The following is a 57671-nucleotide window of genomic DNA, read 5'->3' on the forward strand; positions in this document are numbered from 1 at the left end:
AGGAAAACTAACGGGTATGTCTATGCGAGTACCTGTTACTGATGTTTCGGTAGTCGATTTGACCGTTAAATTAAAAAAAACAACCTCGTATGATGAAATCATGAATGTGCTTAAAAATGCATCGGAAACGTCCATGAACGGAATTATGGGTTTTACGGAGGATGATGTCGTTTCCCAGGATTTTATCTCTGATCCGCGTACTTGTATCGTAGATGCCACAGCCGGGATAGGTTTAAACTCGACTTTTTTCAAAATTGTCGCCTGGTATGACAATGAATATGGTTATTCGTCAAAACTTATAGATCTGTCAGTATATATTGCAAATTTGTAAAAAAATAGTATTTTTACTGAATCCCGTTAAAGCGGGATTTTTTTATACACGACACATATGAAATTAGTAGTAGATAGCGGCTCCACAAAGGCCGATTGGATTGCCTTAGACGACAACGGCGATATTCAGTTTACAACGAGTACTTTAGGGTTAAATCCTGAAGTTTTGACAAAAGAAGAAGTTATCAATAGAATTAATAATCGATTCGATATTGCTCAAAACGCTTCCATTGTAAAAGAAGTCTATTTTTACGGAGCCGGTTGCGGAACTGATCGAATGAAAAATCACTTAACCGATATTCTTCACGAATATTTTCCAAATGCCCATATCGAAGTTAAAGAAGATACTTATGCAGCTGTATTTGCCACGACACCAAGAGGAGAGAAGGCTATCGTTTGTATTTTAGGAACTGGTTCCAATTGCAGTTATTATGACGGAACCGAACTGCATCAGAAAGTTCAGTCTTTGGGCTATCTTGCCATGGACGATTGCAGCGGAAACCAGTTTGGGCGTCATCTAATCCGTGCTTATTATTTCAACAAAATGCCAAAGTCTTTGGCTGAAATTTTTGAAAAAGAATACGATTTGGATGCAGATGCTATCAAACACAATTTATACAAAGTACCTAATCCCAATGCTTATCTGGCTACTTTTGCCAAGTTTTTGATTCAGCATAAAGACCATGAATTCCTTCAGAAAATAATTTTGAATGACATGCAGAATTTCGTGGATTTTTACATCACGCAATACGAAAACTGTAGAGAAGTTCCGGTACATTTTATTGGTTCGATAGCTTATTATTTAAGAAGTGAACTGGAATCCGTTCTGTCCAAAAACGGACTGAAACTCGGAAATGTGTTCCGTAAACCAATCGACGGACTGATAAACTATCATTCAGTTCCCCTGCAATAGAATTAGATGTAAAGGTACTATAGCAAAACACCCTTATGAGTCGATGAAAATCTTTTCATAAGGGTGTTTTTTTATGTTTCGTCGGCAGCTAATAAACCAACGGTTCAATATTGCAGAATTATTTTATTGCAATCATCGAGATTTCCACATTTACGTTTTTCGGAAGGCATGCCACTTGAATTGTTTCACGAGCCGGTGCGGTTTTCTCGTCAAAATAGCTTCCGTAAACAGTATTTATTTTTGCGAAATCGTTCATGTCGCTAATAAAAATGGAAGTTTTGATAACATTTTCGAAGGTCATTTCTGCTGCTTCCAAAACAGCTTTCATGTTCTCCATAACCTGTTTGGTCTCTGTTTCGATTTTATCCAAAACTAATTCACCACTGGTAGGGTTAATGGCGATCTGGCCTGAAGTATAAAGTGTGTTTCCAACTAAAACAGCCTGGTTGTAAGGGCCGATTGGAGCAGGTGCTTTCTCTGTAAAAATTATTTTTTTCATGTTTTTAAGTGAACTAAAATTTTAATCTGCACTAATTCATTTCCTGATTCTATCTTAAAGTTCTGTCTGGTAAGCTACGTTTATCATACTTGATGTCGCTCAGCACAGAAGATTTGATACCTATGAAAAAGCCCCAGTTTGTATAAGGTGCGATCGGTACCCAGTTGAAACTCATCCTCCAGCTCAATAAGTCCCTTTCAAAACGAAGCTGGGTAAATGATATTCCTTTTTGAACAAAATCATATCCCGATGAGAATCCCATTTTCCATCTAGGTGTTAAATCGATGTTTCCTGACATCATGAGGGAATTTCCAACGATTTCATTTTCGCGATTTACATTGGAATAGGTCAAGGTATAAGCCATTGTCAAATTCCACGGTATTTTTAATTTATAAAATTCAGAGTCTTTTTTCTCTTTATTTTTTTCATCCTCCTTCTTGAAAAGGCTCTGTCTGTTGTCGCTAAGGTCTGTACCTCGGCCAAATAAATCGTCTGTACGTCCTCCGTTTAAAACAGTCTGCTGTGAAGATTCGCCTTTTGTTTTTCCATCTTCACTTGAAAGAACATAATTAATTGTCATGTTTGCAGATGTCATTCTGAAAAGACTACCGCCATTATCAATGTTGAATTTATCGATTCGTCTGCCTGAATTATCAACCGCATATGGATCCAGTGAAGCTCCGAAATTCAAATTCATTTTGTTGTCAAAAAATTGTGTTCCCCCGCTTATCGCTAATGGTGACCAGGCTAATGAATCGGCAGCAACATCATATGTTGTAGAAAAGTTTAAATTGTTAAGCAACATAACCTTTTTAGGCTCTGTTTTAGTTTCGTCTTTGTCTCGCATTTTTGCTTCAAAAGTATTGCTTAAAGACATTCCTATTCTATTGGATGTTCTATTGCTGGGACCACCATAAATTCCCTCTTCAAAACGTGTGTATTCAGAATATCTGGTTCCAGTGTTGTCCAAAGCATATGTATCGTAATACTGATCAAAACTTGGCAAATAAGTATAACCAACAGACGGACGCATTACGTGTCGGATAGCCTGGATTTTTTTATCATTGCCAAAATTAAAGGTTCCGTAAATCGTTGTTCCGATACTGGAAGAAAAGTTGTAGGTTCTGTATGCGTCAAAACCGTTTACAGGAGTAGTTTCAACCTTGTTGGAATCAGGGTTGAATTCTTTTTGTATTGTTTTAAAATACCATACTTCATTGTAGGCGGTAGCCGCCGTTACACTAAAATATTTGAAGACTTTAAAATTCGTGCTGATCGGAATAGAGTGCTGAATACCATTTTTCGCAGTATCAAACATTCCGGGTTTAAAGAAAAGAGAATCCGTAGTGTGAATTCTGTTTTCTCCTCTGAAGTTGTACTGAAAGTTAATGTTTTTTATTATTCCTTTTTTGATGCCGTTTTTAGGTGCAAAAGGGAAAACACGATCAACACTTGCCTGAACTGTCGGCAATGTCATGTCAATTTCTTCTGTATTGGTATTTTGAGAATGAGTTGCCGTAACAGAAAAGTTAACCAGAGGAACGGTTTGGAATGTCTTAGAATACGAAACAGAAGAACTCAAGTTGTTATTTAATGAAGAACCGATGTTTGCCTGATTTAAAGACTGTCTGAAATACTGGCTGCTTCCCAAATTGACGGAAGCTGAAAATCTGGAATTAGGGTTTGCTTTTGTGTCCTGGGCGTGAAACCATTGAATGTTGTATTGTTTTGACCTGGCATAGTCCGGAAACCCTTTTTCGCTATTTATTTGATTTTCAAATCGAAAGTTCACTCTACCATTAAAGTTATATCGTTTGGCATAAGCGCTTTCAAATCGGAACGCATAACTTCCGTTGGTATAATAATCTCCTAAAACCTGTAAATCATAATAATCACTCAGGGCAAAATAATACCCTCCATTCTGAAAATAATATCCTTTTTGTGCTGAATCTCCAAAGGTCGGAATTACGAATCCCGATACAGCCTTTTCACTCATGGGAAAATAAGCAAAAGGTAAGGCGATTGGAGTAGGAACATCTGCAATTACCATATTGGTAAAACCGGTAACGACTTTCTTCTTGGGAACGAATTTAATTTTTCGTGCAAGGAAATAGTATTCAGGGTCGTCGATATTTTCAGAAGTGGTAAATCGGGCGTTTCTCATGAAATAAACCGAATCATTTTCTCTTTTGCTTACTTCGGCCTTTACCCTGAATTCACCTTGTTGTGTTCTCGAGTTCCAGACTAATGCTTTTTTTGTTTTGGTGTTAAAACGGATCGAATCGGGTTCAATCACATTCTGGCCTTGTTTGAAAACTGGGTTTTGTGTGTAATTTCCTAAGCTGTCTTTGATTCGACCGGCATACACTTCGTCTTTTTCATAGTTAAAAACGATAATCCCGGCTTTAAGTTCGATGTCTTTATAAGTTAATTCGGCTTCATCATAAAGTGTCAGCTCTTTCTTTTTCTGATCGATTTTTTCGTACTTTTTCGCTTTACGTTTTACAATTCCTTCCAGTAAAGTTTTCTTTTTTTTGATGGTATCATTTTTAACAGTATCTGCTGGTTTGATAACGTCTTTCAGGCCTAAATTTAGGCTATCTTTCTGTTTTGCAGCAGGTATGGAAATTGATTTGGAAGGGTTTTCCTGAGCTTGAAGTTCAAAATTTCCAAGTGTTAGGAAAATTGATAATAAAACGATATGAAATAAGTTTGTACGCAACGCTTTTAATACTATTTTTGTAAAAATGTGGCTTAATTTTTGACGGGTCAAACTTACATATATTTTTCGTCAAAATTAAGCATTTAATAAAATTATAATCATTCGGAATTATTAGTTCGTATATGCCAAATAAAGTTAGACTATATTTATTTTTATTTGTCCTGCTTGTGCCCAGTTTTCTATTCTCGCAATCGAGGTTTAAGGTTGTATTGGATGCTGGCCACGGGGGCAAGGATCACGGAGCTATAAAAAACGGATTAAGAGAAAAGGATGTGGCTTTGGATGTGGTAATGCGCATCGGTAAAATTTTAAATAATAATGATGATATTGCTGTTCTGTATTCAAGAAAGACAGATGTTTTTGTTGAATTAAGAGAAAGGGCGGATAAAGCGAACAAAGCAAAAGCGGATTTATTTGTGTCTGTCCATTGTAATTCCAATAATTCATCGACCCCTTACGGATCTTTGACTTTGGTTATGGGGCTTTCAAGGAAATCAAAAAACTTGGAGATTGCCAAAACAGAAAATGCCGTAATTTTTCAGGAAGCCAATTATAAGAAAAACTATAAAGGATTTGATCCGAATAAGCCTGAAACATTTATAGGACTTAAGCTTTTACAGGAAGAATCATTGAAATCAAGCATACACTTAGCAAGTTCTATTCAGAATAAATTTGAACATAAGTTAAACAGAAAAAATAAAGGCGTGCATCAGCAGCCATTATGGGTTTTAGATGCTACTTGTATGCCTGGTGTTTTGATTGAGCTTGGTTTTATTTCCAATAAGAAGGAAGCAAAGTATTTAGGTTCTGAAGAAGGTAAGAATGAAATGGCAAGAGCAATTGCTCAGGCGATTGTTCAGTATAAGGAAGAATATTTCTTAGGTTCTGAATTGGGTGTAAGTGCACAAAACATTTCAGTAAAAGATGACGTCAAGTCGGATGAAACTGCTTCTGTAAAAACAACAAAAGGGAAAGTATACAAAGTTCAGATAGGAAGTAGTAAAACAAAGCTGGCAACAACGCCTTCTAATTTTAAAGGACTTAAAAATGTTTCCAGAATATTTGAAAAAGGGTATTACAAATATTTTTACGGAAGTGTTGATACCATTTCCGATTGTGAAAAATTATTAGCTGAGGCTAAAAAGAAAGGTTATGATTCGGCTTTTATTGTTTCCGACAATGAGAATAAATAATATATAAAGGAGTATGAAAATGAATGCGTTTTTTAAAATGACTATGTTGGCTTTTGTACTTGGAACAAGTGTAGGCCAGGCTCAAAATAGTGCAAAATTCAAAGTTGTCCTTGATGCAGGGCACGGTGGAAACGATTTTGGCGCTACCTATCACGGGTATGTGGAAAAAAACAATGCGCTGAATGTTGTTCTGAAAGTAGGTAGAATTCTTGAAGCGGATCAAGCGACACAAGTAATTTATACCCGCAAAACTGATGTTTTTATCCCTTTGGATGAGCGTGCAGACATTGCTAATAAGTCGAAAGCCGATATTTTTGTTTCCATCCACTGTAATGCCAATAAAAATTTGGCGGCGAGCGGTACCGAAACCTATGTAATGGGGGTAACGCGAAACGCGGCCAATTTGGAAGTGGCAAGAAAAGAGAACGAGGTGGTTACTATGGAGAAGGATTATAAAATCAAATATGATGGTTATGATCCCAACTCGCCGGAATCTGTAATTGGAATGACCGTAATCCAGGAAGAATATCTTGATCAGAGTATTGAATTGGCTGCAGGTATCCAGGAAGGTTTCGAAGAAGGACTAAGTAGAAAAAGCAGAGGTGTTAAGCAGGCAGGATTCCTTGTTTTAAGAAAAATATACATGCCTCGCGTACTGATAGAAATGGGGTTTGTTTCCAATAAAGAAGAAGGTGCTTTTTTGAGTTCCGATGAGGGTCAGGAGCAAATTGCCCAAGCTATAGCAAAAGCGATTTTGGATTACAGAAAAGAATATTTTGTTCAGGGAACAGAAGAATACGTTCCGGTTGAAAGACCAAATATTCCGGAAAAAGAAATTCAGAAAATCGATACGCCTAAAGTTAAAGAAGTAAAACCGGCTGCAATAAACGGTACGGTTTTTAAGATTCAGATTTCGGCCAGTACTAAAAAAATGGACTTGGTTCCAAGTAACTTTAATGGCCTGAATACTATCTCTATGGAAGATGATGGAACAATCATCAAGTACTTCTATGGAAATACAAATGATTACAACGAATCAAAAAAATTATTGGAAGAGGCCAAAGCCAAAGGATATGGTTCGGCTTTTATCGTAGCCTATAAAAATGGTCAGAAAGTTACGTTAAATGAAGCTTTGCGTTAATATAAAACCATTCTAAACTATTTTGTTTTAATTTTGTTAAAAAAATAATTGATTTTGAAAATTTCTAGAGAAGTAAAAACCGCAATTTTAGTCATTGGTTCCATATTGTTATTCTTTTGGGGATACAGTTTTTTAAAAGGGAAAAACTTATTTGACACATCCAGAAAATTTTATGTTGTATATGATAATGTTGAAGGATTAGTTCCTGCGGCAGCTGTTACTATTAATGGCCTTACAGTTGGAAAGGTTAGTGCCATAACAATTCAGGATAAAACAGGGAAATTGTTGGTGGAAATTCAAATGGACAACGATCTTCCAATATCAAAATCAAGTACAGCAAGTATTTATGAGCCTGGGTTTATCGGTGGGAAACAGATTGCCATCAATCCTAATTTCCAGGATAGCAATTTTGCGCAATCTGGTGATTATCTGAAACCTGCTGTAATATTAGGTTTGACAGCTTCTTTGGAGAAAAATTTAGCCCCAATTCAGGAAAAATTGAATAATGTTCTTGAAAACGCTGATAAATTGATGATTAACATCAATGAAATTCTTGATGCGAGAACAAAATCAAATCTTAGACAAACTGTTACCCAATTAAATGAAACGATGGCTAATTTCAACTCCGTTTCAGGAAACCTGGATAAAATGTTAGCTGATAACAAAGATAAACTTGGAACTGCAGTAACCAATCTTGATAAGACAACAGGCAATTTCGCTAAAATTTCAGAAGATCTAGAAAAAGCTAAATTGGGTGAAACGGTTGAAAATCTTGAAAAAACTTTGGCTAGCGTCAATAAAATGGTTGCCGATATGGAGTCCGGTAAAGGAACGATGGGTAAATTAATGAAAGACGATGCAATGTATAATAACCTTTCAAAAGCTTCAAAAGAGTTGGAATTATTGTTACAGGATGTACGTCTGCACCCAACACGTTATGTAAATGTTTCGATGTTCGGTAAGAAAGAGAAACCGTATGTGGCACCAAAAGAAGAACAACCTAAAAAATAGAACTATATAAACTAAGCCTATGAGTTATTTAGACAATATATTGTTTGCAGTACTTCTTGTTTTAGGAGGTGGATATTTTGCTGGAAATGTAAAGAAACTTATCAGAAATATTAAACTTGGACAAGATGTAGACCGAACTGATAATCCTTCTGCTAGATGGAAAAACATGGCGATGATTGCTTTAGGTCAGTCTAAAATGGTTAGAAGGCCTGTAGCCGGTTTTCTTCACATATTAGTTTATCTAGGATTTATCATCATCAATATTGAAGTGCTTGAAATTGTAATTGATGGTCTTTTCGGTACGCACCGTGTATTTTCATTCATGGGTGGCTTTTACAGCTTTTTAATCGGTTCATTCGAAGTATTGGCACTGTTGGTGATTATTGCCGTGGTTACTTTCTGGATGAGACGTAATGTGGTAAGGCTTAAACGTTTTGTTCACGGCGATTTAAATGGATGGCCAAGAAATGATGCCAATTATATTTTGTATTTTGAAACCGTGTTGATGTGTTTGTTCTTGTTCATGAACGCCGCTGATTTGCATTTGCAGACATTAGGCGCTCCGGGATATGAAAGCATTGGATCTTCAGCATTTCCAATCTCTCAGAATATAACTCCGATGTTCAACGGAATGTCTGAAAGCTTGGTTCACTTACTTGAAAAAGGAGCATGGTGGCTTCATATTGCAGGGATTTTAGTTTTCTTGAACTACTTATATTTCTCGAAGCATTTACACATTTTATTGGCATTCCCAAATACTTATTTCGCGAATTTAAAACCTCAGGGACAATTTGATAATCTTGAATCAGTAACCAACGAAGTTAAACTGATGATGGATCCGAATGCCGACCCGTTTGCAGCTCCAGCTCCGGATGCTGATGCGGCGCATACTAAATTTGGTGCAAGTGATGTTCAGGATTTGAACTGGGTTCAGTTGCTAAACGCATACACTTGTACGGAATGTGGTAGATGTACTTCTTCTTGTCCTGCTAATCAGACTGGGAAGAAACTATCGCCTCGTAAGATTATGATGGATACCCGCGACCGTTTGGAAGAAGTTGGCAGAAATATAGATAGTAATAAAGGTGTTTTTGTACCGGACGGAAAATCATTACTGAATGATTATATTACTCCGGAAGAACTATGGGCTTGTACGTCTTGTAATGCTTGTGTTGAAGAATGTCCTGTTAATATCAGTCCGCTTTCCATTATTATGGACATGAGACGTTATCTTGTAATGGAACAGAGTGCTGCTCCGACAGAATTGAACGCTATGATGACCAATATAGAAAATAATGGAGCACCATGGCAGTACAACCAGATGGATCGTTTGAACTGGAAAGACGAAGCATAATAAATTAAAAGCAAAACCTTGCTATTTTGCACATTGCAACTTAGCAACTAAAAAATAAATTACATATGTCAGCAAATTTAGTAGTACCTACAATGGCCGAAATGATGGCTCAAGGCAAACAACCGGATGTGTTATTTTGGGTTGGTTGTTCAGGTAGTTTTGATGATAGAGCTAAAAAGATCACAAAAGCATTTGTAAAACTTTTAAATCAGGCCAACGTTTCGTTTGCGGTTTTGGGCACTGAAGAAAGCTGTACAGGAGACCCCGCTAAAAGAGCAGGTAACGAGTTTTTGTTTCAGATGCAGGCGATGACTAATATTGAGGTGATGAATGCTTATGAGGTGAAAAAAATCGTTACAGCTTGTCCACATTGCTTTAATACCATTAAAAATGAATATCCTGAATTGGGTGGGAAATATGAAGTGGTTCACCATACTGAATTTTTAAAATCATTGTTAGACGAAGGACGTTTATCAATTGAAGGAGGCCAGTTCAAAGGTAAAAGAATCACATTCCATGATCCTTGTTATTTAGGCCGTGCTAATAATGTGTATGAAGCTCCACGTGATTTAATCCAAAAATTGGACGCCGAATTGGTGGAAATGAAACGTTCAAAAAGAAACGGTTTATGTTGTGGAGCAGGAGGTGCTCAAATGTTCAAAGAGCCTGAAAAAGGTGACAAGGATATAAATGTAGAGCGTACAGAAGATGCATTGGAAACCCAACCAGATATTATTGCCGCAGGTTGTCCGTTCTGTAATACGATGTTAACCGACGGTATCAAGTTTAAGGAAAAAGAAGGTTCAATTAAAGTAATGGACGTTGCTGAATTGATTGCCAACGCTCAGGATTTATAAGATTTTATCTTTTTAAATTATAGAAAGCCACAATTATTTTGTGGCTTTTTTTTTGTGATTTTTTTTGTCGGTATATTTTTGTTTTTTGTCGATTCGGGTGTTTTTTATCAGTTTTTATATCATTTAATCGGAATAATTCATTTGTAATGATTTCAAAAACTAACTTAGTTATACAATTAGAAACAAGGGGTCATGAAACAAAATTACATAACAAAAACAGTATATGTGGCTACATTACTGTTTATCCAGGTGGGGTATGCCCAAGTGGGAATAGGAACCACAAATCCATTATCAACATTGCATGTACAGGGTACGATGCGGGTGACAGATACGAATAATACAACCGCTACGACAAAATTAACGGGAACTGATGCTTCCGGTATTTTGTGCGATATCAAAGTGGGACAGAATTTATACCTTGTTGGCAATGAGTTAAATGGCAAAGATGGTGATAATTCTGTCTTTAAAGTTGCTTCTAAGACAATGGCACATACTACATCAAATTTTGAGTATAATGATTGGGATTTGAAGCTGACAAGTGACAATGCAGGTGTAGTTATAATGAGATTAGCCGCTACCGGTCCTATAAATGGTTTTGAAATTAGTGGAATTTCAGGGGGAACAAACGGAAGACATATTATTCTGTATAATGCGACTACGGCAAATATGAAAATAAATCATTTGGATTCATCATCTGCATCAGCAAACCAAATAGATACTACTGGTGGTGCAACAGCGACTTCAGGAGTAGGACTTGTGGATATGGTTTATGATGGAGCTTCTCAGAAATGGATTGTTGTAAGTATCAGAGATTAATAAATTCCAGATAAGAGATTTTTAAAAAATAGGTTAGTTATAGTTTTTAAAAAGGGGTTAGTTATTATTGTGGCGAAAAACCATTGCATCTCATACTGCAATGGTTTTTTTATTAAAATTAATTTAAGATTTCTGCATTCTAATTCTAAAAGGTTATTTTTGTGGTTTACTTTAAAATTATGTACGTAGATTTCAATACACTTCCCGAAGAATCAAGAATTTGGATTTATCAGTCAAACAGAAAATTTTCTGAAGAAGAATTGGCAGAAATAGAATCCTCCTTACAAAGTTTCATTAAAGAATGGACTGCTCACGGTTCTGGGCTTCATGCTTCTTTCGTAACAAAATATAACCGTTTTATTGTCTTGGCTATTGATCAGTCAATTCAATCGGCAACAGGATGTTCCATTGATGCTTCTGTTAATTTTATTCAAGGCCTTGAGAAAAAATACGATGTTGATTTACTGGATAAAATGAATGTTACATTCAAGTTAGGAGAGCATATTGCCTACAAAACGTTAATCGATTTTAAAAAAATGGCAAAGGAAAAAGCAGTTTCCGAAAATACCATCGTTTTCAACAATTTAGTGAACACCATCGGAGAATGGCAGGATTTTTGGGAGGTTCCTGCAAAAGAAAGTTGGCACAACCGATTTTTTTAAAAAGATTTCCAACGATTTATAATTTCCAAGTGTTTTTAAATGAGATATTTCCTTTTTATAATAGTTTTTATAAGCCAGTTTGCCTTTGCCCAAGACGAAATTTATTTTAATGGCCATACTTTGGCCAAAGAAAAGGTTTGGGTAGACAGCATCTATAATCAGCTTACTTTTGAAGAAAAAGTCGGACAGCTTTTCATGGTTGCAGCTTATTCGAATAAGGATGCTGAACATGTCAAGTCGATTGAAAAGCTTATAGAAGATTATAAAATCGGAGGTCTTATATTTTTTCAGGGCGGACCAGTCCGTCAGGCAAAATTGACGAACAAATATCAGTCAAAATCTAAAATACCGCTTTTTGTAGGTATTGATGCGGAATGGGGATTAAGCATGCGTCTGGATTCAACCTACCGTTATCCGTGGAATATGACTTTAGGTGCTGTGCAGGATTTGAAACTCATTGAAAAAATGGGTAAGCAAATGGCCAAACAAACCAAGCGTCTTGGCCTACAGTTCAATTTTGCTCCGGTTTTGGATATTAATACGAATCCGAGCAATCCTATCATTGGAAATCGTTCCTTTGGAGAAAATAAAGAAAATGTTACCAATAGGGCATTGGCTTTAATGAAAGGGATTCAAAGTGAAGGCGTTTTTGCAACTGGAAAGCATTTTCCGGGACATGGAGATACGGCAACCGATTCACATCATACCTTGCCTTCGGTTACTTTTTCCAAAGAACGCCTGAATGAGGTAGAATTTTATCCATATAAAAAGCTTTTTAAAGAAGGATTAGCGAGTGTGATGGTTGCGCACCTAAACGTACCAAGCCTTGAATCAAGAGAAGGCTATCCGACTTCGATCTCTCATAATGTCGTTACTGATTTATTGCAGAAAGAATTGGGTTTTAATGGCTTAATCTTTACGGATGCCCTGAACATGAAAGGTGCCAGTAACTTCAAACAACCTGGAGACATTGATCTGGAGGCTTTTTTAGCAGGAAATGATATTTTGCTTTTTGCTGAGAATGTCCCAGTGGCTGTGGAAAAATTTTGCAAGGCGTATTATTGCGATTCATTAATCACTGATGAGCGCTTGGAACAGTCTGTTAAAAAGATTTTAAAATATAAATTCAGATCAGGATTAGGCAATTACAAGCCGATTGATTTAAATAATTTATATGAAGATTTGAATACTCCCGAATACGAGGATTTGAATTATGAACTATATGAAAATGCCGTAACGGTTTTAAAAAAGGAAGACAATCATTTTCCAATCAAAAAAGTTGAAAATGAAAAAATAGCTTATGTTAAGTTGGGTGATGATAAGAATCAGGCATTTTTGAATTCGCTAAAAACGTATGCGCCTGTTACCGAAGTCTATCTGGACAGCATTCATTTGCTTTTAAAAGAACTAAAAGGATATTCAAAAGTGATCGTAGGTTTCCATAAAGCTGACGGTGCCTGGAAAAAGCATAGTTTCGAGACTAATGAACTGACTATTCTGGATTCCATATCAAGACATAATAATGTTACTTTGGCTGTTTTTGCAAAACCTTATACATTGTTGCCTATTTACTATTTCGGAAATATAAAAAACGTGGTTTTAGCATATCAGAATAATGATATAGCTCAAACGGTTGCTGGAGAAATCATTTTTGGAGCAGCTGAAGCAAAAGGTAAAATCCCGGTTTCCATCAACGATTTCTTTAAGGTAGGTGATGGACTGAAGACAGTTAAAAACAGTAATATACTTTCGTTTTCCACTCCGCAGCGTGTAGGTATGAATCCTAAAATCCTTTCCAAAATAGATATTTTAGCTAAAAAAGCTATTGATGGAAAAATGACGCCCGGAATGCAGATTTTAGTGGCCAGAAGAGGAAAAGTAATTTATCAGAAAGCGTTTGGTTATCAAGATTATACAAAGAATAACAAAGTAACTAATCAAGATGTTTATGATGTGGCTTCGTTAACAAAAATTCTTTCTACACTGCCAAATCTGATGCAGCTTTATGATAGGCATAAGATTACGATGGAAACGAAATTGGGTGACATGCTTCCGATATTCGAAAAAACAGATAAAAAAAATATTCATTTGAAAGAATTATTGACACATCAGGCTGGTTTACAGGCCTGGATACCTTTTTATCAGTCAACGCTGGATAGTACAAAACATCCCTCTAAGCAATATTACAGAAAAACATATTCAGCCGAATTTCCATTGCAGGTTTCTGAAAATTTATTTTTAAGAAGAACATACAATGATACGATCATGAAACGTATTGCGGAAAGTACATTATCACCTAAAAAAGAATACAAATACAGTGATTTTACTTTTATCATCCTTAAAGAATATCTTGAAAAAACAACTCGTCATTCATTAGATTATCTAAGTGAAAATAATTTCTATAATTCAATGGGAATGAGTACGATGACATATAATCCGTTAAGGAAGATGGACGTAAGTGTTATTCCTCCGACAGAAATGGACAATTACTTCAGATACACAAAAGTTCAGGGGTATGTTCATGATATGGCAGCTGCTATGCAGGGAGGTGTGGCAGGGCATGCCGGATTGTTTTCCAATTCCATGGATGTGGCTAAAATGATGCAAATGTACTTGCAAAAAGGACGTTACGGAGATAAGCAATATTTTTCGGATAAAACTTTTGATGTTTTTAATACTTGCGTTTACTGCGGCACCGGAAATCGTCGTGGACTTGGGTTTGATAAACCACAATTGAGCGGGGCAGGACCTACTTGCGGATGTACTTCTATGACAAGTTTTGGACATACCGGATTTACCGGAACAATAGCATGGGCGGATCCTCAGGAAGATTTAGTTTATGTTTTCTTATCTAACAGAACATTCCCAAGCGCTGCCGAAAATAAATTGTCAAAAGGAAATATCAGGGAAGACATTCAGAAAGTTATTTATGAATCGATTGTGAAATAATTTTTTTACCTTAGTTAAAAATCAAATTCATGCAATCTACAGCAAAAACACCTCAGGAATATATTGATTCGTTGCCGGAAGAACGAAAAACTGCTATTGAAAAACTTCGCTCGGTAATTTTAAAAAATTTACCAGAAGGTTTTCAGGAAACTATCGGTTATGGTATGCTCGGCTATGTTGTGCCACATTCCATATATCCAAATGGTTATCATTGTGATCCAAAAACACCTCTTCCTTTTTTAAGCATAGCTTCGCAAAAGAATTTTATTGCAGTTTATCATATGGGAATATATCTTGATGAGAAGTTATTGAATTGGTTTACTTCAGAATATCCAAATCATGTTAAAACGAAATTGGATATGGGAAAATCATGTATCCGATTTAAAAAGCTGGATCAGATACCTTATGAATTATTGGCTGAATTGTTTAAGAAAGTAAGTGTTGCCGACTGGATTTCACAATATGAATCTGTTTTAAAAGGGCAATCAAGACAAAGTTAATATTATCTAAAAGTAAGGGAATGCCTTACTTTTTTAGTTTAATTTAGTAACCACTTAAAACAAAAAAATGAAGATTGCAATCGTATGTTACCCGACCTTTGGAGGAAGTGGGGTTGTAGCTACTGAATTAGGCTTAGAGCTTGCACGCCGTGGTCACGAGGTTCATTTTATAACTTACAGTCAGCCAGTTCGTTTGGCGCTTTTAAATCCGAATATTCACTATCATGAAGTGAATGTACCCGAATATCCTTTATTCCATTATCAACCTTATGAATTGGCATTGTCCAGTAAATTAGTCGATATGGTTAAATTGCATGAAATTGAAGTTTTACACGTGCATTATGCAATTCCTCATGCTTACGCGGGCTATATGGCCAAACAGATGTTAAAAAGCGAAGGGATTAAAATTCCAATGATTACCACTTTGCACGGAACCGATATCACTTTGGTGGGAAATCATCCGTTTTATAAGCCGGCCGTAACCTTCAGTATCAATAAATCGGATTATGTGACTTCGGTTTCACAAAGTTTGAAGGACGAAACGTATAGGTTGTTCGATGTTAAAAGAGAAATTGAAGTTATTCCGAATTTCATCGAAATTGGTAAAGAACCGATTGGTGTTTCTTCAGATTGCGAACGTACCGTAATGGCAAATCCGGATCAGAAAATCATCACGCACATATCGAATTTCAGAAAAGTAAAACGAATTCCGGACGTTGTGAAAGTGTTTTATGAAATCCAAAAACAAGTTCCCTCTAAACTGATGATGGTAGGCGAAGGCCCGGAACGAGAAGAGGCAGAGAAAATGTGTGAGGACTTAAATATTGCCGATAAAGTGATTTTCTTCGGTAACAGTAATGAAATTGATAAAATATTAAGTTTTACGGATCTTTTCTTATTGCCGTCGGAAACAGAGAGTTTTGGATTGGCTGCCTTGGAGGCTATGGCTTGTGGAGTTCCTGTAATTTCAAGTAATTCAGGAGGTTTGCCTGAAGTGAATAAACAAGGTTTTTCAGGTTATCTCAGTGATGTCGGCGATGTTGAATCAATGGCGAAAAATGCAATTTCTATATTGGCTAATGAAGACGAATTATTCAAATTTAAAAGAAATGCTTACGAGCTGGCAAAAGATTTTGACATTTTGAACATAATGCCTATGTATGAAGATTTATATGAAAGGGCTATAAAAAAGTTTAAATAAAAAAGTCCCCAACTTTGGGGACTTTTTTATTTCTATTTAGAAACGGTATCTCACACTTAATCCGAAATCACCTCCAAAATGGTCATCTCTTACATCACCGTATTCGTCGCTTACATAGATTTCAGGACGGAAGTCAAATGAAAGTTGTAAAGGAAAATCAAAGTTATATTCGATACCGATATCACCTGTAGCAATCAAAAACATACCAGAATCGTCATGATCATGGTCGTGGTCATGGTGGTGATCATGATTAACACTATAACTGCCTATACCTAGACCAGGTCCGGCATACCATTTGAAACCATTTTCAATATTCCATACCCATTGATAAATGCCTGTAAGTTTTACTGCGTCATAATCATCTGAATCTCTCCATCCAAAATCAAATTCAAGACGATTTTTCTTTGAGACCCATCTTTGATAAGAAACTTCAGCACCAAATCCATCGTTGTTACCTAAGCGCAGGCCAATTGCATTTTTTAAATCTTGAGCTTCTGCACTAAACGTCAAGCCCATAACCATAAAGGCGGATAAAATTACTTTTTTCATAGATAAAATTTAAAACAAATGTAGATTTGTCTTTTTTTAATTCATTAGTAGATTTGAGGTTTAACAATATTATTTATCCCACTAACGCATTTTATGCAAATTAATTGTGAGTATCTAAAAATTCTTCTTGCGTTTGTGTATTTGTTTGCGGAATGTTTAACATTGTTGCGGCGGCTTGCGTTAAGGTATAGGTTGTAACCGTTTTGGTGTATACGACACCTATACCATCAGATAAGTACTGAACAGAAGTTACAACATCCTGAGGTTGTAGTACCGTAATGGGGTAGCCTCCAATTACTGTCTTGATACCAACATTCAAAACAATTTTAGAAGTTTTTACATTAGTATAGACATCGTGATCTGCATTAGGAGATGTGAAAGTAGGGAAGCTTTGGCCACCTTTAGACTTTAAAGAATAAGTTATGGTTAGAGGATATCCCTCAAAATCTTGCTGAAATGAACCAGATTTGGTTGATAATATTTCGTTTAAAGTTGCATCTTTCTTAAAGATAACAAAATCCAAAAGAGATAAATCTAATCCTATTGGCAGTTGTTGACCGTCACCTGCCAGCGATAAGTCTCCGGATAATAACAACTTGTTATTTAGTTCTCTAACGCCGTTATTTCTCAGAGATGAAGAATAAAATCCGGTTGCCATATCGTCTCTGGTTTTAAACTCTTTATAAGTATTGCCTTCAATTATAATATCGTTGGAAATATACAAGGAGTCTCTGGTGTTTGGTAAGCCTTCTTGTTTAATATCATAAGTCCAAAACTTACCTGTTGTTAGGGGAATTGAGAAAGTAGGGGTATCTGGATTATCGTCTCCACCGTTATTTCCATTATTTCCGGTAGTGGAATCGTCAGAAGAACAGGATAAAAGAAGACCGCTAAATATGGCAGTCAGAAGAAAGATTCTTTTTTTCATTTTTTTGGTTGTTAATTAGCTGGGCTAATATAGTAAAAATGAAATTATATTTAAATTTTTGTTAAAATATTTGAGATGATAATTTGCTCTTTAATTTTTTCTTCAAATTCAATGTATTCTTCATCTTCAATAAACGGCTTAGGCTCATGTTTGTAGAGTTCCCATTTACGCTTATTGTATTCCAAAGCTGTCAGATTTTCAATCCAATCGCCTGAATTAAGGTAAGTAACGGTTCCTTTTTTGTTGTTCCATGTTTCGATTTTAGGTTCATGTATATGTCCGCAAACCACGTAATCATAACGGTTGTCGATGGCTAAATCGGAAGCAGCGCTTTCAAAATCAGAAATAAATTTTACGGCTTTCTTTACGCTTGCTTTTACTTTTTTAGAAAGGGAGTAGGGTTCTTTTCCCATTTTTACCAGGCACCAGTTTATAAAACGGTTAAGTACTATAAGGTAATCATAGCCGATTCCGCCCAGTTTGGCAATCCATTTTGCGTGATGCACGGAATTGTCAAAAATATCCCCGTGAAAAAACCAGGCTTTCTTTCCGTCAAGCTCTAATACTAATTTATCTGTTACTGAAAAATTACCCATTTTCGTATCACTAAATTTTCGTAACATTTCATCGTGATTTCCCGTGATATAGTAAACCATTGTTCCTTTTGAAGTAAAATCAAGAATTTTTTTGATGATTTTCAGATGAGATTTGGGAAAATAGGATTTTCTGAACTGCCAGATGTCAATAATGTCACCGTTTAAAATCAGGATTTTTGGTTTGATGGTTTTCAAGTATTCAAGCAACTCATGAGCGTGGCATCCGTAAGTGCCAAGATGCACATCTGAAATGACAACAATTTCAACAGCTCTTTTTTTCAAGTCCATGATTTTATTGCAAAACAAATGATTGTTTGTGAACAGAACGTTGCTTTAAAATTAAGGAATGCTTAATCTTGAAAGAAAAAAAGAGGTTATTTTTAAATAAAATCTCGAAAAAGCTTATTTTTGTTTAAATAGCATCAAACAATGGCAGGAAATACTTTTGGGAATATTTTAAAACTGATGACTTTTGGTGAGTCACATGGCGAAGCACTTGGGGGAATAATAGACGGTTGTCCTCCCGGGATTGAATTGGATTTTGAAGCAATTCAAAAAGAAATGGAACGCAGAAAACCAGGTCAGTCCGCAATTGTTACTCAGCGAAAAGAGTCTGATGAAGTACAGTTTCTTTCCGGAATTTTTGAAGGGAAAACAACCGGGACTCCAATCGGTTTTGTGATTCCGAATACCAATCAGAAATCAGATGATTATTCTCATATTAAAGATACTTATCGTCCAAGCCATGCCGATTACGTTTATGAAAAGAAATACGGCATAAGAGATTACCGAGGTGGCGGAAGGAGTTCTGCAAGGGAAACTGCGAGCAGGGTAGTGGCAGGAGCTATAGCCAAGCAGATTATACCGGAAATTAAGATTAATGCCTTTGTTTCGTCGGTAGGAGAAATATTTGTTGACAAACCTTATCAGGAATTGGATTTTTCGTTAATCGAAAGTAATCCTGTCCGTTGTCCTGATCCAGCATCGGCTGCCAAAATGGAAGACTATATTAAGCAGATAAAAAAACAGGGCGATACGGTAGGAGGTACCGTTACCTGTGTAATACAAAATGTGCCGATAGGATTAGGTGAGCCGGTTTTTGATAAACTTCATGCCGAATTAGGTAAGGCTATGCTGTCCATAAATGCAGTCAAAGGATTTGAATATGGCAGTGGATTTTGCGGTGCTAAAATGAAAGGCAGTGAGCATAATGATTTGTATAACACGGACGGGACAACTAAAACTAATTTGTCAGGCGGCATACAGGGCGGAATTTCAAACGGGATGGATATTTATTTCCGTGTAGCTTTTAAACCAGTTGCAACATTAATACAGAAGCAGGATGTTTTGGATAGCAGCGGAAATATTATTGAACAGCAAGGAAAAGGGAGGCATGATCCTTGTGTAGTACCTCGTGCTGTTCCTATAGTTGAAGCCATGGCTGCGTTGGTTATAGCGGATTTTTACATTTTAACGATAAATAATAAATAACTTACGGAATTGAAGTTTTTTTCTATAAATTTAAAAGACAAATATTAAATTTTTAGATTTATGAAAAGAATTTTATTATTTACTTCGGTGTTTGTTTCGACGTTGGGTTTCTCTCAAGCAACTATTTTTCAAGATAGTTTTGATGCGTATAATGATTTTCTAATCACGGGATTTGGTCAGTGGAGAACTCTTGATTTAGATTTGTTAGAAACTAATACGGCAGGTACCCTTACTCCTGCATGGCCAAATAATGGGGCTCCTCAGGCTTATCAGATTTTTAATCCGGCCACAGCCTCGGTTTCCAACCAAACATCATCAGACAATTGTAACGCAACGGAAAATTTAAATTTCACGCCCAGAACCGGAGCTAAATATGCCGCATGCTGGGCGGGAGATCCTGGAACAAACGGTCAAACTGCTACTGCAAATAATGACTGGTTAATAAGTCCTCCTATCCCTTTAGTTGGAGCGAGTGGTACACAATTGAGTTTCTGGTATAAGGCATTGTCCGATTGTTATGGTCCTGAGCTTTATAGAGTAGGTGTGTATATAGGTAGCGGTAATCCTACTCAAGGTTCGGATTTTACGATTATATCAGGGTCAACACCCCTTGAAGCAGCAAATTATATGACATGGACTGAGCGGACATACCCATTGAATACTTATAATGGAGGAACGATCAGGATTGGTATTCATTGCGTTTCCGCAGACGTATTAATGTTCATGGTTGACGATTTTAAAGTTACGGGAACTGTTATGTCAACAAATGATTTTATATCGTCTAAATTTTCTGTTTATCCTAATCCTGCCACCAATATTGTAACGATTTCCAATAGCGGAAACATTCAAATAAATAAAGTAGCTGTTACAGATATTAATGGAAGAACAGTTAAGGCTTTAAATATTGATGGAGGTCCAGAAACTAAAGTCGATATCTCAGAATTAAACGCCGGGATATATTTTATGATCATCGATACAAACGAAGGTTTTGCTACAAAAAGAATTATTAAGACCTAAGTTTTGTGAAATAATTTAAAAAAAACCTTGAATCAATTTAAGGTTTTTTTTATTTAAAGTTTTTCTTAAAAAATTGTTTTTTTTCTTATATATTTGTATAGAAGTAAAAAAAATAGCACAAAAACTGTTTTATTATTTCGAAAAATCAAAATAATTTAGTGTAAAATTTAAAAAAATTAGCAATGAACAGAAAATTACTTTTATTCAGTATTTTGTTAGGATTGTATATCCCGGCAAAGGCGCAGGTTTTACAATCAGATAATTTTAATTCTTTAACTGTAGGTAACATTGGTGCCGATTTTACAGGAGCAACTCCAGGTCAGGGAGGATGGCTTACATTAGCAAGTAATGGTGCAACTCCAACTACAACTACAAATGCGGGTAATGCAAACTTCCAAATTGTAGCAGCTGGCGGAACTAATGCAAATGTATTTTCTTTACAAGGGCCAAACGGAGACAAAGGTTCCCGTCTTATGTGGAAAAGCGGTTTAGCAGCAGCTTGGGGCACAAGAACTGCCGGAAATAATATTATTGAAATTGAAGTAGATATTAATCCTGGAACAAGAGGAGCAAGTCTTAATGATTTTGGTTTATCATTGTTTAATTCAGATCGCACAAAACAATTATGTGGATTTAGAGTTGATGCGGCTTCAGGTGAATTATTTTTAGTGGCTTATTCTTATCCTCAAGGTGCACCAGGACCAAATAATTATATTTATCCTATAGATGTTGATACTCCTGTTCTGTTACCTCAGAATCAGTATAGCAGAATTGGGGTTTCTTTTAATAGTGTAACAGGTGCTGTACTTATTAAAGGACCTGGTATTGGAGCAGCTGGAATAGGTATACCTGGTAGTGCTGCCGGAATAGTGCCAAATCAAACGGAGTTATTAGCTACTGCAGGAGCCAGCGCAACTCCTCTTAATGCCGCTTCAGCAACCATGACATTTGATAATTTTTTAATTAAAGCCTCAGCTACTGATACATTATTGGGGACAGAAGCTTTTACTTCAGTAGAATCCTCTAAACTGTCAGTTTATCCAAACCCTGCCAACAATATCGTAACTATCTCAAATGCAGAAAATCTTCAAATTAATGCGGTTGTGATTACTGATGTTAACGGTAGAACAGTAAAAACATTAGAGTTTGGTGGTGTTGCAGAAACTCAGATCAATGTTTCTGATTTGAATTCAGGAATTTATTTCATGAGCATTGATACTAATGAAGGTACAGCCACTAAGAAAATCATCAAGAATTAATCTGTTCTGAAGATACAATAAAAAAAGCCCTGAATTTCAGGGCTTTTTTTATTGATAAAATTCTTTAAAAAATAAGGTTAATTGAGTAAAAAGAATATCACAAAAATGGTTTTTTTTATTTCTAAAAATCAAAATACATTAGTGTCCAATCTAAAAAAAAAAATAAGCAATGAAAAAAACATTACTTTCACTTATGTTAGTTTACCTAGGTGCTTCAAATTGTGTTGAAGCTCAGGTTTTCTCAGAAAATTGGGATGGTATCGGGCCTGGGATTTCCGGATGGACTCTTTACAATCAAGATAATCTCGCTCCAAATTCACAAGTTAGCTTTGTAAATGCTGCGTGGGTACCTTATTCAGAAGAATTTGATAATAAAGTTGCTATAAGTACATCATATTATACACCAGCAGGTACTGCAAATGACTGGCTTGTATCACCTTCAATCGTTTTGCCTGCAGGAGCAAATAAGTTGTATTGGGATGCTAGAGCCTACGATCCTTCGTTTAAAGATTCTTACAAAGTGTATATTTCGACATCAGGTAACGCGCTGGCTAATTTTACAACAGAATTATTTTCACAAGGAAACGGAACTACCCCTTCCAGCGGTGAAAATACTACATGGACGAGAAGATCTGTAGATTTATCTGCTTATGCAGGACAAACGGTGCATTTAGCGTTTAGAAACTTTTCTAACGATATGTTTTTGTTAAGTTTAGATAATATAAGTGTAGTTAATAGTGCATCATGTACTGCTCCGGAAAGACTAGCAGCACATAATACTACAAGCAGCGGAGTTACTTTTAGCTGGAATGCAGTGGCAGGTGCTACCGGTTACGGTTTAGCTATCGGAGCGCCTGGATTTATACCTACAACGCCGACAAATACTTCTTCAACAAATTCATTTACATTTACAGGGTTGGCAGCTAATACGAGATACCATGTTTATGTAAGAAATGCATGTGGAAGCATATGGATGGGGCCTTATTCGGTTTTCACAGCAAGAACATTACCATATACTTATGGCTTTGAAACTCCTGCTGCCAATGGTGGGTATGCAATTGATGGATGGTCTGGGACATTTTCATTAAATAATAATGCAGGTTCGGCATTCTATGCTGATGGAGTTCAAATGGTATTTAGTAATTCATCTACTTCTGCTGCTACTAACAGATGGTTATATTCAAGACCTATCAGTTTAATTGCAGGGGAGCAGGTAACATTAAAATTCTCAACACGTTCAACCGACGCAACAGTTGCTAATACGTTATTGGCGAAAGTTGGATCAGCTGCAACGACAGCAGCGCAGACAACCACATTATCAAGTGTAAATGTTGTGGGAACTTCTTTTGTTGAGACAACTGTTAACTTTACTGCTCCAAGTGCTGGTGTATATTATTTCTCATTTAATCACAATAATGCGGCTACTGCTATTCCAACTTCTGTAGTGTTGGATAAAATAGTTATGACAACAAACTTATCAACAGATAGTTTTGTTTCATCTAAATTCTCAGTATATCCAAACCCGGTGAACAATGTTGTAACTGTTACTAACGATGCAAACGTGCAAATTAATAAAGTAGCTGTTACTGATGTTAACGGAAGAACAGTTAAAACGTTAGAGTTTAACGGTGTTACAGAAACTCAAATCAATGTTTCAGATTTGAATTCAGGAATTTATTTCATGAGCATCGATACTAATGAAGGTACTGCAACTAAGAAAATCATCAAGAACTAATTCGTTCTGGATATAAAAAAATAAAAGCCCTGAAATTCAGGGCTTTTTTATTGACGTAATTGTTTTAAATAAAAATATTGTTGATATAAAATGAATTAGGTAAAAAAATATAACAAAAATCATTTTTTTTATCTCGTATTATAAAAATATTTTTGCTTTCAACTTAAAAAAAGAAAAATGAAAAGAAAATTACTTCTATTTAGCGTTTTGTTTGGCTTGTATGCTTCTGCAGAAGCACAAGTTTTACAATCAGATAATTTTAATTCTTTAACGGTAGGTAACATTGGTACTGATCTTACTGGAGCAACTGCTGGGCAGGGTAATTGGTTTACTAATAATACTCCTGGAGGTACTAATGGAGGCAATAGTAATTATCAAATTGTAGCCAATGATGCAACACACCTTAATGTGGCTCAAATTACCGGTTCTAATGCAGCAACTGGAGAGAAAGCTCTTTGGAAAGGTGGTCTTGCTACTGCATGGTCAACAAGAACAAGTACTAATAATATTATTGAGGTTGAATTTAGTGTTAATATAGGCGCAGCTACTACAAGTTTAAATGATTTAGAGGTATTATTGTTTAATGCAGAGGAAACTAAAGTTTTAGCTGGATTAGTTATCTTTATGGACACAAGACAAGTTATTGGAGCTGCTTATGTTAATAATAATGGAACTTTGGGGAATTATGGTATACCTTTAGGAGGAACCAACCCTGTCCTTCAAAATAATACGTGGTATAGAATGGGATTTAGTTTTAATAAGACTACTGGTCAGATTAAATTTAAAGGTCCAGGGTTTAATGGTCAACTTACTGGTGCCGCTATTGGTGTGGATCCTAATGAAGTTGATTTTATAATGAATACTACTGCAGGGAATACTGTTGCTGGAGTTTGTTTACTTGATAACTATTCAGTAAAAGCAACGAATACTGATACATTATTAGGCACAGAAGCATTTACTTCAGTAGAATCTTCTAAGCTGTCGGTTTATCCAAACCCGGTTAATGACATCGTAACAATCTCAAATGCAGAAAATCTTCAAATTAATAAAGTAGCTGTTACTGATGTTAACGGAAGAACAGTTAAAACATTAGAGTTTGGTGGTGTTACAGAAACTCAAATCAATGTTTCAGATTTGAATTCAGGAATTTATTTCATGAGCATCGATACTAATGAAGGTACTGCAACTAAGAAAATCATCAAGAACTAATTCGTTCTGGATATATAAAATAAAAGCCCTGAATTCCAGGGCTTTTTTTATTCTAAAAATTTAGATTTTATTTCTGGAGTAGGAATCATACAGCTTTCTTTTTTTCCAAACCATTTATATCTGTTTCTGGCAACAAAATCATATCCAAAGTTCGTAAGCCAATTTGGAAAAATAGTAAACAGCCCTAAAAGTGAATAGATTCCACCAATAGTCTTAGCGATTTCGAAGGCTGCTTCTGCTTTAATATGGTAGGCTTGACCGGGCTCATACAGAATTATACTGTCTGTCTTTGTTGGATCTACTCCAATATAACGAACAATTTCTTTTCCCAAATCAGATTGTAATGATACAAATCTGAAAGTATCATTTTTATCTTGTTTGATAACCTTTTGCACCGTAGCATCGCATAGGTTGCAAACCCCGTCAAACAGTATGATTTTTTTATTCTTAGGTAATTCCATATTATTTCTTTCTTTCCACCAACTCCAAACTGTCTAAATCTACTTTCGAAGTGAAGATGCCATAGTTTACCGTTGCTTTGTTTTTCTCAATCACATCGATGGTACCAACAGCTTTTCCGTCGATCATTCGCACACGGTCTCCAACTTTCAAAGGGATTTTTGGTTTGTTTGCTTCTTCTTTTTGAGCTTTTATTTTTTTCTCTTTCTTTTCTTTGCGGATTTCTTCCACCTTTTCTTTTACTTCCTCAACAATTTTTTTTGCAACAACTTCTTTTTCTTTTTTCTCTTTGGCGGTTACTTTTTTACGTTTGGAATTCTCAATTTCCACCATCTTTAAAAACTCGCCAATCAGTTCTTTCTTATTCTTATTGTTGAAATATTTTTCGGAAATATCATCCAATTTTTGACCCATATAAATCAAACGCTGATTCGCATCAAACATTTCCTGATAGCTTTCCAGTTTTTGTTGGATTTTTACATTGATGTTTTCCATCTTCTTGCTTTCCTCACGTGCCCGAATTTCTTCTTCTTTTAGATTCTGAGACGTTTTTTCAAGTTTGGAGCGTTCTTTCTGAAGATTCGCAATGGTTTTGTCAAATCGGACCTTATCACCTTCAATTTTCTTTTTGGCCCGATTGATTAAACCGAACGGGATTCCGTTTTTTTGCGCTACTTCAAAGGTGAAGGAACTTCCGGCTTGCCCAAGATGAAGTTTATACATGGGCTCCAGTGATTTTTCATCAAAAAGCATGTTGGCATTAATGGCAAAAGGCAATTCGTTCGCTAATATTTTCAGATTGGTGTAATGCGTTGTAATGATTCCGAAAGCTTCCCGATGGTAAAATTCTTCAAGGAAAACTTCAGCCAAAGCGCCTCCCAGTTCCGGATCGGAACCGGTACCGAATTCATCGATTAAGAACAACGTTTTTGAATTGCATTTTTTCAAAAAGTAGTTCATGTTTTTCAATCGGTAACTATAGGTACTAAGGTGATTTTCAATAGATTGGTTGTCTCCGATGTCCGTCAATATCCTGTCAAAAAGAAATGTTTCACTACGCTCATGAACCGGAATAAGCATACCGCTTTGCAGCATTAATTGCAGTAAACCAATCGTTTTTAAGGTAATACTTTTTCCACCTGCATTCGGACCCGATATCACAATTATCCTGCTGTCATTTTTAAGTTCAATGGTTTGCGGATAGGTGGGAGCATTTTTCTGATTATTGTTCAACAACAAAATCGGGTGGTAAGCATCCCTGAAAAACAATCTTTTTTCTTTGGTAATAGTTGGTAATACTCCGTTTATTTTATTGGCATAACGTGCTTTTCCCGAAACCACATCGATATCGCTTAAAAATTCCTGATACTGTTTTAAAAGTTCCAGATAGGGGCGGATCGAATTGGTTAGGTTTTTCAGGATTCGGACAATTTCTTCCTTTTCCTCATATTGTAGATTGTTTAATTCTCTTGAATAGCGCAGGGTAGCCTCAGGTTCGATGTAAGTTATGCTTCCGGTTTTGGAATTTCCCAGAATTGTTCCTTTTACTTTTCGGCGGTACATAGCTAAGACAGCTAAAACTCTTCGGTTGTCAACAATGGTTTCCCGAATGTCGTCCAAATAACCCAAACTGTTATAGCTTGATAATGCCGCAACGAAACTATGGTTTATTTTTCCGCGAACCAGATTCATGTTTTTTCTGATTTCAACCAGTAAAGGCGATGCATTGTCTTTGATTTCACCATATTTGTCAACGACTTCCTCGATTTTCTGAATGATGAATTTCGTCAATTCAACTTCAGAAGCTCTTTGGCTTAATTTCGGATAATAGTCTTCAAATTTTTTAAGGAAAACTAATAGATTGTTCGTAGTTTCCGAAACCGTTGCAATCTTCCTGAAACTGCCTACTTCCAAAAAACTGTCTTCTATGGCAAGGAATTTTATCTCGTTGGTTATTTCATCGAAATAATGATTCGGAATTGCATTGTTATTGGAATAGGAAGAAACGTATTCTGAAGTCTGCAGTAAAGCATCCATCAATGTCCCTCTTTCATTGAAAGGTGTTATTTCGAAAGCTTTTTGTTTGCCGATTTCCGTGTTGCAAAGTGCGGAAATGGTTTCTAAAACCGTATTGAATTCTAAATCTTGTAATGTTTTGGTATTGATTGAAATCATGCTATTGTGTCAAAGCATCAAAGTTACAAAGTAGTGAAGTTACAAAGTCATTATATTTGTAAAAAATTAGCAAATGTTTGTCGGACCAATTCATTCTTCCTGGCAGGATTTTTTTAACGCCGAGTCTCAAAAGAATTATTTTGATGACTTAATGCTTTCTGTAACTGAGGAATATGAAAATCATACTTGCTTTCCTCCAAAGGAATTGATTTTTAATGCCTTTAAACATTGTGGGTTTGATGATTTAAAAGTGGTTATCATCGGACAGGACCCTTATCATGGAGATGGTGAAGCAAACGGTTTGTGTTTTTCGGTTAATGATGGTGCGCTGATTCCACCGTCATTGCGTAATATTTTCCGGGAAATCAACGATGATTTTGACAGTATTTTTTTTCCGACTTCCGGGAATTTGGAACGCTGGGCGGATCAGGGAGTTTTGCTCTTAAATGCAGGATTGTCAGTTCGCAAAGATTTGGCCAATAGTCATAAACATTTAAAATGGAATCTTTTTACCGATGCTGTGATTCAGAAAATTTCAGATGAAAAAGAGAATGTGGTTTTTTTGCTTTGGGGCGGATTTGCACATAAAAAAGGTCTAAAAATTGACCGGAAAAAACATCTTATTCTGGAAAGCGGACATCCATCGCCATTAAGCGCTAATCAGGGAAAATGGTTTGGGAACAAACACTTTAGCAAAGCAAATGCTTTTTTGAAGGAAAAGGGTAAAACAGAAATTATATGGTAAAAAAGAATAGGTTGACGCAAAAGGTTGAGACAGTTTTTTTACTGGTTATTTCTACAGTCGATATAAATATGTAAAAAGGTTGCTTAATTAAAAGTTAATGCTCCCAGAATTTCTTCGCTCATAAAAGGACCGCCCGGATATTTTGCGGTATAGTCAAGGTTTAGCCAAATCTGGCCGCGTTCATCTATGTGATAATGTACTTCTTTGCCGCGGCTTTCTTCTTTGAAAAGGACTTCTTTAATAAGGTAATTGATGTTTTCAAGATCGGCTTTTTTACCGATCAGCATTTCTGGATACAAATGCCCTCCTGTATGGATAATTCGAGGTGTACCTCCCACAGCTCTAACTAATGCCGACATTAAAATGGCATGATCATCACAGTCCCCTGAGAAATGTTGCAGGGATTCGCTGGCGTATGCAATGTATTCTTTTCCTTTTGGATCATTTACATAATTCCATCTGTTGCGAACCTCTGTGAAAACGGCAAAACATTGAATAATTCTGCGATATTGCTTGAAACCCTTAACATGAGTAAAATGTTTGGTTGTAGCCATTAACGCAAAATTTCTAACCTTCGGATTGTCAAAATTTACCGCGTCCATAATTTTACTTTTATTAGGGAAAGGCAGCAGTTTTGAGATTATTATGTCTTGAGGATTAGGGTCGTCCGCCATTGAATAGACCATTGAACGATAATCTTCAAATACAGAATAGAATCCGTATCCGCCAAAAACAGTACCCCACGCCAAAGCAGCCAAATAGATGAAAATGCAGATAATAAGTACTGTTTTAAGCAGTCGTAAGATAAGCTGAATAACAATAAGGATAATCAGAAAAAGAAGAATTCTGTCTGATTCCATCCACCATTCAGGGTCGATAAGTTTCTGGTGTGCAATAATAAATATAGGAATAGCAATAAGAATGTTCAGCAGAAAAATAACAACATTATCCCATGGCTTCGGTAAAGAAAGCCTTTCTCTCAGTATTTTGAGTTTAGGGGATGTTGTTGGAGTCATTCGTTTGTTTCCTTCGCTAAAGTTATTTTACAACCGATTCGTAGTCAAGTTTGTCAGTAATCAAATTTAATTCAAATAATTGGTTTTGAACTTTCTCGAATGTTTGTTTATCCAGTTTTTTTTGCGACCATCGTGTCAGCTTCAGCCATTCCTGAATGTCTTCCGTTTTTTGATTGTATTTTGTAGCTAATGTTCTGTCTATGCTTGGAATATCTTTAAATTCAATTGTGGTATTATTGATGATTTCAAGAATTTGGGCTACAACATGTTTGTTAGTTTTCAAGAATTCATTTCGAACAGCTATCACAAAGCAAGGCCATGGAGTAGGGCAATCGTCAATTCTTCTGAAAGTTCCGTTGTCTACTAATGGTTTTGTCATGAATCGTTCCCACATGAAATAATCGGCTGTTCCGTTAGATAAAGCTTCAACAGCGCCATCAATAGTGTTGACAATTTCAAATTTTAAATCAGTATTCCAATTTTGATTTTTAGCGTTTACGATAGCCATTAAGTGCGAACCTGAACCCATTCTGCTGATGGCAACTTTTTTGTTTTCCAAATCAGATAATTGCTGAAAGCTGGATTTTGCATCCACATGGATTCCCCAGATTAGCGGCGATTGCACGTAAATCTGAACAATTGAGCTGTCATTTCCGGATGCAATATCTTTGATGATGCCTTCTGTCAGGATTACCGCCATATCGGTGGTTCCTTCACGAAGCATCTGGCACATCTTTCCTGTGCCTTCCGGAACGTCTGTCCACTGTAAATCGATATCTACTTCATCAAATTCACCGTTTTCCATGCATAAATGCCAAGGCAAATTAAAATGTTCGGGAACTCCTGCTATTTTTACTGTTTTCATACTTTGTTTAAATATTTTTATTCTCTAATTCATACCAATTCCATAATACTTCATCCTCCAGGTATTGTTCTGTTAACTGCATTCCAATTTTTTGCAGAATTCTGTTTGAAGCGTCGTTTCCGGATTGGGCAGAAGCAGTCATTGTTTTGATTTTCATTGTGTTGAATCCGTAAGTTAACCAGGCAAATGAAGCTTCGGAGGCATACCCTTTGCCCCAAAAAGGCTCATCTAATCGGTAACCGATATCGTAGAAATTTGTTTTGTTGTTAATGGTTTCGGTATTAAATTTGAGGCCTGCCCATCCCATAAATTCATTTGTTTCTTTCGAAATCATGGCAAATCTACCGATGTTATTTTCGATGTATTGGTTTCTGACCAATTCGATTGTTTTTAGTATTTCTTCAATTGTATTTGTTGGTTTGTTCCATAAATATTTATGAACAATAGGGTTAGAATCCATTTTAAACATGGGTTCGGCATCAGAAAGTAAGAGTTCACGAAGCAATAAACGTTCTGTTTCTATGATTAGATTCATGATTACGAAGCTTTTAAATTTGAAATAATAATCCTGAATCCGTCCGGGTCAAGAAACATTTTTCCGTTTGTATTCCAATACGTATTTTTTGAAGAAATGGTTGATATATCGTAATGTAACAATTTATTAATCAATCTTTTGTATTCTTCAAATGTTTCAGGGTATAAAACCGTAATGTCATCTTCATCGCTAAAATGATTAGCTTCATCATTGGACTGAGTAAACTCAAAATGCCAATCGGAATCCGGCCTGCCAATGAAAATCCCGTTGTAATTATCGTGATTTTCGAAACTTCCCAATATGTCAAAACCTAAAACATCAGTATAGAATGTTTTGATTCTTTCCAAATCATTGGTATGTCTGGCAATCCTTAGTTTCATTTAACTTACTAATTTATTCAAAACGTAAATGATTAATTCATCTACAGCTTTATACGGATCTGTGCTGAAAGTTCCATTAGCTCGATTGGCTATAATGGCATTCATTGACAATGTCTCATGTCCTAATAATTTCCCTAAACCGTAAATCGCAGCCGTTTCCATTTCAAGATTTGTCATTCGGATTCCCTTGTGATTAAAACTGTCCATTTTACTATTTAACTCCTCGTCCTGAATATTTAAACGTAAAACACGGCCTTGCGGACCGTAAAATCCTCCGGCTGTTCCTGTGAGTCCTTTATAGGTAAAATCGCTTTCGATCAACTTTGAAAGTTTTTCACTTCCTTTGACTACATACGGTCTTCCTTTTTGTAAATCCCAATTCGTATGACTGATAAAAGCGTCTTCGATTTCTTTATCTGTAACGGAATCAATTAAATAGGAGCGAAGCATATTGTCTAATCCAATAGCATATTCAGACATTACGATGCCATCTACCGGGATATCCGCTTGTAAGGAACCTGAAGTTCCGATACGGATGATATTTAAAGATGTGAGATTGTTTTTTGGCTGTCGCGTATTTAAATCGATATTGACAAGCGCATCCAATTCGTTCATTACAATATCGATATTATCTGGTCCAATTCCTGTGGACATGACTGTCAGTCGCTTGCCTTTATATGTTCCTGTTTGGGTTTTGAATTCTCTTTTTTGAGTTGAAAATTCAATAGTATCAAAGAATTGGGTGATTTTTTCAACGCGATATTGATCACCCACAAAGATGATGTCATGTGCAATATTTTCCGGTTTCAGATTTAGGTGATAAACACTTCCGTCCGGGTTTAGTATTAATTCAGATGATTTTATGTTTGACATGGGTTTTAAGGTGCTAAGATTCTGAGGTGCTAAGGTGATAAGGTTTTTAGTAGCTAATTTTTTTGTTTATGAATGCGACTGCAACTGTAAACTGTTATCTGCTTTCTGTAATCTGTTGACTGAAATCATCCTCCAACTCGTTTTACCTTAAATCCTTTTTCTTTCAGAATTTCCATTATTTTGTCGCGGTAATCACCCTGAATAATAATGGACTCGTCTTTAAAGCTTCCGCCAACGCTGAGTTTGGTTTTAATTTCTTTGGCTAAGATTTTAAAATCTTCGATATCGCCTTCATAACCTTCAATAATAGTGGTAGCTTTGCCTTTTCGCTTTTCATATTTGCAGATTAAAGGCTCTTTTTGAATGAAAAGAGTATGTTCTTCATCTTGAACTTCTTCCGGTTCATTTGAAGGTATGTGATCGGGAAACAGGTTTTTTAGTTGGTCTTGTAAATCCATAATTATGTGAAATTCCAAATTTTGTAAATCGTAACCTTCAAAGTTATTTAAAAATTAAATTCCAAACCCCAATTTGACTTGGAATTTGGAATTTATTAACTGAAAATTTATTGAGATTATTTTTTGATCAAGCCTAAGTCAACCAAACGCTCGTATAAGAAATCGCCGGCTGTGATGTCATCGTATAGTTTAGGGTGATTTTCATCGATACAGTTTTCCAGGCAGTTCAAAGGCATTTCGCTAATCGGGTGCATGAAAAAAGGAATTGAATAACGGGATGTGCCCCATAATTCTCTTGGAGGATTAACAACCTGATGAATGGTCGATTTCAGTTTGTTGTTTGTATGACGGGATAACATATCGCCCACGTTAATCACTAATTCATCGTCTTCAGCTATTGCGTCAATCCATTGTCCGTCGTGGTTTTGTACCTGTAAGCCTTTGCCTTGTGCTCCCATCAAAAGGGTGATAAGGTTGATGTCACCATGAGCGGCAGCACGAACGGCTCCGTCTTTAGGTTCGTCGGTAATAGGAGGATAGTGGATTGGTCTTAAAATGCTGTTTCCGTCTTTGATGAATTTGTCAAAATAAAATTCGTCTAAACCGATATAAATAGCCAATGCTCTTAAAACATAAACTCCGGTTTTTTCAAGCATCTGATATGCTTCTTTGCCGATGGAGTTGAATTTCGATAATTCGGTAACTGTTACATTTTCAGGGTATTCAGAAGCGTATTTTGAATCATCGCTTAAATATTGTCCAAAATGCCAGAACTCTTTCAAATCACCGGCTGAACGACCTTTAGCATGCTCTTTTCCAAAAGAAACATAACCTCTTTGTCCTCCGATTCCCGGAATTTCATACTTGGTTTTTACTTCTAAAGGAAGGTTGAAGAAATTGCGGACTTCACCATAAAGTTCTTCTACTAATTTGTCATCTAAGAAATGACCTTTTAATGCTACGAAGCCGATTTCTTCGTAGGCTTTTCCGATTTCATTTACAAATTTTTGTTTACGTGCCGGGTCATCCGACAGGAAATCACGTAAGTCAACACTAGGAATGTTTTGCATTGTACTTAAGTTTTTGTTATTAACGTTTTCGGTGTAAAACCGTTTATTTACAGCAAATGTATGTAATAATAGCTCTAGAAAAATAATAAAGTTGTCAACAATTTAAGATATTACCTGTCTGATACTTAGAATAGAAGATTTTGCGTAAAATAAAATATCCAAACATTTTACGCTTAAAGTGTTATTTTTTATACTTTTGAAAGCGTTTAAAAAAACACATTATAATGAATTTTGATAGAAAGAATTTATCTAATGAGCAGTTGTTGGATTTATATAAAAAAATCCTAAAACCACGATTGATTGAAGAGAAGATGCTTATCCTGATCCGCCAGGGGAAAGTTTCTAAATGGTTTTCGGGAATAGGACAGGAAGCTATTTCGGTTGGAATTACTTCTGTTTTAGATAAAGATGAATACATTTTGCCGATGCACCGTAATTTAGGTGTATTTACCACAAGAGAAATTCCGCTACACCGTTTGTTTTCGCAATGGCAAGGGAAACGCAATGGTTTTACCAAAGGCCGTGACCGTTCATTCCACTTCGGGACTCAGGAGTACAATATTATAGGAATGATTTCGCATCTTGGTCCGCAGATGGGTGTGGCCGACGGAATTGCTTTAGCAAATAAATTGAAGAAAAACGGTAAAGTTACAGCTGTTTTTACTGGTGAAGGTGCTACTTCGGAGGGTGATTTTCATGAAGCATTGAATGTTGCGTCTGTGTGGGATTTACCGGTTTTATTCGTAATCGAGAATAACGGTTACGGATTGTCAACGCCAACCAATGAGCAATACCGTTGCAAGCAATTGGCTGATAGAGGTGCAGGTTACGGAATGGAAAGCCATGTGGTGGACGGAAACAATATTTTGGAGGTTTATAATTTGATATCCGAATTGAAAACTTCGATGATTGAAAATCCACGTCCGGTACTTTTGGAGTTTATGACGTTCCGTATGCGCGGACACGAAGAGGCGAGTGGCACCAAATATGTTCCGCAGGAATTGATGGACATGTGGGCGATTAAAGACCCTGTGGAGAATTTCAGAAAGTATTTGAAAACTACAGCTGTTTTATCCGACGAACAAGATGAAGCTTTCAGAGCAGAAATCAAGAAAGAAATTGATACGGATTGGGCTAAAGTTCAGGAAGAGCCTGCTATTGTTGCGGATTTGAATGAAGAATTAAACGATGTTTACGCTCCGTACACATTTGAAAATATAGAACCGAAAAGTGAAACAGAAAATATCCGTGTGATTGATGCAATTTCACAAGGATTGAGCCAGTCTATGGAACGTCATCCGAATTTGGTGGTGATGGGACAGGACATCGCAGAATATGGCGGCGCTTTCAAAATCACTGATGGTTTTGTGGATAAATTTGGAAAAGACCGTGTTCGCAATACACCAATCTGCGAAAGCGTTATTGTTTCTGCAGCTAACGGATTGTCGATTAACGGACACAAAGCTGTTGTAGAAATGCAATTCGCCGATTTCGTATCGACAGGATTCAACCCGATTGTAAACTTATTGGCGAAACAGCATTACCGTTGGCAGGAGAAATCCGATGTGGTGGTGCGTATGCCTTGCGGAGGCGGGACACAGGCAGGACCTTTCCATTCACAAACCAATGAAGCATGGTTTACCAAAACTCCGGGATTGAAAGTCGTTTACCCAGCGTTCCCTTATGATGCTAAAGGATTATTAGCTACAGCAATTAATGATCCGAATCCTGTAATGTTCTTCGAACATAAATTATTATACAGAAGTGTTTATCAGGATGTGCCGAAAGATTATTATACTTTGCCGTTAGGAAAAGCGTCGTTGCTGAAAGAAGGTAAGGATGTAACCATCATTTCGTTTGGAGCTGGAGTACACTGGGCATTGGAAACTTTGACTAAGAATCCGGAAATTTCAGCAGACTTATTAGATTTGAGAAGTTTACAGCCATTGGATTGGGAGGCAATATATACTTCGGTTAAGAAAACCGGCCGCGTGATTATTCTTCAGGAAGATACTTTGTTTGGTGGAATTGCAAGTGATATTTCTTCGATGATTATGGAGAATTGCTTTGAATACCTTGATGCTCCGGTTAGACGCGTAGCAAGTTTGGAATCAGCTATTCCGTTTATGAAATCATTGGAAGATCAGTATTTACCAAAAGAAAGATTTGAAAAGGAATTACAGGAATTGTTGAAATACTAAAAATAAAAAAATCCCTAGCATGAGTTAGGGATTTTTTGTTTTCAAACCCTTCCTTAAGACGGAAGTCAAATAGGTAAAATTGAGTTTAAATTTAGACAAACCTCCAATTTAATGAAATCGATGTTGTGGGTTTGTGCTTTCGCACCATGAGGATTACAATTCCTATATTTATTATAGCCGCAAAGAGGTTTTATAAGAAACAAATCCTAAAATTGAGCAAATCAACATGCAAAGTAACAATACACCATACACGAAAAAACTATAATGAACCAAGGACGAATAAAGAGCTAAGATCAATAATAATAGTGGTGTTATTACCCAAATTGAAAATCTAATTACTTTCTTATCTACCATAAATTCCAAAGTTTCGTCGGAAGTGTACTCGGAAATAATTTTGTATTGTAATTGCTTTGCTCTATTTAATGTCTCATATAATAAACAGTATATAATTGTAAGTACCAAAAACATAGCCAATGGAAACCATCTCCTCGATATATCAAATCCCAAAATGGAAACGGTATCATTGTTCTTAATGAGTTCCTGGGAAGCCATAGAATCTACCATTTTCAACTGATAATAGCCGTATGTGCTTTTTAGTTGATTTAGCCTATTCTTATGGTTTGTAAGTTCATTTAAAATGATTTTGTCAAATCCTGCAAAGTGCAAAATTGAAGGAAATGTCAAAGAATCAACCTTAATAGGTACCTTTATAAAATATTCTTGTAGTCGGCCTTGACTTGGACCTTGACGTTCACTATAGGAAACCACGAGAGTATTTTCATAAAAGCACACACTTTTAAACTCTAACTTATAGCTAAATAAACTCTTTCTGACTCCTAACTCTGCCGGACCATCATCCTCAACTTCTGTATATGGGTTAGGTTGATTGTTAAGTTGATTTAAATCAGTAGGTTGGTCGAGACTTTTTTCTTTAGTGAAACTTTGCTCTGCACTATCAAGTTTTTGAATTAATAGGGTTGTGTCTATTCCTTTTACAAAATATGCCTTTTCTGAAGCCGAATATTTTTTAAACATAGTTATTGCTGAATCAACAGTAGCTAATTGGTCGGTATTTCTATAGCCAGATCTATCAAACCCCATTTCAATAGCTGTATTACGGAGCTTTTCTATAGATTCTTTATTTTTTTTCAGAAGTGATTGATTAGCCATCAAAATGAACTTATTCATGGCTTCGCCTCCACCTTTTGTTGTTCTATCTACCGGAGCGCCATACCCGTTTAATATGCGCACCAATTTATTTCTTGAATTAATGTGAAGAAGGCTTAACTCACGGTTTTTATTCTCGAGATACGTTACTCTTTCCAATTCAAAATTTTCAAAGCCAAGGTTTTCATCGCCTTTATCATAAACGTTTTTCAAAAAAATTAAATATCTGCTGTCACGTGTCTTTTCTTTCAGATCTAAAAAGTTAATAAAAATGAGCAGACTGATTATGAGAAAGGTAAAAATGACTTTTGAAAAGAAGAGAGTACGCTTTGCAAGGGAATTGAAAACTTCTTTTTCCATAATGTTTTCCATAATTTGGTTATGATAGTACCTTGATAAAGATTGATGAACAACCTGATATCTTAAAACTAATTTCGTAATTGTAAGATAATCTTTCAAATTAAATCGTTATAATGTAAGAAAATACCGTTTTAAAATCACTTAAAGATCAGTATTTACCAAAAGAACGCTTTGAAAAGGAGTTATCGGAATTATTGAAATACTAAATAGAAAATCCCCGCCATGAGTTGAGTATTTTTTATTTTTTAATAGTCAACTTGAAAGCATATTATTACCTGTTTGCGTTAATGTAAAAGTTATCCAATTTGTCTAAATACCTTTCGTCTGTTATTCCTGTACGATTGAAGAAGATTACACTTCCTGTTTTTATATCAGGATAAATTCTGATTTCGCAATAGTAGCCGCCTCCACCACCTGCGTGAGCAAAATATTTTCTGCCGTTAAGTTCCCCGACAAACCACGATAGGCACATGGCTGTGTTTTTACCATTGCAGTTTTTGTTTTCCTCAAAAAGCATTTGTTTGTATTTATCGGAAATCAAAGCGCTATTGTCTTTCATAAGTTCTTGAATGTAAGCGATAAATGCGAGAGGCGTACCAATCAACCCACCGTAAGATGTGCCATTTGCATAGAATTTTTTGAACGGTCGCCATTTCCCTTCAGCTCCTTCCATAAATTTGGTTTTGTCAATGAAAAACCCCAATAGAAGATTGGAAAACGACAGTTTTTTGTGGTAGCCTGTTGCGTGTGTTTCCTTATTGGCAATAGTAAAAGCTAAATCATTGGGGTTAATGGGTAATTTTCGGATGATGTTTTGGGAAATATATTCTTCATAAGTCGTATTCGCCACTTTTTCAATGAGCTGACCTAAAATAACATAGCCAAGATTTGAGTATGTAAATTTTTCATTTGGTTTTGATTTTACCTTATTGTTCTTTTCAAAAATCGGTTGAAAGAACTTATTTCGGTCAAAAACGCTCTCTTCGAAGTCTAGGTGTATCCACGCGAGCGGAATGGGATTTGGTATTCCCGCAGTGTGGTTCAATAAGTGTTTTACTGTGATTTCCGTTCCGTATCGAAACTCTGGTAAGTACTGAACTACAGGCTTGTTTATGTCAATTTTTCCTTGTTCGGCCAGCTGTAAAATTGCTAATGCTGTAAAAGTTTTTGTTACGGAAAAGGCATTATAAGTCGTGTTCGTGCTGATTGGTTTCTGTTTCGAAATGTTGGCAAAACCCAATTGAACCGATTTTAAAATGCTGTCCTGATTAAACAGGAAGTACTGGACAGAAGGCGTTTTGTCATTTTCAACTTCGTTGGCGAGGATTTGCTCTATGTCTGTCATTTCTTTTGTTTTCCTGGAGTTTCCATATATTGCTAAAAGTGTTGATTTTTTAGTCAACTTATTTCAGGATGATACGCGCGTTTTCAGGACATTAATACATCAAATGTATTTTTTCTTTGTTTCTCCAACCAGCCTGATTTTCATATTCCACAAAATATATTTTTAAGTCGGCCTGACTTTCGTAATCTACAAAATATATTTTTTTATCGGCTTGATTTTCATATTCTACAAAAAACCACTTCCCATCATTTTTGCCGGCTTGGTTTTGGTATTTTACTTTATAAATATTTAAGTCGGCTTGACTTTCATATTTAACCACAAATACTTTAACATCAGCCTGATTAGTATATTTGGCGGAAAATACTTTTTGTGAGTAACAAAAGAAAGTGAAAAATAAAAGTAAAATTGTAAAGGAACTTTTCATCTTAAATAATTATTTAGAACATTTACCAATAACTTTATCAAAGAAGGGACCTAAGAACTTTCCTGAGGAAAAACGAAACGATAAGATTTTGAGTGCAGTTCTGTGTAAATCGCTTTAGGAAAATACTAAATTTCAAAATTTACACTACCATAGTATAAGCCATTTTCTAACTACTAAATTACAAAAAAGGAAATAAAACCAGCTTATGTGTAATAGAAATGCAAGTGGTCAAATTTGTGTTTGTACCACCATTCCGTTTATGAAATCGTTCGAAGATCAGTATTTGCCTAAAGAACGCTTTGAAAAAGATTTACTGGAATTATTGAGGTACTAAATATAAAAATCCCCAAGATAGTTGGGGATTTTTTGAAGATTTATGTAAATTATCAGAATAGTTTTTTTTACAAAGTCCTTACAGAAGTTAGAGTTATTAGAAATGTGGTGATTGTTTACTGCCTCAAAATCTTCTCCATAGCTTTACCTTTTGCCAATTCGTCAATCAACTTATCCAAATAACGGATTTGCTGCATGAGTTTGTCTTCCATATCTTCCACGCGATATCCACAAATTACCCCTGTAATCTTTGAAGCATTTGGGTTGATTTGCGGCGCTTGAGCAAAGAAATCTTCAAAATTGGTTTTGCTCTCCAGATGTTGCAGCAGGGTTTGCTCATTATAGCCGGTCAGCCAAAAGATAATTTCGTGTACTTCTTCTTTTGTACGGCCTTTTTTCTCCGCTTTTGCTATATAATGCGGGTAGACGCCGGCAAATGACATCTTAAAAACTCTCGTATTGTCCATTTTTGTTGTTTTGCTTTTCTAATTACTGCTAGTGTCCCACCAGTTTTATGACTAAGTTAAATATACAAAAAAGAAGATTGAGATAAGCCTTAAACTCTCTCGTGTTTAAAACAGTTGTTTGTGGTTCATTGTTTTTTTCGCCCAACAAATCGAATTACAGAACCTTTACCATTATGAAAAAGTCCTTCGTTTAATTCAATCTCTTTTTCAACCAATTCTAATATTTCATAATTTGGAAAATCAGATTTAATTTCGTCTATTGAAAATAAACTTTCGATGTCTTTTGGCCCACCAACTTTTTCGTTTGCAGTCACATAATCAATATGTTTTTTACTAAACGCTTCAAAGATAATTATCCCATCAATTTTCAAATAGTTGTCCAATGTCTTGTGATAGACAGATTTAATATCTGCCGGAAAGTGTGCGTAAATTAAAGCAACAGCATCAAATTGACGGTTTTCAAAATTTAAAGTTTGCAATTCACCAATCTTATATTCAATTGTTACATTGTTTTTTTCGGCAAGTCTAATAGCTTTTCTTTTACCTTCGTTGCTTATGTCAAACGCAGAAACACTCCAACCAAGTTTAGCGGCAAAGACGGCATTTCGCCCTTCGCCTTCTGCAGGAAAAAGAATTGACCCAACGGTTAGTTCTGTCAATTTCTCTTTTAAGTAATTGTTTGGACCTTCGCCATATGCAAACTCATCTTTACTGTATCTGTCGTCCCATCTGGCAGTCCACTTCTCGTGTAAATTATTGACTTCATCCATAATTTATTATCTGTTTCTTTTGTTGAAAATCAATTATTTAGTTGCTTTAAGTTATTTAATTCTCCGTTTGTTTTACCGCTAAGGCACATACATAAAAGATCATTCCATAATAAACCTAACCTCACTCACTCAAAACTACTGTTGTATGCTGTACTTTTAACCTTTCGGTATTGCTATATCGTTTTCTTTGATATAAAGTAAGCCATCAAAAACCTGTAACCACTTTCCTTTTTGACTTATATGTCCCAGCATTATACTGTTAAAGGTTTCATTGCGCTTTTCAGGATTGTTTTTGTAAATTTCATTGAAATCAATGAAACCGAAACTCAGATTTCGCTTCTCCAATGTGAACTCCAGGGATTCTTTTGCGGCGATAATTTTAGTCTCTTCAACGCCTTTCTCAAAGGGCATTTTTGAAGCACCTTTAGAAGAGGTTGTTGCTATGCTATACACTTTGTCAGCATACTTATTCTTAACATGTTCACCAAAAACAGTAAATTTAGAATACATTTCTGGATCACCTACCGCAGAAGTCACTTCTTTTAAATTTGTGGCACCATGAAAATTGGCGAGCCATACTATGATTTTAGCGTTTGGATTTCTCTCTTTAAAATAGATTAAATTCCTCGCCATTTGATAATCTCTTGTTTTTACTCGGTAAGCTTCTTCTTCGTCTTCATTTGCAAACGTTTTGGGACTTAAGTTCAAATTTACATACGTAATCAGGTTTTCTATCATTTGCGTAAAAAAATTGTCATTGAAAAAAACAGTTTCGTTGGTTTCTATTATTTTCTGTAATTGCAAAATGAGAAAATCATGTTCCTCTATTGTAAGAGACTTTTCATTATTTTTAATTTTGTCAAAAATTGGAGATAATTTAAGCCATATATCTTTGTTTGAAGTTGACCAATTACTTTTTTGTAATTCATTTTTAATAAAATCGATATTTATAAATGCAGTAATTTTTTGATATGACTCTAAACCAACTAAAGAAATCTTTTTGTTTTTAATAAAGTTCTCTAACGGTATCAATTCCTTTGCGTGACTCCAAGGACCCCAATAGTTATACCAATCGCTTTCAAAGTTGTCTGCTAAATTATCTTTTAAAGAACTACGCCCATTTATGTATTCCATCTGAAGGAAATCCATGCCTTCCAAAGCGATGGTATTAAACCCTTTTTCTTCAACTAAATATTTAAGAATTTGTGTCTTTACTTCAAAAGTTTTTCCTTCACCATGAGCCGCTTCACCAAGAAGTATGATTTCTTTATTATCAATGTATTTATCTAATTTTTTAAAGTCATTTGGAATTCCATTTTCAGATTCTAATTCTATCATTTTATCGGAGAGTTCCGTCGTTATTTTTTTATTGCATGAGATAAAGAAAATAGTAATAAGCAAGATCGATATTTTTTTCATTTTTAGTGTTTTAGTATAATGTATAAGTTAAAAGGGTTGTAATAATTGTAAGAATATAATTTAGAAGCTAAGTAAATAATTATAGGAAAACTTCCTAAATAAAGTTATTGACAAATCAGTGGTAATTTTGTTAACACTTTGTGATCAAATTATTTAGTGATGTAGCAGAAAAAAATCCCTAACTAACGTCAGGGATTCTATTTTGTCGTTTTTAGTTTTGTGCAGTGTTTAAGCATTTAGCTTTTCAATTGAGGCATTATGTAGTTTTGGTAATAAAGTCAACGCAGTAATGGAACCTATTAATGCCAGCAACATATCGGTCTGGGTATCCCAAACATAACCCTGAGTTCCAAGAAATGCCTCTGCTGATTCACCTGTCATAATGGCAACAAACGCTTCTATTAATTCATAAAACGCGCTGATCGCTAAGCAAATAGATATGCAAATAAAAGATATCCAGCTCGTTTGTAGTATCACCTGTTTTCTGATTAAAATTTCTCTTGCCACGATTGCAGGAACAAAACCCTGGATGAAATGGCCGATCTTGTCATAATTATTTCTTGAATGATGTAAGACGTCTTTAATTAAGTCAAATAAGGGAACCTGAGCATAGGTATAATGTCCCCCGATAAATAAGATGTAACAATGAATGGCAATTAAAGCCAGTAACAAATTGCTGAGAGGAAAAGATCTGTCTGAAAACGCTATGATTATAACGGCAATAATTGCGGGGAAAACTTCTAAAAACCATGTGAAGTAATCGTGCGGATTAATTCCTGAAATTAGTAACCCAAGTAAAACCAATAAAATAAATAAGTAATACGATTTTCTGTGTTTTAGTTTCATAGGTTGCGGTTAAGGTTCTGTTAGCTTTCTATAAGTGGAATTTTTTTGTTTTACCCTTTTATCAAATATACAAAAATGGCTCTCATTTTTGCTCTAAAACGATTTGTTGATAGTGATTTGCAGATCATGAATTATATAACATTTTTCTTAGAAAAAGTTTGTTTTTAAAATAAACGCTTTTTTTTTAGTTATTTTTGGTACTTATTACTTGGACACTTTTTATTGAAGTAACTATTCTTTAATTTCTTTTATGAAAAAAATTACGTTTCTTTTTATTCTTCTTTTATCAATAGCAGGAATTGCTCAACCTGGTACCATTGATTTGAGCTTTAACCCTTCAGACGTTGGTTTTACTGCCGGTGCAAACAACTTAATAACCGTTAGTGTTTTGCAGCCCGATGGTAAGTTAATTATAGGCGGAAATTTTACATCCTATAATGGTGTAAGTTGTAACAGGATTATTCGCTTGAATAATGATGGCTCTATCGATAGTGGGTTTAACATTGGTTCCGGGACTAATAACACTGTTTCGGCCATAGCAATTCAACCCGATGGGAAGATTATTATTGGAGGAAGTTTTACCACTTATAATGGCTCGACAAAAAACCGGATTGCCCGTTTAAACACCGATGGTTCTTTAGATGCCGGTTTTGTAATGGGTACCGGAACAAATAACACAGTGTCTTCGATAGCAGTGCAACCCGACGGCAAAATTATAATAGGAGGGAATTTCTCAGCTTATAACGGTTCAACTGGAAAAATCCGCATAGCCCGCTTGAACGCTAATGGTTCGTTGGATACTGGTTTTACAGTGGGGACAGGGGCTAATGCTTCGGTTTATGCTTTGGCATTGCTGGCGGACGGAAAAATTTTAATAGGAGGTGCATTTCTAACTTTTAATGGTACCACGGTAAACAGATTAGCTCGTTTGAACAGTAATGGAACATTAGATTCAGGTTTTACTATAGGAACCGGATTCGATAATACTGTATTGAAAATAGTTATACAGCCCGATTCTAAAATTCTTTTTGGGGGTAGTTTCACAAATTATAATAGTCAGGCTTCTTCCAAGATTGCACGGTTGAATAATGATGGAACGTTAGATACCGGTTTTACTATCGGCAGCGGAGCTAATAACATTGTGCGTTCCATAGTGTTAGAGCCTGATGGGAAGGTTGTTGCTGGAGGCGACTTTACGAGTTTCAACGGAACGTCTAAAAACAGAGTGGTACGTTTAAATTCGAATGGTTCTTTAGATACGGCTCATACCATTGGTACAGGAGCAAATGGAGGTGTTTATACGTTATCACAACAAACGGACGGAAAACTTTTTATAGCAGGTAATTTTAGCGTTTATAGCGGGACTGCCAGAAACAGAATTGCCCGTTTGAATAGTGACGGAACCTTAGATCCTTCTTTTGTAGTTGAAAAGGGAGCTAATAATAATGTTAGGGTAATTCAAACCTTAGCGGATGGTAAGATACTGATTGCAGGTACTTTTACGATGGTTAATGGTGTAAGCAGAAACGGAATTGCCCGTTTGAATTCTGATGGAACATTGGATACAGCTTTTAACCCGGGTGTAGGGATAAATAGCGGTGCTACTATATTTGCGATAGCATCTCAATCTGATGGTAAAATAATGATTGGCGGAAGTTTTATCAGTTATAACGGGAATACTGCAAACCGCATAGCGCGTTTAAACAGCGATGGCACTTTTGACAGCAGTTTTGTTGCCGGAACAGGGTTTAACAATTCCGTAAATGCATTAGTAGTGCAAAATGATGGAAAAATCATGGCAGGTGGAACATTCACCAACTATAATGGAGTGTCCAAAAACAGAATTGTACGTTTAAACAGTAATGGTTCTACGGATACAGGTTTTGTTATCGGAACAGGTGCTAACAATGCAGTTCAGTCGATTGCATTACAGTCAGATGGCAAAATCGTAATAGGGGGGAGTTTTACCAATTATAAAGGAACTGCTATAAGCCGAATTGCCCGTTTGAATACTGATGGTTCTGCAGATACCGGTTTTAATGTGGGAACAGGTGCTAATAACACTATCAACACAATAAGATTGCAAACAGATGAGAAAATAGTAATTGGGGGTGCTTTTACTCAGTTTAATGGAGCAGTTTTAAACAGAATAACACGCTTAAATACAAGTGGAAGTGTAGATACTGCTTTCAACACTTCAGGAACCGGGGCAAATAATATAGTTTGGACAATAGGATTGCAAGCCGATGGAAAAATGATTATTGGTGGGCAGTTCACTAATTTTAATGGGACGGCAAGAAATTATGTTGCAAGTTTAAATGCTGACGGTTCGATTTATTCCGATTTTAATCAAGGTAGCGGAGCGAATAAAATAGTGTATGCAGCTACTTTACAATCGGATAATAAAGTGCTTATCGGAGGTTCGTTTACAGGATATAATGGTACGGGCAAAAATCGTATAGCACGTTTGAATAACGACCAGCTACTTTCCAATTCGGAGTTTGAACGAAAATCACTTTTATGTTATCCGAATCCGGTGTCATCTGTGCTAACGTTTTCTTGTGAACAAACAATTGACTTAATTGAGGTATTTTCACTTAATGGCAGTAAAGTTATTAGTGCAGCACCAAAAACTATATTGCATCAATTGGATGTCTCCGGTTTGACTGCCGGAATTTATTTTGCTCAGGTTACTTCTGAAGGAAAAGTATCTGCTGTAAAAATCATAAAACAATAAGGATGGTATAAACGTAACTTTCCAGTCGTATTTGATCATCGGATGAAAGTATGGATACTGAAATAAAAAAAGCCGTAATGTGAGTTACGGCTTTTTTGTTTATTAGCAAAAAGGGAAGTGCAGAATTTCTATAAAATCAGAGCTCATGTGTTTTCTTCTTTACGTTTTTTGCCACAGCATCACACTAGGTTAGCTTATATTCAAAATTACACACTAAGCCTTAATTTTATAAAACCGTTGTCAGTGAAAGTTTTTAATATCGATTATACATCCAATTTCCATTAGCATTATAAGTCAAATTCCAATTAATGGTTTGGAGAATAGTCGTAGGTCCTACTATTGGTTGAAAATAGTAATCATAATCAGGATAGAAGTATGGACAAGATTTTACTATGCATCTTCTATAATTATTCCTTGATAAGGATCTGTAAAATGTTTCGTCAAATATCCTTAATTTTTTAAAAGGATTAAAAGAAGCGTCATAATTCTCAAAAACTAAAGTTTTTGTACCATGAATGACTATATAAGGAGTGTCACTATATTTCAAGGAATTTACAGTAACAATGCTATCTAAATTATCATTACTATCATAATAAAGTGTGGATTCTTGAAAGTGTCTGGTATCAAAATTAACGTCTGGGAAGTGATCATTTGAAGTTTTTACATATTTTACAAGTTTATCATTGTTATAAATGAAATTAATTGTATCCAGTTTAATACCGGAACCAGTATCATATCTGTTGGTTTTTTTTTGAATTCTATTTTGTGAATCAAAAGTTATTATAGATTCATTTTCTAAAGTTGAATAACCTAAATATGATATTCCTTTTGTGAGTTTTACCTTGTTTTCATAATAAACTAAATCAGTAAATAAAGAGTCAGAAATAACCGGACCACTTCCTGAATTAGGGCTAAAATACTTAATGTCTCCAATTCTTTTAATCAATCTTCCCTGGTTATCGTATTTAAATTTGACTAAATTGTTTGAATCCGTGTTTAGAGATAAAGTTGTGGGATATACTCCATAAAAAGCATGATAGCTTTCTATTTTGAAATCATTTTCATTGATTGGTTCGTGAAAACTGTTGTCGTCATCATTATTACAACTACCAAAAACGATTAACGGTATTAAGTAAAATATTTTTTTCATATTTCTGTCATGCAAAATTTTCGATAACGTCCCACCGGCTTTATGAAGTAGCGGAATTTTTATTACTGATGTTTACAAATATATCTAAAATTTGAAAGAAAAAACCTCTTTTTAAAGAAGAAATGCAAACACTGACCAATACAAAAAATCCCAAGCCACCGGCATTGCATAAAACCGTTGTTGTGCTATGTTTTTTATTTATCAATTGTTTCCATAATCCAATTTAAGCATACTTCGGAATCCATAATTGACCAGGAGTGTGGGTTTTTCTTACCGTCTAATCTAATTCCTTTTCCTTGGCTGACTATTACTTTTGCCTTATTATTTCCCATTATTCTTAATTGGTTTATCATTGAAATTATGTCAATGCCATTCCAATCATTTAAATCTCGGTGTCTTTGATTTATTAGCCAATCAGTATCCAAATCAGTAAACATTAAAAGAGGCATTTCTTTTAAATATTTTGCATTTCCACCATCTTTTGCCCCGAAAGAGTATATTGAATTTTCTACATATTTTTCAGGGAACTTTTCTGGTGAACCACCATAAATACTATCGCAATTATTTTTAATCCATTTAGCTTCATCTACAGCTGGCTTATAAATATTCCTTTCGATTTCTCTTTCACAATATTTATAAAATCTAGCTTGGTCAAGAGGAGCGTCTAAAGCAAAAACACCTTTTGGAATTAGAAAAAATTTCTCAGGATTTTTGACTGATTTTTCAGCATATGTTAAAGAAATCATTGCGCCACCTGAAAGGCCACCGATTATAAATTTGTCTTTTGATATTTTATGCTTTAGAACAATTTCGTAGAAAATTTTATCTAACAATTTGAATTCTGCTTCTCGATTATCAGTTCCCCAATTTATTGATGGAACAATTACCATAATTCCTTTTTCTACTGCTATTTTGTGCAGTGTTATTTGCTTTAATGTGTTTTCAATTATTTCTCCACCAGATGGTAGTATAACTAAAACACCTTTTATGTCTTTTTTTGGAAGATATTTATAATAGAATAATTCTGTTGAATCTTCGTCATTTACATACAATTCAAAAGTATCAGTTTTTGAAAGTAAAATTTTTTCAAATTCTTGTGCTTTGCAAGACAAAAGATTAAAAAATAAAGCAAAAATTAATATGTTTTTCATTTTCGTTTTTTAAGGCAAAATAGTGCACAACGTCCCGCCGGCTTTTAAGAAGTTGTGGATTTTTGTTACTGACGTTTACAAATATATCGAAAAGTTTGAAAGAAAAAACTTAAAATGGAGCAAGGACTTTTGATTCCAGATGATCCCATTAAACACTAAAACCCCAATTTCTTAAAACCCTTGTTATGCGAGGTTTTAATTATCTCCACGATGTTCCCAATTCGAGTTTTTTGTCTAAAAATTTCTCAATAATCTCCTCTGTGATAGCTGTTGGTATCGTAACCCAAATGATATAACCTTCATCGTCTATTAGTAGTGCAAGTGGATATGTTATGGAATCCACACCAGTGCTCCAAAGTTTGTCAACCCTCCTGGTATTACACACGACAATAGAATTAGTTTTTAGATTTGTTTTTTTAAAATCATTCAAAACACTTATGGAATCTTTGTTGGCGTAAGTCAAAAGAAGAAAATCAGAACGGTCGTTAAAAGCATTGTAAACTCTTTCCAAGTGACTTAAAGCAGCTTCGCTGACAGTTCCTCCGCCCCAATAGGTTAGAAGTATGAATTTGTTTTTTAGAGTTTTGTCCTTTGGAGCATTCAAAACCCATTTATCGATGTTTAGATTTGCTTTGTCTCCAGGTTTTATTTTGTAATTATGGATTAATGCTTGCGGTATTTCTTTGCCATTTTGGCCATTACTAGTTAAAGTAAAAAGTATTAGGAAAAAAGAAATTTGCAGTGTTTTCATCGTTCAAGTTTGTTAAAAATCTCGCACAACTCTAAATTATATTAGACTGTAATCTTAACGAATTAAAGTTGGGTACTGTATTTTTATAGATGGTAAAGTTAAAAATTATAAGAAAATATCCCAAACTTTGTTGTCTAAATAATAGTTTACAGCTTTGTTTAGTGATATAGAAGAGCGGGTAAAAAAGCCCTAACTCACATCAGGGATTTCTATTTTGTGGTTTTCAAGTTTTGTACTGTGCTTAAGACTTCAGTTTTTCACTTGTTTCTAAAATGGTTTCGATATTGGTCATTAAGGTGATAAAATTACTGGTATCATTATTTCCTGTTACGTTGGTGAGGATTATTATGGTTTCTTTCCGGGTTATATTCCGGGTTATGACTGATAAATAGCCTGTAAATTGCCCGGCGTGACGAACGACAATATCACCATTGTCACGATGATAAACATTCCATCCAAAACCATATCTTCCTTTGGTGCCATTGCTGAATGTATAAGGCATAAACGCTTCCTCAAGAATTGTTTTTGGAAGTAATTTGTTTGAGTATAAAGCTTTATCCCATTTATAAAGATCGTCCAGCGTGCTGAATACGCCGCCACCTCCAATAATTTTGGCAGTCGGACTATCGAAAAGACCGTTTAATGAATCGGGTAATTCATATCGGTTTTGAGAATCATTTTTGATATAGCCTTTTACGCCCTTTTTATACGCGTTTTTTTCGGTCTTAATAAAACTGTGGCCCATTCCCAAGCGTTTGAAAACAGAACTATGTATAAACTCGGGATAACTTTTTTTGGAAACCTTTTCTATGATATTTACTAAGATTGAATAATTGGTATTGCTGTAAAAAAAGGATTCTCCCGGCTGGAAGCGTAATGTGTCGAAATCCTCTTTTAGCATACGCACAACGTCTTTATCTGTCGCGTTGGGGTATTTCTTCCACTGTTCTTCATTAAGGGTTATGTAGTCATTCATGCCAGAAGAATGGGTGAGCAAATGCCGGATAGTTACTGTTTTGAAAGGGAAGTCCGGGAGGTATTTAATCACAGGGTCGTCATACTGTAATTTTCCTTTAGATTTCAAAATCATTATGCACATTGCGGTAAACTGTTTTGAGAGGGAGCCCAGATAGAAAACCGAGTTTTTATTGAGTTTTTTAGCAGATGTAAAATCAGAATAACCAAGGGAATTTCGGTATATGACAGCATTGTTTTTAATCACTTCAATATTGCCGTTAAACTTGCCTTCATTGAATTGAGCTGTTATCACGGAATCTATTTTATGCTCCGGATTTTGTCCGTAGAAACGGGTTGATAATAGCAAAGTGATGCAAAAGGCTAGGACGATTATTTTGGAGAAGATGCTTTTCATTCGACGGGCTTCAGTGTTCTTGATTGCGTTCTCTACTTGGAAATTTTTTTATTCAGTGTAAAGCTAAAATCTTCGTTTCCGATATGAGGTTCATTCTTTTTGTTTAGAAAGAACAGGACATTGTCATCACCAACGAGAAAAGATAAGGATTCAGCCGGTTTGTCGGGATCGATTTTATAAATTATTGTATTTGGATTTGAAGGGGTGCCTTTGATGATTGTCCATTTTCCTGAAACGTCTCGAGGTTCGTTGTTTACAATTTTACGGATGATGTATGTTGTGGGAAGATGGTTTACGGTATCCCGGTTGAGAATTAGCCGCCATTTCAGTTTAAAGCAGGATTTGTTTGCATTCATTTCGGGATGTTCGGCGGCAATGTCACGACAAGGGGTTCTTCCGTCGAAAGTAAGCTGTAGGGATTTGTCTTCCGACATTACGGAAGCGATTAAAATTTCGCCTGAATCGACAGTGTCTTTTCTGTTTAAGGAATAACTCCAGCCTCCGTTTCCAAGCATTAAGTGATTTTGTGGTGTTAACAGATGAAATAGGTTTTCACTGATTTTCACCATTGAAATTCTGTTTGGCCAACTGCTGCTTTTCAGATGGTAAACCGTGCTTCCCATTTTTACATTCTCATTTTTTGAAACAGTGAATGTACCTTCAAAAATGCGCTTTTCCTCGCCTTTTTTAAACCATGATGTATTGGGCTGCCCTTCACCAAAAGCAATGTTCAGGACAAAGGAATTTGGATTAGCGCTTTCATTGTTCAGCTTTAAATCCCATCTGATAAAATCCACTTTCGTATCAGAAGGGATAGTGAGCAGGGATTTGATTAACGCATCTCCCGGTGTGCTGCCGATTAAAACAATTTCCGGTGAACTTTCTGCGGCTGAGCATGAAGCCGAGAGGAATATACATACCATCATAAGAAGTGCATGTATGCAATATGATTTTATTGCTTTCATATTATGGATGTATTGGAATTACATTGTTATGATCTTAATTGTTCAGGGGAGTTCCTAACAAATTTACCGAAAATTTGAATGGAAAGCTTTAAAAACGAAAGACAGGACAGGAATTTAAATTCTGCAGTAAGGAGTTTCAACTTTGCAGTAAAGAGTTCCAACTTTGCAGTAAAGAGTTCCAACTTTGCAGTAAGGAGTTTCAACTTTGCAGTAAAGAGTTCCAACTCTGCAGTAAGAAGTTCCAACTCTGCAGTAAGGAGTTCCGACTCTGCAGTAAGGAGTTCCAACTCAGCAGTAAGGAATTCCAACTTTGCAGTAAGGATTTTTATCCGGGCAGTGAAGAACTTTTTTTAGAGATATAATTTGTCTTGGGTCTGCTGTTTACCGTCGCGTCACGCCGGTTGCCGTTAACGTCCCGCCGCTTTGCGAAGTTTAGGGATTTTTGTTACTGATGTTTACAAGTATACCGAAAAGTTTGAAAGAAGATTGCATTAAATAGGATAGAAGTACAAGCACCAACACAAACACAGACACAAACTCTTCCAGATACACTAAACCCCACTTGCACAAAACCGTTGTTGGAAGCTGGCCGAATATTAATTTATATTTTTCCTTTTAGTTTGGTGATTTGTATATTCCGATACGTTCCAGTATACATAACAAACCATCTTTTATACTTACCATTTATAATTTTCACAAAGCTTATTCCTTGTTTGCTTAAATAATCGTGTAGTTCACAAGGGGTTTTACTTTTTAGATCTTCAACAGTAATATATTTTATTGCGGGAATTTCTACACCATTATCTTCAAATGAACTATTTCCATTAGTATTAGCAAGAAATGTATAATAGTCTTCATCTCCGTTTTTTGAATTTCTGATTCTTAAGCAAAATTCAAAAACACCTAACTCTGTATTTTTGTTAGTAACTAAAATCTGACCACTGAATTCCAAATTGATTTCAGGATTTTGAGAATAGGAAAGAGATGAAATGAAGAGTAAAATAAATAAAATATTAAGTTTCATAAATGGTGTTTAGATTTTGATATTTAGTTTCTCACGGCTTGCTGCCAACTTCTAAATAGACGAAAAGTCCAAGTTTTGTTTTGAAATCGTATTTGCACAAAACGTTTGTTGGTGCCAGCTATTTGTTTTTTCGCAGATTACCAAGTTTAATTCTCCAATTTATTTCCAAACTGATTTGTTGTTCGTATATGAATTCGGGTTTATTGTTTAAATTCAATAATGAAGGCTGGTAAATCAGTCCGAAATGGATTGTTTTGCCAAGTCTGTAATACGAATTAAAGGTTAATGCCAAATTGCGATTAGTATATAATTTAGTGTAGTCATTAGCCGATTCTTCTTCATTAAAATGTTCTGTCCATTCTTTCCAAATGTTTGTTGAATAACTTAATCCGTAACCAAATGTGAACCTGTCTTTTATGAAATTATCGGTTATGCTGAAATAATAAGAGGATAATATTTTATTGTATTCGGCATCAATCGGGGCGGGGAAAGGCAGCTCAAATGTCAAAACAGTCGATGCGTTGGCTTCTATAAATTTTTTGTCTTTATAATTATACTCAAACCCAAGTCCGTACCCGTTAAATCCAAATTCGGAATCTCGAAATTCTTTGTTAGGATTGAATGCTAAATAATTAAAATGCGGTAGTTTAATATCTAATCGTAAATCTCCTTCCTGATATGGTTTGATTTTGTTTTGGGCAATCAACAAATTAGTTGTTGAGATCAATAAAACGAATAGAGAGGTTAGTTTAAGTTTGGTTTTCATTTTTTGTGGACTTTCGATTTTTTCAAGTCACTTGGTTTATAATGGCACACATCCCTCCGAGGCTTTGTTTAGCGGTGGTTGATTTGCTGCTTATGTTGGCAAATATAAAAAAAAAAATGAAAGAAAAGTTTTCGTTTTTAAAACCAAAAAACCAGTACATATCCTACGATTAATACAACCACGGAACTGCCTAAACTCTTCATTAGCTGAAGTTGTTCTATTTCGTCTGCATTTGTTTAAGAAAAAATTTTATGACCTCAAGATTTACGTCTGAAGTAGTCCAATGCCCAACATTTTCATACGTTTTAAAAATTGCATTAACGTTGTGATTCCTGTAAATTTCCTGACACTTTGCGTAACGATCCTGTGTATTTCTTCCCAAGTTATCGTTGATTAGTTTACGCTCTTTGTCACTATAGGCATCATCATATTGAACAGCATCATTATTGTCCAGTTTTCCCATGTATACGAATTGTGGGATGGTTTTAAATTGATCAGAATCAAAGTTTTTATCGAATAGTTGAGTGAAATCATTCAGACCAATCGGATAATTAAGTTTTACTGTATTTAGTTTCTTTTCAGGAAGCATTAAGTTTCCGTTAAATCCACCAATGGCCATGGCTTTAATAATTTCGGGATGGATAAAGGAAAAACGATTTGTGAATGTGGCAGAAGCTGAAAATCCATTCATGAAAACTTTGGTGTCGACTTCAATATTTGCAGTATTCAAAATACGTTTGGCATCTTTTATCATTTCCAATAACTGCAAATCAAGTCGTTTTAGTTCGGATGACTTATCAATTATGACATCCCTATCTAAAGCGTGGGTATAAACCAAAGGTTGTGATGAAGGTCTAGGAAAAATGGGAACAAGTAATGGAATTTTAAGTTCAGTCGAAACATTGTTGCCCACTGAGCTTACCGAGGCCAAATCAATGGCATATTTTTTATGAATTTCAATACTGTCTGATGTTCTGCCTGTATTGTTGGGTTCTACAAGCAAAAATGTTTTTTTGTTTAGTGGAGTTCCTTTTGGAATAAATAAAATGTATTCATTTTGAAATCCTTTTTTAGGTTTTTTATTGACAATAATCAGACTGTCTTTTTTGAAAACTTCTGTTTTTGAGTTCTGACCAAAAGATACGAAAAAGGAAAGCAGAAAAAATAGGGTAGAAGTAAAACGCATAATCTCTGGATTTGGTTATAGTTTACTTATTGCTGCCCTAACGCAATTTTCATTTCTTCAACAGCTTTTTCACCTTCTTTTGTAATGCCCATTATTTCGGTAAACACGCCAATCTCTTCACGGGTGTCGAAAAACACAATTTTAGCAATTGGTGTATCAAAGCTGCTTACTATAGAGTAGCCTTTACTCTCATACTCCGAAATTACATTGTTTAGGTTGGCAACGGGTGTGCTGAAAGTAATGTGCTGCACTCCACCGCTTGGGTTATGGTCAATGTAGTCCTTAAAAATACTTTTCCCTGAAATTGGCTGAATGATTTCAATAAATGTTCCGCCTGTATAAGCCATTGCGAGAAAGCTCACGGCATCGGACGGTTGGCCATAATAGGTTGCATCATAATTTTTTACGCTAACAGTGAAAGTCGGACTGAAATTTGAAATGCCAAGCATTTGCTGAAAGAAAATCTTTGATTTCCCTATATCTTTTACCACCCACGCTACTTGAGTCGGTTGTAGTCCGGAGGTGTATTTATCGTTTTCAGTTTCCATTCCCTGAATTTTTATGGGTCACTGTTTTTGTTCCCTATTGACCGTATATATCAAATTTACGAAAAGTTTGAGTTTTGTCTTTAGTTCCAAGACATAAGAAAGTTATGTCAACATAAATCTTTACTTGGTCTGATTTAGTATCCATTTCGTGATTTCGTCTAAGGCGGCAGGGGAGAAGGTCTGTTCGATTTCGGCGTATTCGCTTGGTGAGCCGGTTTTACATTCCTGAAATAAATGATTCAGGTTTGGAAATTCTTTTATGGTTATTTTTTTGTTACCGCCTTTTTTTAGGGAGTTCTCAATTGCTGATAAATTTACTTTTGCCGGAACCTGTAAATCTTTTTCACCATTAATGGCTAAAACAGGGCATTTTACTTTTTCTAAAGTTGATGAAGGATTAAACCTTAAGAAATATAACATCCATGGACTTGTAATCTGTTCAACCTGAACGGAAATGAATTCATCTTCACTCATTCCACTTGGAATTTCGGCAGTCGGATCGTTTTTAAGCATTTCTTTGATGGTTAGTTTTAAGTCTGCTTTTAGTTTTTCGTCATCTGTCGATTTACCCACCATTTCAAATATCTTTTTGTTATTTTGATACGTTTTTTGGATGTCGGTTTCGGAAGCACCAGCAGCTTTTCCGATTAATTCCTGCTGAAGTAATAATAATTGATCTCCCTGAATCCCGGTTCCTGCAAGTAATACAATAAAATCAACGTCTTTTGATTTTGAAGCGACCATTGGAGCGATGAGGCCTCCTTCGCTATGGCCTATTAAACCGATTTTCTTTTTGTTGATTTCCTTTCTTGTCTTTAAATAAGCGATCGCACTTTCTACATCGGTTGCAAAATCAGCTGAATTTGCTGATTTAAAATCCCCTTTTGATTGTCCTATGCCTCTGTCGTCGTATCTTAAAACTGCAATACCATTCTTGGTTAAATAGTCTGAGATAACTAAAAACGGTTTGTGTCCTAAAAGTTCTTCATCTCTGTTTTGAGGCCCGCTGCCTGTGATTAAAATAACGGCCGGAAAATTACCTTCTTTTTTAGGGAGTGATAAAGTTCCTGCCAATGTAATATTTGCCTTTGGATTATTAAAGGTCACGTCTTCAGTATGGTAAGGGTAAGGGGTTACAGGCTCTTGTGGTCTTTTAATGGTTTCCTTTTCAATGGGTTTTCTTGACAGGTTCATTGGAAACTCATAACCCGATTGTTTGAATGTTCCGATTATTTCGTCGTCCTTAAATTCGCCTGAGTATTCTATTTGGGCGTTGGCAACTTCTATTTTAAGTTTAGAATTTTCAAAAGAAGTACTTGTTGTTGGGATTCCTGCAGCTCCTTGATCCGGACTGTCCATTGTGGAACTAAAACCGTTGCCGGATTTGGTAATATGGAAAACCAGCCTTAACTGCGTGCCCTGGACTTTCAAAACGCCATTCCATTGTCCGGTTATATCTTGGGCAGATGCTGTTAAAATTGTAATTAATGATAAAAAAAGAGTTGAGAACGATTTCATATTTTGGTGTTTGTTAGTTGTTTGATGCTAGCATGTTTTGATGTCAATTCTGCTGATTCAAAATGACCTCATCATAAAACTTCTAACACGTTACAATTTGTAAAAATAAGAAAATTCAGCAAAACATGTTTTTGTTTTTAATATAAGAAAGGGGGAAGCTAAACTTTCCCCCTTGTTTTATTACACTGTTTTTGAAAACAGTAGTTCTTTAAATTTCTTAAGCGTCCGGAATTTCGGGTTCAACCAATTTAATTAGCTTTTCTAAAGATTCCTGCCAACCTAAGTAGCACATTTCAGCCGGTATAATAGAAGGAATTCCTTCCTGTATGATTTTTATTTCGGTACCACAAGAAACTTTATTTATCCAAACCGTAGTAATCATCTCCCCAGGAAGGTTAGGATCATCAAACTGATCGGTATATTTCAGGAATTCATTAGGTTTGATCTCGATATATTTTCCTCCGAAAGAGTGGCTGTTACCGGTTGAAAAATTGTGGAATGACATTCTGTAGGTACCTCCAACTGCCACTGTCATTTCATGTACAGTACAAAGGAAACCATAGGGAGGAATCCATGATGCAAGTGCATTGGCGTCGGTAAATGCACGATAGACTTTTTCAGGAGATGCTTTGATAACTCTGTGTAATGAAACGCTGTTTGTTGCCATAATATTGATTGATTAAAAATTCCTGTTTGTTTGACTTTTTAAGTAGGCGCTGTTCTAGCAAGTCTATAAATTTAATGATTTTCAATTAATTACGTCGGATTATTCTCAAAATAAGTTTTGAGTTGCACTTTTAATTAAACTTTGCATTTGTAATGGAGTTGAGTCAGTCCTTTATCAAAATACTTAACGGAAACAAGTTCGAGGATTTGTTCAGGCCGGCCGTCTTTGAAAAGTTTTGTTCCATCTCCAACCAAAATCGGAATAATGGAGATAATAAACTCGTCAATTAATTTGTCTTTTAAAAGCTCGTTTACAATTTCGGCACCCCCATCAATAAAAATATTTTTGCCGGATTCGGTTTTCATTTTTGTAATTAGAGCTTTAAGTGAGCCATTGTAAAAGTTTGTTTTACCGATACTTGATCTTTCAGTTCTTGTTATTACAAATGTATTTTTGTCGGCATGGACGAACTCCGGCACATGTGCCATTATCCAATCGTAAGTTCTTCTTCCGAGTAGTATAGTGTCGACCGACTTTATAAAATTTGCATAGCCGTAATCTTCTCCTTCCTGTTCAACTATTGATAAAAAACTCAAGTCATCATTAGGTTTTGCGATGTAACCGTCTAAACTTGTAGCGATATATAAAATTACTTTTCGGTCTGCTGCCATTTGTGTACTAAGTGTTTTTTGTTGTCTTGTCAGACAAGAGGCACATTAAATAAAAGTTTATTTTTTAAATTCCTGACTAAAGAAATACCTGATGCTAATCTGAATTTTGGTAGCAGATGATGTCCAGCCATCTTTATAATTTTCGCGGTCAATCCATTGGAGTTCGATCCCTGATGTAAAATTAGGTAGGGGCTTATACAAAAGATTCGTACTGGCATAACGGCCATGACGGAAAGCATCCGCTGTTTGTCCGTTGGAATTGTCTGTTTTTAGTTCTGAAAAACCAATTATGCTGCTGAATTTTTCATTCCATTGATGATTAAGG

At 35.6% G+C, this 57671-nt stretch carries 55 protein-coding genes (2 of these 55 running past the window's edge); 20 read left to right on the top strand and 35 right to left on the bottom strand.

All coding sequences use genetic code 11. The annotated features are described in order from the left end of the window. Both gap and FEDK69T_RS01705 read left to right on the top strand, forming a co-directional pair. Nucleotides 1-331, top strand: partial view of a type I glyceraldehyde-3-phosphate dehydrogenase gene (gap, locus tag FEDK69T_RS01700; protein WP_023572405.1) — the 3' portion only. The gene continues 671 nt to the left of window position 1, outside the view; only the last 331 of its 1002 coding nucleotides appear in the window; its start codon lies off the left edge, out of view; it ends in the stop codon at nucleotides 329-331. Between the two features lie 57 nt (nucleotides 332-388). Then, complete coding sequence (locus tag FEDK69T_RS01705; RefSeq protein ID WP_023572406.1) at nucleotides 389-1243, top strand: hypothetical protein; 855 nt, start codon at nucleotides 389-391, stop codon at nucleotides 1241-1243. Nucleotides 1244-1361: 118 nt separating this feature from the next. Here FEDK69T_RS01705 and FEDK69T_RS01710 read toward each other — a convergent pair whose 3' ends face one another. Both FEDK69T_RS01710 and FEDK69T_RS01715 read right to left on the bottom strand, forming a co-directional pair. Continuing rightward, nucleotides 1362-1742 (bottom strand): RidA family protein, encoded by a 381-nt coding sequence (locus FEDK69T_RS01710; protein ID WP_023572407.1) that lies wholly within the window; start codon nucleotides 1740-1742, stop codon nucleotides 1362-1364. 49 nt (nucleotides 1743-1791) lie between these two features. Then, complete coding sequence (locus tag FEDK69T_RS01715; protein WP_035629925.1) at nucleotides 1792-4464, bottom strand: putative LPS assembly protein LptD; 2673 nt, start codon at nucleotides 4462-4464, stop codon at nucleotides 1792-1794. Nucleotides 4465-4631: 167 nt separating this feature from the next. Between FEDK69T_RS01715 and FEDK69T_RS01720 the strand changes: the two genes are divergently transcribed. From FEDK69T_RS01720 to bshA, 10 genes are all read left to right on the top strand, one after another. After that, the gene (locus tag FEDK69T_RS01720) at nucleotides 4632-5657 is read left to right on the top strand and encodes an N-acetylmuramoyl-L-alanine amidase family protein (protein ID WP_240473160.1); all 1026 of its coding nucleotides are present in this window, start codon (nucleotides 4632-4634) and stop codon (nucleotides 5655-5657) included. 19 nt (nucleotides 5658-5676) lie between these two features. Continuing rightward, on the top strand, nucleotides 5677-6798 hold the full coding sequence (locus FEDK69T_RS01725; protein WP_035629924.1) for an N-acetylmuramoyl-L-alanine amidase family protein: 1122 nt from the start codon (nucleotides 5677-5679) through the stop codon (nucleotides 6796-6798). Nucleotides 6799-6852: 54 nt separating this feature from the next. After that, on the top strand, nucleotides 6853-7809 hold the full coding sequence (locus FEDK69T_RS01730; RefSeq protein WP_035629923.1) for an MlaD family protein: 957 nt from the start codon (nucleotides 6853-6855) through the stop codon (nucleotides 7807-7809). A gap of 19 nt (nucleotides 7810-7828) precedes the next feature. Further along, complete coding sequence (locus FEDK69T_RS01735) at nucleotides 7829-9163, top strand: (Fe-S)-binding protein (RefSeq protein WP_023572412.1); 1335 nt, start codon at nucleotides 7829-7831, stop codon at nucleotides 9161-9163. A 65-nt stretch (nucleotides 9164-9228) separates the two neighbouring features. Continuing rightward, nucleotides 9229-10020, top strand: a complete 792-nt coding sequence (locus FEDK69T_RS01740) for a (Fe-S)-binding protein (RefSeq protein ID WP_023572413.1) — start codon at nucleotides 9229-9231, stop codon at nucleotides 10018-10020. Nucleotides 10021-10212: 192 nt separating this feature from the next. Further along, entirely contained in the window at nucleotides 10213-10836 is a 624-nt protein-coding gene (locus FEDK69T_RS01745) for a hypothetical protein (RefSeq protein ID WP_023572414.1), read from the top strand. 179 nt (nucleotides 10837-11015) lie between these two features. Then, nucleotides 11016-11498: a hypothetical protein gene (locus tag FEDK69T_RS01750; RefSeq protein WP_023572415.1), complete on the top strand. Its 483-nt coding sequence runs from the start codon at nucleotides 11016-11018 to the stop codon at nucleotides 11496-11498. Between the two features lie 39 nt (nucleotides 11499-11537). After that, nucleotides 11538-14447: a glycoside hydrolase family 3 N-terminal domain-containing protein gene (locus FEDK69T_RS01755; protein WP_023572416.1), complete on the top strand. Its 2910-nt coding sequence runs from the start codon at nucleotides 11538-11540 to the stop codon at nucleotides 14445-14447. 29 nt (nucleotides 14448-14476) lie between these two features. After that, nucleotides 14477-14947, top strand: coding sequence for a DUF1801 domain-containing protein (locus FEDK69T_RS01760; protein WP_023572417.1), 471 nt, complete (start codon nucleotides 14477-14479; stop codon nucleotides 14945-14947). A 67-nt stretch (nucleotides 14948-15014) separates the two neighbouring features. Then, nucleotides 15015-16148, top strand: a complete 1134-nt coding sequence (gene bshA, locus FEDK69T_RS01765; protein ID WP_023572418.1) for an N-acetyl-alpha-D-glucosaminyl L-malate synthase BshA — start codon at nucleotides 15015-15017, stop codon at nucleotides 16146-16148. 36 nt (nucleotides 16149-16184) lie between these two features. On the opposite strand, the gene FEDK69T_RS01770 is transcribed toward bshA, so the two are convergent. The 3 genes from FEDK69T_RS01770 to FEDK69T_RS01780 all read right to left on the bottom strand — a co-directional run bounded on the left by FEDK69T_RS01770 (nucleotide 16185) and on the right by FEDK69T_RS01780 (nucleotide 18503). Beyond that, nucleotides 16185-16697 (bottom strand): hypothetical protein, encoded by a 513-nt coding sequence (locus tag FEDK69T_RS01770; RefSeq protein ID WP_023572419.1) that lies wholly within the window; start codon nucleotides 16695-16697, stop codon nucleotides 16185-16187. Between the two features lie 100 nt (nucleotides 16698-16797). Next, on the bottom strand, nucleotides 16798-17625 hold the full coding sequence (locus FEDK69T_RS01775) for a hypothetical protein (protein ID WP_023572420.1): 828 nt from the start codon (nucleotides 17623-17625) through the stop codon (nucleotides 16798-16800). 50 nt (nucleotides 17626-17675) lie between these two features. Then, the gene (locus FEDK69T_RS01780; RefSeq protein WP_035629922.1) at nucleotides 17676-18503 is read right to left on the bottom strand and encodes a UDP-2,3-diacylglucosamine diphosphatase; all 828 of its coding nucleotides are present in this window, start codon (nucleotides 18501-18503) and stop codon (nucleotides 17676-17678) included. A 147-nt stretch (nucleotides 18504-18650) separates the two neighbouring features. Between FEDK69T_RS01780 and aroC the strand changes: the two genes are divergently transcribed. From aroC to FEDK69T_RS01805, 5 genes are all read left to right on the top strand, one after another. Further along, on the top strand, nucleotides 18651-19712 hold the full coding sequence (gene aroC / locus FEDK69T_RS01785) for a chorismate synthase (protein WP_023572422.1): 1062 nt from the start codon (nucleotides 18651-18653) through the stop codon (nucleotides 19710-19712). A gap of 60 nt (nucleotides 19713-19772) precedes the next feature. Next, nucleotides 19773-20729: a T9SS-dependent choice-of-anchor J family protein gene (locus tag FEDK69T_RS01790; protein ID WP_023572423.1), complete on the top strand. Its 957-nt coding sequence runs from the start codon at nucleotides 19773-19775 to the stop codon at nucleotides 20727-20729. Nucleotides 20730-20911: 182 nt separating this feature from the next. Further along, nucleotides 20912-21988: a T9SS type A sorting domain-containing protein gene (locus tag FEDK69T_RS01795; protein ID WP_023572424.1), complete on the top strand. Its 1077-nt coding sequence runs from the start codon at nucleotides 20912-20914 to the stop codon at nucleotides 21986-21988. A gap of 169 nt (nucleotides 21989-22157) precedes the next feature. Continuing rightward, nucleotides 22158-23723 (top strand): T9SS-dependent choice-of-anchor J family protein, encoded by a 1566-nt coding sequence (locus tag FEDK69T_RS01800; RefSeq protein WP_023572425.1) that lies wholly within the window; start codon nucleotides 22158-22160, stop codon nucleotides 23721-23723. 177 nt (nucleotides 23724-23900) lie between these two features. After that, on the top strand, nucleotides 23901-24932 hold the full coding sequence (locus FEDK69T_RS01805) for a T9SS type A sorting domain-containing protein (protein ID WP_023572426.1): 1032 nt from the start codon (nucleotides 23901-23903) through the stop codon (nucleotides 24930-24932). Nucleotides 24933-24979: 47 nt separating this feature from the next. Here the strand turns inward: FEDK69T_RS01805 and FEDK69T_RS01810 are convergent, their stop codons facing one another. Together FEDK69T_RS01810 and FEDK69T_RS01815 are read right to left on the bottom strand one after the other, a co-directional pair. Further along, a complete protein-coding gene (locus FEDK69T_RS01810; RefSeq protein WP_023572427.1) occupies nucleotides 24980-25393 on the bottom strand; it encodes a thiol-disulfide oxidoreductase DCC family protein in 414 nt (137 codons plus the stop codon). A gap of 1 nt (nucleotide 25394) precedes the next feature. Further along, on the bottom strand, nucleotides 25395-27566 hold the full coding sequence (locus FEDK69T_RS01815; RefSeq protein WP_023572428.1) for an endonuclease MutS2: 2172 nt from the start codon (nucleotides 27564-27566) through the stop codon (nucleotides 25395-25397). 73 nt (nucleotides 27567-27639) lie between these two features. On the opposite strand from FEDK69T_RS01815, the gene ung reads away from it, so the two are divergent. Next, entirely contained in the window at nucleotides 27640-28311 is a 672-nt protein-coding gene (gene ung, locus FEDK69T_RS01820; RefSeq protein ID WP_023572429.1) for a uracil-DNA glycosylase, read from the top strand. Between the two features lie 83 nt (nucleotides 28312-28394). Here the strand turns inward: ung and FEDK69T_RS01825 are convergent, their stop codons facing one another. The 7 genes from FEDK69T_RS01825 to FEDK69T_RS01855 all read right to left on the bottom strand — a co-directional run bounded on the left by FEDK69T_RS01825 (nucleotide 28395) and on the right by FEDK69T_RS01855 (nucleotide 33508). Then, nucleotides 28395-29327, bottom strand: coding sequence for a transglutaminase domain-containing protein (locus FEDK69T_RS01825; protein WP_023572430.1), 933 nt, complete (start codon nucleotides 29325-29327; stop codon nucleotides 28395-28397). 22 nt (nucleotides 29328-29349) lie between these two features. After that, nucleotides 29350-30192 (bottom strand): substrate-binding domain-containing protein, encoded by an 843-nt coding sequence (locus FEDK69T_RS01830; protein ID WP_023572431.1) that lies wholly within the window; start codon nucleotides 30190-30192, stop codon nucleotides 29350-29352. A gap of 7 nt (nucleotides 30193-30199) precedes the next feature. Then, nucleotides 30200-30727, bottom strand: a complete 528-nt coding sequence (locus FEDK69T_RS01835; RefSeq protein WP_023572432.1) for a GNAT family N-acetyltransferase — start codon at nucleotides 30725-30727, stop codon at nucleotides 30200-30202. 2 nt (nucleotides 30728-30729) lie between these two features. Continuing rightward, the gene (locus FEDK69T_RS01840; RefSeq protein WP_023572433.1) at nucleotides 30730-31107 is read right to left on the bottom strand and encodes a VOC family protein; all 378 of its coding nucleotides are present in this window, start codon (nucleotides 31105-31107) and stop codon (nucleotides 30730-30732) included. After that, nucleotides 31108-31980 (bottom strand): nucleoside phosphorylase, encoded by an 873-nt coding sequence (locus FEDK69T_RS01845; protein ID WP_023572434.1) that lies wholly within the window; start codon nucleotides 31978-31980, stop codon nucleotides 31108-31110. Between the two features lie 125 nt (nucleotides 31981-32105). Continuing rightward, entirely contained in the window at nucleotides 32106-32438 is a 333-nt protein-coding gene (locus FEDK69T_RS01850; protein ID WP_023572435.1) for a translation initiation factor, read from the bottom strand. A gap of 116 nt (nucleotides 32439-32554) precedes the next feature. Beyond that, on the bottom strand, nucleotides 32555-33508 hold the full coding sequence (locus FEDK69T_RS01855; RefSeq protein WP_023572436.1) for an isopenicillin N synthase family dioxygenase: 954 nt from the start codon (nucleotides 33506-33508) through the stop codon (nucleotides 32555-32557). Nucleotides 33509-33732: 224 nt separating this feature from the next. On the opposite strand from FEDK69T_RS01855, the gene FEDK69T_RS01860 reads away from it, so the two are divergent. Then, entirely contained in the window at nucleotides 33733-35709 is a 1977-nt protein-coding gene (locus FEDK69T_RS01860) for an alpha-ketoacid dehydrogenase subunit alpha/beta (RefSeq protein ID WP_023572437.1), read from the top strand. Nucleotides 35710-35880: 171 nt separating this feature from the next. Here the strand turns inward: FEDK69T_RS01860 and FEDK69T_RS01865 are convergent, their stop codons facing one another. From FEDK69T_RS01865 to FEDK69T_RS01895, 7 genes are all read right to left on the bottom strand, one after another. Further along, nucleotides 35881-37248 (bottom strand): hypothetical protein, encoded by a 1368-nt coding sequence (locus tag FEDK69T_RS01865; protein ID WP_035629848.1) that lies wholly within the window; start codon nucleotides 37246-37248, stop codon nucleotides 35881-35883. Between the two features lie 259 nt (nucleotides 37249-37507). Further along, a complete protein-coding gene (locus tag FEDK69T_RS01870; protein ID WP_023572439.1) occupies nucleotides 37508-38581 on the bottom strand; it encodes a serine hydrolase domain-containing protein in 1074 nt (357 codons plus the stop codon). Nucleotides 38582-38672: 91 nt separating this feature from the next. Next, on the bottom strand, nucleotides 38673-39005 hold the full coding sequence (locus FEDK69T_RS01875) for a DUF6150 family protein (RefSeq protein ID WP_023572440.1): 333 nt from the start codon (nucleotides 39003-39005) through the stop codon (nucleotides 38673-38675). A 449-nt stretch (nucleotides 39006-39454) separates the two neighbouring features. Further along, the gene (locus tag FEDK69T_RS01880) at nucleotides 39455-39805 is read right to left on the bottom strand and encodes a DUF2200 domain-containing protein (protein WP_035629847.1); all 351 of its coding nucleotides are present in this window, start codon (nucleotides 39803-39805) and stop codon (nucleotides 39455-39457) included. A 125-nt stretch (nucleotides 39806-39930) separates the two neighbouring features. Beyond that, complete coding sequence (locus tag FEDK69T_RS01885) at nucleotides 39931-40575, bottom strand: class I SAM-dependent methyltransferase (RefSeq protein WP_023572443.1); 645 nt, start codon at nucleotides 40573-40575, stop codon at nucleotides 39931-39933. Nucleotides 40576-40731: 156 nt separating this feature from the next. Next, nucleotides 40732-41994 (bottom strand): erythromycin esterase family protein, encoded by a 1263-nt coding sequence (locus FEDK69T_RS01890; RefSeq protein ID WP_023572444.1) that lies wholly within the window; start codon nucleotides 41992-41994, stop codon nucleotides 40732-40734. A gap of 228 nt (nucleotides 41995-42222) precedes the next feature. Next, complete coding sequence (locus FEDK69T_RS01895; protein ID WP_023572445.1) at nucleotides 42223-42840, bottom strand: DUF2238 domain-containing protein; 618 nt, start codon at nucleotides 42838-42840, stop codon at nucleotides 42223-42225. A gap of 250 nt (nucleotides 42841-43090) precedes the next feature. On the opposite strand from FEDK69T_RS01895, the gene FEDK69T_RS01900 reads away from it, so the two are divergent. Continuing rightward, nucleotides 43091-45577 carry a T9SS type A sorting domain-containing protein gene (locus tag FEDK69T_RS01900; RefSeq protein WP_023572446.1) on the top strand — a complete coding sequence of 829 codons (2487 nt, stop codon included), beginning with the start codon at nucleotides 43091-43093 and terminating at the stop codon, nucleotides 45575-45577. 253 nt (nucleotides 45578-45830) lie between these two features. Here the strand turns inward: FEDK69T_RS01900 and FEDK69T_RS01905 are convergent, their stop codons facing one another. From FEDK69T_RS01905 to FEDK69T_RS01970, 14 genes are all read right to left on the bottom strand, one after another. Next, entirely contained in the window at nucleotides 45831-46727 is an 897-nt protein-coding gene (locus FEDK69T_RS01905; protein ID WP_023572447.1) for a hypothetical protein, read from the bottom strand. Nucleotides 46728-46921: 194 nt separating this feature from the next. Further along, complete coding sequence (locus FEDK69T_RS01910) at nucleotides 46922-47878, bottom strand: hypothetical protein (RefSeq protein WP_023572449.1); 957 nt, start codon at nucleotides 47876-47878, stop codon at nucleotides 46922-46924. Nucleotides 47879-48077: 199 nt separating this feature from the next. Further along, nucleotides 48078-48629, bottom strand: a complete 552-nt coding sequence (locus FEDK69T_RS01915; protein WP_023572450.1) for a hypothetical protein — start codon at nucleotides 48627-48629, stop codon at nucleotides 48078-48080. Nucleotides 48630-48870: 241 nt separating this feature from the next. Beyond that, nucleotides 48871-50001 (bottom strand): serine hydrolase domain-containing protein, encoded by a 1131-nt coding sequence (locus FEDK69T_RS01920; protein ID WP_023572451.1) that lies wholly within the window; start codon nucleotides 49999-50001, stop codon nucleotides 48871-48873. Between the two features lie 32 nt (nucleotides 50002-50033). Beyond that, nucleotides 50034-50966, bottom strand: coding sequence for a hypothetical protein (locus tag FEDK69T_RS01925; protein WP_131494736.1), 933 nt, complete (start codon nucleotides 50964-50966; stop codon nucleotides 50034-50036). Nucleotides 50967-50992: 26 nt separating this feature from the next. Further along, nucleotides 50993-51274 (bottom strand): hypothetical protein, encoded by a 282-nt coding sequence (locus FEDK69T_RS01930; protein ID WP_035629844.1) that lies wholly within the window; start codon nucleotides 51272-51274, stop codon nucleotides 50993-50995. Between the two features lie 293 nt (nucleotides 51275-51567). Continuing rightward, nucleotides 51568-51990, bottom strand: coding sequence for a hypothetical protein (locus FEDK69T_RS01935; RefSeq protein WP_023572455.1), 423 nt, complete (start codon nucleotides 51988-51990; stop codon nucleotides 51568-51570). A 118-nt stretch (nucleotides 51991-52108) separates the two neighbouring features. Continuing rightward, complete coding sequence (locus FEDK69T_RS01940; protein ID WP_023572456.1) at nucleotides 52109-52756, bottom strand: hypothetical protein; 648 nt, start codon at nucleotides 52754-52756, stop codon at nucleotides 52109-52111. A 217-nt stretch (nucleotides 52757-52973) separates the two neighbouring features. Continuing rightward, on the bottom strand, nucleotides 52974-53942 hold the full coding sequence (locus FEDK69T_RS01945; protein ID WP_023572458.1) for a hypothetical protein: 969 nt from the start codon (nucleotides 53940-53942) through the stop codon (nucleotides 52974-52976). 26 nt (nucleotides 53943-53968) lie between these two features. Then, entirely contained in the window at nucleotides 53969-54490 is a 522-nt protein-coding gene (locus tag FEDK69T_RS01950; protein WP_023572459.1) for a VOC family protein, read from the bottom strand. A 120-nt stretch (nucleotides 54491-54610) separates the two neighbouring features. Further along, on the bottom strand, nucleotides 54611-56008 hold the full coding sequence (locus FEDK69T_RS01955) for an alpha/beta hydrolase family protein (protein WP_023572460.1): 1398 nt from the start codon (nucleotides 56006-56008) through the stop codon (nucleotides 54611-54613). 217 nt (nucleotides 56009-56225) lie between these two features. Beyond that, on the bottom strand, nucleotides 56226-56675 hold the full coding sequence (locus FEDK69T_RS01960; RefSeq protein ID WP_023572461.1) for an SRPBCC family protein: 450 nt from the start codon (nucleotides 56673-56675) through the stop codon (nucleotides 56226-56228). A 134-nt stretch (nucleotides 56676-56809) separates the two neighbouring features. Then, entirely contained in the window at nucleotides 56810-57346 is a 537-nt protein-coding gene (locus tag FEDK69T_RS01965; protein ID WP_023572462.1) for a dihydrofolate reductase family protein, read from the bottom strand. 57 nt (nucleotides 57347-57403) lie between these two features. Beyond that, nucleotides 57404-57671 carry the final stretch of a DcaP family trimeric outer membrane transporter gene (locus FEDK69T_RS01970; protein WP_035629843.1) on the bottom strand. 923 nt of this gene lie beyond the right edge of the window, so only the last 268 of its 1191 coding nucleotides appear in the window; its start codon lies beyond the right edge, outside the window; its stop codon occupies nucleotides 57404-57406.

The organism is Flavobacterium enshiense DK69, assembly GCF_000498495.1.
Taxonomy (GTDB): Bacteria; Bacteroidota; Bacteroidia; order Flavobacteriales; family Flavobacteriaceae; genus Flavobacterium; species Flavobacterium enshiense.

Bases quoted from the DNA above. Each gene is read 5' to 3' on its own strand.
- FEDK69T_RS01895 (WP_023572445.1), bottom strand. From the start codon at position 42,840: ATGAAACTAAAACACAGAAAATCGTATTACTTATTTATTTTATTGGTT.
- FEDK69T_RS01825 (WP_023572430.1), bottom strand. From the start codon at position 29,327: ATGACTCCAACAACATCCCCTAAACTCAAAATACTGAGAGAAAGGCTT.
- FEDK69T_RS01870 (WP_023572439.1), bottom strand. From the start codon at position 38,581: ATGACAGACATAGAGCAAATCCTCGCCAACGAAGTTGAAAATGACAAA.
- FEDK69T_RS01905 (WP_023572447.1), bottom strand. From the start codon at position 46,727: ATGAAAAAAATATTTTACTTAATACCGTTAATCGTTTTTGGTAGTTGT.
- FEDK69T_RS01880 (WP_035629847.1), bottom strand. From the start codon at position 39,805: ATGGACAATACGAGAGTTTTTAAGATGTCATTTGCCGGCGTCTACCCG.
- FEDK69T_RS01810 (WP_023572427.1), bottom strand. From the start codon at position 25,393: ATGGAATTACCTAAGAATAAAAAAATCATACTGTTTGACGGGGTTTGC.
- FEDK69T_RS01735 (WP_023572412.1), top strand. From the start codon at position 7,829: ATGAGTTATTTAGACAATATATTGTTTGCAGTACTTCTTGTTTTAGGA.
- FEDK69T_RS01725 (WP_035629924.1), top strand. From the start codon at position 5,677: ATGAATGCGTTTTTTAAAATGACTATGTTGGCTTTTGTACTTGGAACA.
- FEDK69T_RS01865 (WP_035629848.1), bottom strand. From the start codon at position 37,248: ATGGAAAACATTATGGAAAAAGAAGTTTTCAATTCCCTTGCAAAGCGT.
- ung (WP_023572429.1), top strand. From the start codon at position 27,640: ATGTTTGTCGGACCAATTCATTCTTCCTGGCAGGATTTTTTTAACGCC.
- FEDK69T_RS01750 (WP_023572415.1), top strand. From the start codon at position 11,016: ATGTACGTAGATTTCAATACACTTCCCGAAGAATCAAGAATTTGGATT.
- FEDK69T_RS01835 (WP_023572432.1), bottom strand. From the start codon at position 30,727: ATGAATCTAATCATAGAAACAGAACGTTTATTGCTTCGTGAACTCTTA.
- FEDK69T_RS01790 (WP_023572423.1), top strand. From the start codon at position 19,773: ATGAAAAGAATTTTATTATTTACTTCGGTGTTTGTTTCGACGTTGGGT.
- FEDK69T_RS01830 (WP_023572431.1), bottom strand. From the start codon at position 30,192: ATGAAAACAGTAAAAATAGCAGGAGTTCCCGAACATTTTAATTTGCCT.
- FEDK69T_RS01710 (WP_023572407.1), bottom strand. From the start codon at position 1,742: ATGAAAAAAATAATTTTTACAGAGAAAGCACCTGCTCCAATCGGCCCT.
- FEDK69T_RS01795 (WP_023572424.1), top strand. From the start codon at position 20,912: ATGAACAGAAAATTACTTTTATTCAGTATTTTGTTAGGATTGTATATC.
- FEDK69T_RS01745 (WP_023572414.1), top strand. From the start codon at position 10,213: ATGAAACAAAATTACATAACAAAAACAGTATATGTGGCTACATTACTG.
- FEDK69T_RS01805 (WP_023572426.1), top strand. From the start codon at position 23,901: ATGAAAAGAAAATTACTTCTATTTAGCGTTTTGTTTGGCTTGTATGCT.
- FEDK69T_RS01910 (WP_023572449.1), bottom strand. From the start codon at position 47,878: ATGAAAAACATATTAATTTTTGCTTTATTTTTTAATCTTTTGTCTTGC.
- FEDK69T_RS01740 (WP_023572413.1), top strand. From the start codon at position 9,229: ATGTCAGCAAATTTAGTAGTACCTACAATGGCCGAAATGATGGCTCAA.
- FEDK69T_RS01965 (WP_023572462.1), bottom strand. From the start codon at position 57,346: ATGGCAGCAGACCGAAAAGTAATTTTATATATCGCTACAAGTTTAGAC.
- FEDK69T_RS01860 (WP_023572437.1), top strand. From the start codon at position 33,733: ATGAATTTTGATAGAAAGAATTTATCTAATGAGCAGTTGTTGGATTTA.
- FEDK69T_RS01940 (WP_023572456.1), bottom strand. From the start codon at position 52,756: ATGAAAACCAAACTTAAACTAACCTCTCTATTCGTTTTATTGATCTCA.
- FEDK69T_RS01935 (WP_023572455.1), bottom strand. From the start codon at position 51,990: ATGAAACTTAATATTTTATTTATTTTACTCTTCATTTCATCTCTTTCC.
- FEDK69T_RS01900 (WP_023572446.1), top strand. From the start codon at position 43,091: ATGAAAAAAATTACGTTTCTTTTTATTCTTCTTTTATCAATAGCAGGA.
- FEDK69T_RS01955 (WP_023572460.1), bottom strand. From the start codon at position 56,008: ATGAAATCGTTCTCAACTCTTTTTTTATCATTAATTACAATTTTAACA.
- FEDK69T_RS01855 (WP_023572436.1), bottom strand. From the start codon at position 33,508: ATGCAAAACATTCCTAGTGTTGACTTACGTGATTTCCTGTCGGATGAC.
- FEDK69T_RS01705 (WP_023572406.1), top strand. From the start codon at position 389: ATGAAATTAGTAGTAGATAGCGGCTCCACAAAGGCCGATTGGATTGCC.
- FEDK69T_RS01920 (WP_023572451.1), bottom strand. From the start codon at position 50,001: ATGAAAAGCATCTTCTCCAAAATAATCGTCCTAGCCTTTTGCATCACT.
- FEDK69T_RS01960 (WP_023572461.1), bottom strand. From the start codon at position 56,675: ATGGCAACAAACAGCGTTTCATTACACAGAGTTATCAAAGCATCTCCT.
- FEDK69T_RS01850 (WP_023572435.1), bottom strand. From the start codon at position 32,438: ATGGATTTACAAGACCAACTAAAAAACCTGTTTCCCGATCACATACCT.
- FEDK69T_RS01945 (WP_023572458.1), bottom strand. From the start codon at position 53,942: ATGCGTTTTACTTCTACCCTATTTTTTCTGCTTTCCTTTTTCGTATCT.
- FEDK69T_RS01925 (WP_131494736.1), bottom strand. From the start codon at position 50,966: ATGAAAGCAATAAAATCATATTGCATACATGCACTTCTTATGATGGTA.
- aroC (WP_023572422.1), top strand. From the start codon at position 18,651: ATGGCAGGAAATACTTTTGGGAATATTTTAAAACTGATGACTTTTGGT.
- FEDK69T_RS01755 (WP_023572416.1), top strand. From the start codon at position 11,538: ATGAGATATTTCCTTTTTATAATAGTTTTTATAAGCCAGTTTGCCTTT.
- bshA (WP_023572418.1), top strand. From the start codon at position 15,015: ATGAAGATTGCAATCGTATGTTACCCGACCTTTGGAGGAAGTGGGGTT.
- FEDK69T_RS01875 (WP_023572440.1), bottom strand. From the start codon at position 39,005: ATGAAAAGTTCCTTTACAATTTTACTTTTATTTTTCACTTTCTTTTGT.
- FEDK69T_RS01775 (WP_023572420.1), bottom strand. From the start codon at position 17,625: ATGAAAAAAAGAATCTTTCTTCTGACTGCCATATTTAGCGGTCTTCTT.
- FEDK69T_RS01815 (WP_023572428.1), bottom strand. From the start codon at position 27,566: ATGATTTCAATCAATACCAAAACATTACAAGATTTAGAATTCAATACG.
- FEDK69T_RS01915 (WP_023572450.1), bottom strand. From the start codon at position 48,629: ATGAAAACACTGCAAATTTCTTTTTTCCTAATACTTTTTACTTTAACT.
- FEDK69T_RS01890 (WP_023572444.1), bottom strand. From the start codon at position 41,994: ATGAAAAAAATATCGATCTTGCTTATTACTATTTTCTTTATCTCATGC.
- FEDK69T_RS01840 (WP_023572433.1), bottom strand. From the start codon at position 31,107: ATGAAACTAAGGATTGCCAGACATACCAATGATTTGGAAAGAATCAAA.
- FEDK69T_RS01845 (WP_023572434.1), bottom strand. From the start codon at position 31,980: ATGTCAAACATAAAATCATCTGAATTAATACTAAACCCGGACGGAAGT.
- FEDK69T_RS01770 (WP_023572419.1), bottom strand. From the start codon at position 16,697: ATGAAAAAAGTAATTTTATCCGCCTTTATGGTTATGGGCTTGACGTTT.
- FEDK69T_RS01950 (WP_023572459.1), bottom strand. From the start codon at position 54,490: ATGGAAACTGAAAACGATAAATACACCTCCGGACTACAACCGACTCAA.
- FEDK69T_RS01800 (WP_023572425.1), top strand. From the start codon at position 22,158: ATGAAAAAAACATTACTTTCACTTATGTTAGTTTACCTAGGTGCTTCA.
- FEDK69T_RS01760 (WP_023572417.1), top strand. From the start codon at position 14,477: ATGCAATCTACAGCAAAAACACCTCAGGAATATATTGATTCGTTGCCG.
- FEDK69T_RS01885 (WP_023572443.1), bottom strand. From the start codon at position 40,575: ATGGATGAAGTCAATAATTTACACGAGAAGTGGACTGCCAGATGGGAC.